At 72.2% G+C, this 55,992-nt stretch carries 51 protein-coding genes, 1 tRNA gene and 1 pseudogene (1 of these 53 cut by a window edge); 28 read left to right on the top strand and 25 right to left on the bottom strand.

Annotated features, from left to right (window positions below; all coding sequences use genetic code 11):
• Together fdhD and IO29_RS32170 are read right to left on the bottom strand one after the other, a co-directional pair.
• Positions 1-604, bottom strand: partial view of a formate dehydrogenase accessory sulfurtransferase FdhD gene (gene fdhD, locus IO29_RS32175; protein WP_030378366.1) — the 5' portion only. It extends 263 nt beyond the left edge of the window; only the first 604 of its 867 coding nucleotides appear in the window; the start codon lies at positions 602-604; its stop codon lies beyond the left edge, outside the window.
• 80 nt (positions 605-684) lie between these two features.
• The gene (locus IO29_RS32170; protein ID WP_030378367.1) at positions 685-1,566 is read right to left on the bottom strand and encodes a helix-turn-helix transcriptional regulator; all 882 of its coding nucleotides are present in this window, start codon (positions 1,564-1,566) and stop codon (positions 685-687) included.
• Between the two features lie 173 nt (positions 1,567-1,739).
• On the opposite strand from IO29_RS32170, the gene IO29_RS40290 reads away from it, so the two are divergent.
• From IO29_RS40290 to IO29_RS32115, 12 genes are all read left to right on the top strand, one after another.
• Positions 1,740-3,152, top strand: a complete 1,413-nt coding sequence (locus IO29_RS40290; protein ID WP_324608215.1) for an oxidoreductase — start codon at positions 1,740-1,742, stop codon at positions 3,150-3,152.
• A gap of 3 nt (positions 3,153-3,155) precedes the next feature.
• Positions 3,156-4,514, top strand: a complete 1,359-nt coding sequence (locus tag IO29_RS32160) for an OFA family MFS transporter (protein ID WP_030378369.1) — start codon at positions 3,156-3,158, stop codon at positions 4,512-4,514.
• A complete protein-coding gene (locus tag IO29_RS40135; protein ID WP_267881966.1) occupies positions 4,486-4,617 on the top strand; it encodes an MFS transporter small subunit in 132 nt (43 codons plus the stop codon). Before IO29_RS32160 ends, IO29_RS40135 begins: the two co-directional genes overlap by 29 nt.
• Before the next feature lie 156 nt (positions 4,618-4,773).
• Entirely contained in the window at positions 4,774-5,748 is a 975-nt protein-coding gene (locus IO29_RS32155; protein ID WP_030378370.1) for a beta-ketoacyl-ACP synthase III, read from the top strand.
• Between the two features lie 77 nt (positions 5,749-5,825).
• Positions 5,826-6,443: a GntR family transcriptional regulator gene (locus IO29_RS32150; RefSeq protein WP_030378371.1), complete on the top strand. Its 618-nt coding sequence runs from the start codon at positions 5,826-5,828 to the stop codon at positions 6,441-6,443.
• A gap of 185 nt (positions 6,444-6,628) precedes the next feature.
• Positions 6,629-7,810, top strand: coding sequence for an ROK family transcriptional regulator (locus IO29_RS32145; RefSeq protein WP_030378372.1), 1,182 nt, complete (start codon positions 6,629-6,631; stop codon positions 7,808-7,810).
• Between the two features lie 188 nt (positions 7,811-7,998).
• The gene (locus tag IO29_RS32140; RefSeq protein ID WP_051707249.1) at positions 7,999-9,579 is read left to right on the top strand and encodes a sugar ABC transporter ATP-binding protein; all 1,581 of its coding nucleotides are present in this window, start codon (positions 7,999-8,001) and stop codon (positions 9,577-9,579) included.
• Positions 9,576-10,595 (top strand): ABC transporter permease, encoded by a 1,020-nt coding sequence (locus tag IO29_RS32135; protein WP_030378374.1) that lies wholly within the window; start codon positions 9,576-9,578, stop codon positions 10,593-10,595. The genes IO29_RS32140 and IO29_RS32135 overlap by 4 nt, the downstream gene beginning before the upstream one ends.
• A gap of 17 nt (positions 10,596-10,612) precedes the next feature.
• Positions 10,613-11,665, top strand: coding sequence for a substrate-binding domain-containing protein (locus IO29_RS32130; protein WP_030378375.1), 1,053 nt, complete (start codon positions 10,613-10,615; stop codon positions 11,663-11,665).
• Between the two features lie 58 nt (positions 11,666-11,723).
• A complete protein-coding gene (locus IO29_RS32125) occupies positions 11,724-13,142 on the top strand; it encodes a Gfo/Idh/MocA family protein (RefSeq protein WP_420705337.1) in 1,419 nt (472 codons plus the stop codon).
• Between the two features lie 17 nt (positions 13,143-13,159).
• Positions 13,160-14,158, top strand: coding sequence for a sugar phosphate isomerase/epimerase family protein (locus IO29_RS32120; protein WP_030378377.1), 999 nt, complete (start codon positions 13,160-13,162; stop codon positions 14,156-14,158).
• 133 nt (positions 14,159-14,291) lie between these two features.
• A tRNA-Leu gene (locus IO29_RS32115) sits at positions 14,292-14,376 on the top strand.
• A 44-nt stretch (positions 14,377-14,420) separates the two neighbouring features.
• Here the strand turns inward: IO29_RS32115 and IO29_RS32110 are convergent.
• Positions 14,421-15,359 carry a LysR family transcriptional regulator gene (locus IO29_RS32110; RefSeq protein ID WP_030378378.1) on the bottom strand — a complete coding sequence of 313 codons (939 nt, stop codon included), beginning with the start codon at positions 15,357-15,359 and terminating at the stop codon, positions 14,421-14,423.
• Positions 15,360-15,482: 123 nt separating this feature from the next.
• Here IO29_RS32110 and IO29_RS40285 point away from each other — a divergent pair.
• Positions 15,483-15,576: pseudogene (locus IO29_RS40285) on the top strand (3-oxoacyl-ACP reductase); the annotation flags it as partial.
• 307 nt (positions 15,577-15,883) lie between these two features.
• The gene (locus IO29_RS32105; protein WP_051707269.1) at positions 15,884-17,050 is read left to right on the top strand and encodes a YbfB/YjiJ family MFS transporter; all 1,167 of its coding nucleotides are present in this window, start codon (positions 15,884-15,886) and stop codon (positions 17,048-17,050) included.
• A gap of 6 nt (positions 17,051-17,056) precedes the next feature.
• Here the strand turns inward: IO29_RS32105 and IO29_RS32100 are convergent, their stop codons facing one another.
• Positions 17,057-17,854 (bottom strand): N-formylglutamate amidohydrolase, encoded by a 798-nt coding sequence (locus IO29_RS32100; protein WP_030378380.1) that lies wholly within the window; start codon positions 17,852-17,854, stop codon positions 17,057-17,059.
• A 224-nt stretch (positions 17,855-18,078) separates the two neighbouring features.
• Between IO29_RS32100 and IO29_RS32095 the strand changes: the two genes are divergently transcribed.
• Positions 18,079-18,948: a DMT family transporter gene (locus IO29_RS32095; protein ID WP_030378381.1), complete on the top strand. Its 870-nt coding sequence runs from the start codon at positions 18,079-18,081 to the stop codon at positions 18,946-18,948.
• Between the two features lie 142 nt (positions 18,949-19,090).
• Here IO29_RS32095 and IO29_RS32090 read toward each other — a convergent pair whose 3' ends face one another.
• From IO29_RS32090 to IO29_RS32080, 3 genes are read right to left on the bottom strand one after another with little or no spacing between them, the layout of a single operon-like run.
• Positions 19,091-19,900, bottom strand: coding sequence for a cyclase family protein (locus tag IO29_RS32090; RefSeq protein ID WP_030378382.1), 810 nt, complete (start codon positions 19,898-19,900; stop codon positions 19,091-19,093).
• Complete coding sequence (locus IO29_RS32085) at positions 19,875-21,326, bottom strand: MFS transporter (RefSeq protein ID WP_030378383.1); 1,452 nt, start codon at positions 21,324-21,326, stop codon at positions 19,875-19,877. The genes IO29_RS32090 and IO29_RS32085 overlap by 26 nt, the downstream gene beginning before the upstream one ends.
• Positions 21,323-22,573, bottom strand: coding sequence for a M20 metallopeptidase family protein (locus tag IO29_RS32080; RefSeq protein WP_234307430.1), 1,251 nt, complete (start codon positions 22,571-22,573; stop codon positions 21,323-21,325). The genes IO29_RS32085 and IO29_RS32080 overlap by 4 nt, the downstream gene beginning before the upstream one ends.
• A 94-nt stretch (positions 22,574-22,667) precedes the next feature.
• Here IO29_RS32080 and IO29_RS32075 point away from each other — a divergent pair, with 94 nt between their 5' ends.
• On the top strand, positions 22,668-23,702 hold the full coding sequence (locus IO29_RS32075; RefSeq protein ID WP_234307431.1) for an Lrp/AsnC family transcriptional regulator: 1,035 nt from the start codon (positions 22,668-22,670) through the stop codon (positions 23,700-23,702).
• A gap of 449 nt (positions 23,703-24,151) precedes the next feature.
• Positions 24,152-25,345 carry a S1 family peptidase gene (locus IO29_RS32070; protein WP_030378386.1) on the top strand — a complete coding sequence of 398 codons (1,194 nt, stop codon included), beginning with the start codon at positions 24,152-24,154 and terminating at the stop codon, positions 25,343-25,345.
• A gap of 94 nt (positions 25,346-25,439) precedes the next feature.
• Here the strand turns inward: IO29_RS32070 and IO29_RS32065 are convergent, their stop codons facing one another.
• The gene (locus IO29_RS32065; protein ID WP_030378387.1) at positions 25,440-26,297 is read right to left on the bottom strand and encodes an SAM-dependent methyltransferase; all 858 of its coding nucleotides are present in this window, start codon (positions 26,295-26,297) and stop codon (positions 25,440-25,442) included.
• Between the two features lie 68 nt (positions 26,298-26,365).
• The gene (locus IO29_RS32060; protein WP_078618124.1) at positions 26,366-27,163 is read right to left on the bottom strand and encodes a TetR/AcrR family transcriptional regulator; all 798 of its coding nucleotides are present in this window, start codon (positions 27,161-27,163) and stop codon (positions 26,366-26,368) included.
• Positions 27,164-27,263: 100 nt separating this feature from the next.
• Between IO29_RS32060 and IO29_RS32055 the strand changes: the two genes are divergently transcribed.
• Positions 27,264-27,707 carry an SRPBCC family protein gene (locus IO29_RS32055; RefSeq protein ID WP_033224527.1) on the top strand — a complete coding sequence of 148 codons (444 nt, stop codon included), beginning with the start codon at positions 27,264-27,266 and terminating at the stop codon, positions 27,705-27,707.
• Between the two features lie 199 nt (positions 27,708-27,906).
• On the opposite strand, the gene IO29_RS32050 is transcribed toward IO29_RS32055, so the two are convergent.
• Both IO29_RS32050 and IO29_RS32045 read right to left on the bottom strand, forming a co-directional pair.
• Positions 27,907-28,467 (bottom strand): mycothiol transferase, encoded by a 561-nt coding sequence (locus IO29_RS32050; protein ID WP_030378390.1) that lies wholly within the window; start codon positions 28,465-28,467, stop codon positions 27,907-27,909.
• 195 nt (positions 28,468-28,662) lie between these two features.
• On the bottom strand, positions 28,663-30,561 hold the full coding sequence (locus tag IO29_RS32045) for a CASTOR/POLLUX-related putative ion channel (RefSeq protein WP_030378391.1): 1,899 nt from the start codon (positions 30,559-30,561) through the stop codon (positions 28,663-28,665).
• 402 nt (positions 30,562-30,963) lie between these two features.
• On the opposite strand from IO29_RS32045, the gene IO29_RS32040 reads away from it, so the two are divergent.
• A complete protein-coding gene (locus tag IO29_RS32040; RefSeq protein ID WP_030378392.1) occupies positions 30,964-32,982 on the top strand; it encodes a flavin monoamine oxidase family protein in 2,019 nt (672 codons plus the stop codon).
• Between the two features lie 207 nt (positions 32,983-33,189).
• Positions 33,190-33,705: a DUF1203 domain-containing protein gene (locus IO29_RS32035; protein WP_030378393.1), complete on the top strand. Its 516-nt coding sequence runs from the start codon at positions 33,190-33,192 to the stop codon at positions 33,703-33,705.
• A gap of 66 nt (positions 33,706-33,771) precedes the next feature.
• Here the strand turns inward: IO29_RS32035 and IO29_RS38290 are convergent, their stop codons facing one another.
• Positions 33,772-33,912: a hypothetical protein gene (locus IO29_RS38290; protein ID WP_199806820.1), complete on the bottom strand. Its 141-nt coding sequence runs from the start codon at positions 33,910-33,912 to the stop codon at positions 33,772-33,774.
• A 73-nt stretch (positions 33,913-33,985) separates the two neighbouring features.
• Positions 33,986-34,438, bottom strand: coding sequence for an ATP-binding protein (locus IO29_RS32030; protein ID WP_234307432.1), 453 nt, complete (start codon positions 34,436-34,438; stop codon positions 33,986-33,988).
• Positions 34,439-34,638: 200 nt separating this feature from the next.
• On the opposite strand from IO29_RS32030, the gene IO29_RS32025 reads away from it, so the two are divergent.
• From IO29_RS32025 to IO29_RS32015, 3 genes are all read left to right on the top strand, one after another.
• Positions 34,639-35,469 (top strand): helix-turn-helix domain-containing protein, encoded by an 831-nt coding sequence (locus tag IO29_RS32025; RefSeq protein WP_030378395.1) that lies wholly within the window; start codon positions 34,639-34,641, stop codon positions 35,467-35,469.
• The gene (locus tag IO29_RS32020) at positions 35,466-35,669 is read left to right on the top strand and encodes a DUF397 domain-containing protein (protein WP_030378396.1); all 204 of its coding nucleotides are present in this window, start codon (positions 35,466-35,468) and stop codon (positions 35,667-35,669) included. The genes IO29_RS32025 and IO29_RS32020 overlap by 4 nt, the downstream gene beginning before the upstream one ends.
• Before the next feature lie 501 nt (positions 35,670-36,170).
• The gene (locus IO29_RS32015; protein WP_030378397.1) at positions 36,171-36,926 is read left to right on the top strand and encodes a DUF6193 family natural product biosynthesis protein; all 756 of its coding nucleotides are present in this window, start codon (positions 36,171-36,173) and stop codon (positions 36,924-36,926) included.
• A 154-nt stretch (positions 36,927-37,080) separates the two neighbouring features.
• On the opposite strand, the gene IO29_RS40485 is transcribed toward IO29_RS32015, so the two are convergent.
• A complete protein-coding gene (locus IO29_RS40485) occupies positions 37,081-37,359 on the bottom strand; it encodes a hypothetical protein (protein WP_030378398.1) in 279 nt (92 codons plus the stop codon).
• Between the two features lie 654 nt (positions 37,360-38,013).
• Complete coding sequence (locus IO29_RS32005; RefSeq protein ID WP_030378399.1) at positions 38,014-38,388, bottom strand: hypothetical protein; 375 nt, start codon at positions 38,386-38,388, stop codon at positions 38,014-38,016.
• Between the two features lie 121 nt (positions 38,389-38,509).
• Here IO29_RS32005 and sigJ point away from each other — a divergent pair, with 121 nt between their 5' ends.
• Entirely contained in the window at positions 38,510-39,469 is a 960-nt protein-coding gene (sigJ, locus tag IO29_RS32000; protein ID WP_030378400.1) for an RNA polymerase sigma factor SigJ, read from the top strand.
• A 23-nt stretch (positions 39,470-39,492) separates the two neighbouring features.
• On the opposite strand, the gene IO29_RS31995 is transcribed toward sigJ, so the two are convergent.
• The gene (locus IO29_RS31995) at positions 39,493-40,314 is read right to left on the bottom strand and encodes an SAM-dependent methyltransferase (RefSeq protein ID WP_030378401.1); all 822 of its coding nucleotides are present in this window, start codon (positions 40,312-40,314) and stop codon (positions 39,493-39,495) included.
• A gap of 205 nt (positions 40,315-40,519) precedes the next feature.
• Between IO29_RS31995 and IO29_RS31990 the strand changes: the two genes are divergently transcribed.
• On the top strand, positions 40,520-42,178 hold the full coding sequence (locus IO29_RS31990; protein ID WP_030378402.1) for an N-6 DNA methylase: 1,659 nt from the start codon (positions 40,520-40,522) through the stop codon (positions 42,176-42,178).
• Between the two features lie 15 nt (positions 42,179-42,193).
• Here IO29_RS31990 and IO29_RS31985 read toward each other — a convergent pair whose 3' ends face one another.
• From IO29_RS31985 to IO29_RS31965, 5 genes are all read right to left on the bottom strand, one after another.
• On the bottom strand, positions 42,194-44,341 hold the full coding sequence (locus tag IO29_RS31985; protein ID WP_030378403.1) for a UvrD-helicase domain-containing protein: 2,148 nt from the start codon (positions 44,339-44,341) through the stop codon (positions 42,194-42,196).
• Between the two features lie 39 nt (positions 44,342-44,380).
• Positions 44,381-45,670: an McrC family protein gene (locus IO29_RS31980; RefSeq protein WP_051707247.1), complete on the bottom strand. Its 1,290-nt coding sequence runs from the start codon at positions 45,668-45,670 to the stop codon at positions 44,381-44,383.
• Positions 45,667-47,487, bottom strand: coding sequence for an McrB family protein (locus tag IO29_RS31975; RefSeq protein WP_030378405.1), 1,821 nt, complete (start codon positions 47,485-47,487; stop codon positions 45,667-45,669). Before IO29_RS31975 ends, IO29_RS31980 begins: the two co-directional genes overlap by 4 nt.
• A gap of 96 nt (positions 47,488-47,583) precedes the next feature.
• Positions 47,584-48,015 (bottom strand): ATP-binding protein, encoded by a 432-nt coding sequence (locus tag IO29_RS31970; protein ID WP_030378406.1) that lies wholly within the window; start codon positions 48,013-48,015, stop codon positions 47,584-47,586.
• Between the two features lie 85 nt (positions 48,016-48,100).
• Positions 48,101-49,033, bottom strand: coding sequence for a LysR family transcriptional regulator (locus IO29_RS31965; protein ID WP_078618126.1), 933 nt, complete (start codon positions 49,031-49,033; stop codon positions 48,101-48,103).
• Positions 49,034-49,137: 104 nt separating this feature from the next.
• Here IO29_RS31965 and IO29_RS31960 point away from each other — a divergent pair, with 104 nt between their 5' ends.
• Positions 49,138-49,974 carry an SDR family oxidoreductase gene (locus IO29_RS31960; RefSeq protein WP_030378408.1) on the top strand — a complete coding sequence of 279 codons (837 nt, stop codon included), beginning with the start codon at positions 49,138-49,140 and terminating at the stop codon, positions 49,972-49,974.
• 167 nt (positions 49,975-50,141) lie between these two features.
• Positions 50,142-50,735, top strand: a complete 594-nt coding sequence (locus tag IO29_RS31955) for a YdeI/OmpD-associated family protein (RefSeq protein WP_030378409.1) — start codon at positions 50,142-50,144, stop codon at positions 50,733-50,735.
• Positions 50,736-50,922: 187 nt separating this feature from the next.
• Here IO29_RS31955 and IO29_RS31950 read toward each other — a convergent pair whose 3' ends face one another.
• Together IO29_RS31950 and IO29_RS31945 are read right to left on the bottom strand one after the other, a co-directional pair.
• Entirely contained in the window at positions 50,923-52,158 is a 1,236-nt protein-coding gene (locus IO29_RS31950) for a PASTA domain-containing protein (RefSeq protein WP_030378410.1), read from the bottom strand.
• A 189-nt stretch (positions 52,159-52,347) separates the two neighbouring features.
• Positions 52,348-52,950, bottom strand: coding sequence for an FxLYD domain-containing protein (locus IO29_RS31945; protein ID WP_158709281.1), 603 nt, complete (start codon positions 52,948-52,950; stop codon positions 52,348-52,350).
• A 58-nt stretch (positions 52,951-53,008) separates the two neighbouring features.
• Between IO29_RS31945 and IO29_RS31940 the strand changes: the two genes are divergently transcribed.
• A complete protein-coding gene (locus tag IO29_RS31940; RefSeq protein ID WP_199806821.1) occupies positions 53,009-53,314 on the top strand; it encodes a DUF6247 family protein in 306 nt (101 codons plus the stop codon).
• 269 nt (positions 53,315-53,583) lie between these two features.
• Here IO29_RS31940 and IO29_RS40480 read toward each other — a convergent pair whose 3' ends face one another.
• A complete protein-coding gene (locus tag IO29_RS40480; RefSeq protein WP_420705336.1) occupies positions 53,584-54,228 on the bottom strand; it encodes a DUF6461 domain-containing protein in 645 nt (214 codons plus the stop codon).
• A 77-nt stretch (positions 54,229-54,305) separates the two neighbouring features.
• Complete coding sequence (locus IO29_RS38745) at positions 54,306-55,373, bottom strand: NucA/NucB deoxyribonuclease domain-containing protein (RefSeq protein WP_158709280.1); 1,068 nt, start codon at positions 55,371-55,373, stop codon at positions 54,306-54,308.
• Between the last annotated feature and the right edge of the window lie 619 nt (positions 55,374-55,992).

The following is a 55,992-nucleotide window of genomic DNA, read 5'->3' as shown; positions in this document are numbered from 1 at the left end:
CCAGCTTGTCGACCGCGTTGTGCCGGCCCACGTCCTCCCGTATGTCCAGCAGCTCGCCGTCCTCCGAGAACAGCGCCGCCGCGTGCAGCCCGCCGGTGCGGTCGAAGACGCGCTGGGCGGCGCGGAGCCGGTCCGGCAGGCCGGCCAGCAGCTCCGGCTCCAGCCGCATCGGCGACGACCCGGCGGCCCCGGCGTCGTCGTCGATCGCCCAGCGGGCCGTCGTACGGACCGCGTCCAGGCTCGCCTTGCCGCAGAGCCCGCAGGACGACGTCGTGTACACGTTGCGTTCGAGGGTGATGTCGGGGATCACGACGTCCGGCGCGGTCTGGACGTCCACGACGTTGTACGTGTTCGAACCTTCCGCCGTAGCGCCCGCGCAGTACACGATGTTCCGCAGCTCGTCGCCCGCGCCCAGCACCCCCTCGCTCACCAGGAACCCGGCGGCGAGCGCGAAGTCGTCGCCGGGGGTGCGCATGGTGATCGCGAGCTGTCTGCCGTTGAGCCGGATCTCCAGTGGCTCCTCGGCGACGAGCGTGTCCGGCCGGGCGGAGACCGCCCCGTCGCGGATGCGGATGACCCTGCGTCGTTCCGTGACCCGTCCCATGTCCCGATCAGCCCCGGTTCCCTGCGTCGTACTGGCGGCCGAAGCGGCCCTTGGAACAGAGGTTGCCACGGGGCGCCGGATCAATCACCCCGCCCCCGTCCCGCACCGGCCGAGCGGGTCGCGCGCAGGGACGCCAGCAGCCGCAGCCGGTCCGCGGCGGGGCCCGGCTCGGCGGTGAAGACCAGCATCACCGGCCCGGGGCTGCCGGGCAGCGGATACGTGTCCCAGTCCAGGACCAGGTCCCCCACCTCGGGCGCCCGGAACGTCTTCGTGCCGCTGACCGACGCGCGCACGTCGTGCCGGGCCCACAGCCGCCGGAACTCGGCGCTGCGGATGCTCAGTTCGCCGACGATCGCGGTGGCGCGCGGATGCGTGGGGTCGGCGGCGACGGCGGTGCGGAGCATGCCGATGTAGTCCAGCGCCTGGCGCTCCCAGTCCTGGCAGCGCCGTCCGTGGTTCAGTTCGTCGTCGAACAGCAGCAGGAGCATGTTGAGCCGGTCGGGCGGGAGCCCGGACGGGTCGCCGAGCAGGGCCTCGGCCATCTCGTTCCAGTCGAGCAGGTCCAGGTGCCTGCCGAGGACGACGGCCGGGGTGTCCATGACGCGCAGCAGCCGGCGGGTGCGCTGCGGCACGCGTTCCGGGGCGCGGTCCGGCGGGGCGGGCGCGGGCCGGCGGGCGGCGCGGGCCAGGGTGAACAGATGCCGGCGTTCGGCGTCGTCGAGGCCGAGCGCGCCGGCCAGCGCGTCCAGGACGCCGTCGGACGGGCGTACCTCCCGGCCCTGTTCCATCCGCTGGTAGTAGTCGGTGCTCAGCCCGGCCAGCAGCGCCAGTTCCTCGCGCCGCAGCCCGGTCACCTTGCGCCGGCCGCCCGGCTCGAGACCGACGTCGCGCGGGGCGATCCGGCCGCGACGGGCGCGCAGGAAGTCGCCGAGTTCGCGGGCGTACGGGTGCGGGCTGCTCATACGGCAAGTGTGCCGCCCTCCTGAATGCGCAAGGTAGGTCCCGGGGACCTAGGGAAACGCGGACCATCGAGCCGGCCCGCACCGCTCCTAACGTGGCCGGGCCGGCGCGCCGTGGCGCGCCGCCGACCCGACACATCGACACGCCGACGCACCGATGCCACCAGGAGCAGCAGATGACCGGATGGACCGCCGACCGCATCCCCGACCAGCACGGCAGGGTCGCCGTCGTGAGCGGGGCCAACTCGGGCCTCGGGCTGGTCACCGCGACCGAGCTGGCGCGGCGGGGTGCCCGGGTGGTGCTCGCCGTCCGGAACACCGCTGCCGGGGAGGAGGCCGCGCGCCGGATGGGCGGGGACGTCGAGGTGCGGGAGCTGGATCTCGCCTCGCTCGCGTCGGTGCGGGCGTTCGCCACGAAGCTGGCGGCCGACCATCCGGTGATCGACCTGCTGGTCAACAATGCGGGGCTGGTGCTGCTGGGGCCGCGCCGTACGTCTGCCGACGGCTTCGAGCTGCACTTCGGTACGAATCTGCTGGGGCACTTCGCGTTGACCGGGTTGCTGCTCGGCAGTCTCTCGGCGGCGCCGGCCGCGCGGGTGGTGAGCCTCAGCTCCATCACGCACAAGAACGCGCACCTCGACTTCGACGACCTGATGTCGGAGCGGGACTACGACGCGGCCCGTGCGTACGGGCGGTCGAAGCTCGCGGCGACGGTGTTCGGGATGGAGCTCGACCGGCGGTTGCGGGGGGTGGGGTCCTCAGTGGCGAGCGTGCTCGCCCATCCGGGGCTCACTCGTACGAATCTGACGCCGCGGGCGTGGGAGCACCGGGGGAGGGTGGGGCGGATGATCGCGCGGGGTGGTCTGCTGGTCACACAGCCGGTCGAGCAGGGTGCGTTGCCGCAGTTGCGGGCGGCGACGGACCCCGAGGTACGGGGCGGTCAGTTCTTCGGGCCGGGCTCTTTCTTCGAGACACGGGGGCCGGTGGTCGAGGCCCGCCTCAACCGGGACGCGACCGACCCCGAGATCGCCCGGCGCCTGTGGGAGACGGCCGAGCGGCTGACGGGGGTTTCGGGGGGCGCGGGCGGGTGGGGGCTGGTCGCGCAGTTCCCCGCGCCCCTTCAGGGCGCGGCTGCTCGCGCTCCGCGCGGCGGAGCCGCGGATGGACACAGCCCCGCGCCCCTTCAGAGCGCGGCCACTCGCGCCCCGTGCGGTGGAGCCGCGGGTGGACACAGCTCCGGGCCTCTTCAGGGCGTGGCTGCTCGTGCCTCGTGCGGTGGAGCCGCGGATGGACACAGCCCTGGGCCCCTTCGAAGCCAGGGGGCGCCCCAGGTTTTTCAGGGGCGCGGGGAACTGCGCGACCAGCCACGACGCGGCCGCACCCGCCAACGAACCGAACCCACCGAGCGGGAACCCGGGGTCCAGGGGCGGAGCCCCCGGGCTCCTGTCGGCCGGAGAATGCGGTCGAGCCGCACCGCTGCGACCGCTCACCGCCCCACAGGAACCGTTCGTCGCGCGCACCGTACCGTTCACCGCATACGCGCAGACCGTTGCCTTCTCAACTACCCTCCGCGTCCCTACCGTTCTTGATCCATGAGCCCCCCTGTCGCACCCCCCGGCTGGAGCCGCTGGCTCGTTCCCCCGGCCGCCCTCGCCGTTCACCTCTCCATCGGCCAGGCCTACGCCTGGAGCGTGTTCAAGCCGCCGCTCGAATCCGCCCTGGACCTCTCCGGCACCCAGAGCGCCCTCCCCTTCCAGCTCGGCATCGTGATGCTCGGCCTGTCCGCCGCCTTCGGCGGCACGCTCGTCGAGCGCAACGGGCCCCGCTGGGCCATGACCGTCGCCCTGGTCTGCTTCTCCTCCGGCTTCCTGCTGTCCGCCCTCGGCGCCGCCACCGAGCAGTACTGGCTGATCGTCCTCGGCTACGGCTTCGTCGGCGGCATCGGCCTCGGCATCGGATACATCTCCCCGGTCTCCACCCTCATCAAGTGGTTCCCGGACCGCCCCGGCATGGCCACCGGCATCGCCATCATGGGCTTCGGCGGCGGCGCGCTGATCGCCTCGCCCTGGTCGGCGCAGATGCTGGAGTCCTTCGGCACCGACAGCGGGGGCATCGCCCTCGCGTTCCTCGTGCACGGACTGGCGTACGCCGTCTTCATGACCCTCGGTGTCCTTCTCGTCCGGGTGCCGCGCGAGCGCACCCCCGTCACCCCGGCGGCCGGGGAGGAGACGGCCGGAGCCGAGGCCCCGGCCGCAGCCCCCGTGCGCGTCTCCGCCCGCAGCGCCGTCCGCACCCCGCAGTTCTGGCTGCTGTGGGTGGTGCTGGTCACCAACGTGACCGCCGGCATCGGCATCCTGGAGAAGGCCGCGCCGATGATCACGGACTTCTTCGCGGGCTCGTCGACCCCCGTCTCCGTCTCCGCGGCGGCCGGCTTCGTCGCCCTGCTGTCCGCGGCCAACATGGCGGGCCGCATCGGCTGGTCCACCACCTCCGACCTGATCGGCCGGAAGAACATCTACCGCGTCTACCTCGGCGTCGGCGCCGTGATGTACGCACTGATCGCCCTGTTCGGCGACGACTCCAAGCCGCTGTTCGTGCTGTGCGCGCTGGTCGTCCTCTCCTTCTACGGCGGCGGCTTCTCGACCGCCCCCGCCTATCTGAAGGACCTCTTCGGCACCTACCAGGTCGGCGCCATCCACGGCCGGCTGCTCACCGCCTGGTCCCTGGCCGGCGTCCTCGGCCCGCTGATCGTCAACTGGATCGCCGACCACCAGGAGGACGCGGGCAAGCACGGCGCCGACCTCTACACCCTGTCCTTCCTCATCATGATCGGGCTGCTCGTCGTCGGCTTCGTCGCCAACGAACTCGTCCGCCCCGTCCACCCCCGTCACCACGTCCCCGTATCCGGCAAGGAGGCCGCCGATGACCGGCGAGAGCAGTCCGCCGCCTGACCGCCGCCCGCTGATCGCCCTCTCCTGGCTGTGGGTGGGCGCCCCGCTCGCCTACGGTCTGTACGAACTGGTGCGCAAGGCGACGCAACTGTTCACCGGGTGACTCCACCGGGTGAACGAACGCTTTGCGGCCCGGGTGCCGGGCACTGACGGAAGCCGACAATCCGCCTCCCGCTTTCCTGTCGTTTCACCTGCCGCCGTACCCGTGAGTCACTGATCAGACTGGTGGATCCGCCACCCACGCACCAGGGGGACCACCATGACGCACGGCTCACGCCTCACCGCCGTCGGCCATTACCAGCCCGCCGGGATCCTCACCAACGAGGACCTGGCGGGCATGGTCGACACCAGTGACGAGTGGATCCGCAGCCGGGTGGGCATCCGCACCCGGCACATCGCCGGGCCCGACGAGCCGGTCGACGAACTCGCCGCGCACGCCGCCGCCAAGGCCCTCGCCGCGGCCGGGCACGGCCCCGAGACCGTCGACCTCGTCGTCGTCGCCACCTCCACGGCGATCGACCGGTCCCCGAACACCGCCGCCCGCGTCGCCGCCCGCCTCGGCATCCCCTCGCCGGCCGCGATGGACGTCAACGTCGTCTGCGCCGGGTTCCCGCACGCGCTGGCCACCGCCGACCACGCCGTCCGCGCGGGCGCCGCCACCCGTGCGCTGGTCATCGGCGCCGACAAGATGTCCGAGGTCACGGACTGGACGGACCGTACGACCTGCGTCCTGGTCGGCGACGGGGCCGGCGCGGCCGTCGTCGAGGCCGACGTCGAAAGGCCCGCCGGGGCCGACGGAGCGGACGCGCGGCCCGGCATCGGGCCCGTGCTGTGGGGTTCCGTACCCGAGATGGGGCACGCCGTACGCATCGAGGGCACCCCGCCGCGCTTCGCCCAGGAGGGCCAGAGCGTCTACCGCTGGGCGACCACCCGTCTCCCGGCCATCGCCCGCCAGGTGTGCGAACGCTCCGGCATCGCGCCCGCGGACCTCGCCGGAGTCGTGCTGCACCAGGCCAACCTGCGCATCATCGAACCGCTCGCCGAGAAGATCGGCGCCGTCAACGCCGTCGTCGCCCGGGACGTCACCGAGTCCGGCAACACCTCCGCCGCCAGCATCCCGCTCGCCCTCTCCAAGCTCGTCGAGCGCGGCGAACTGACCACCGGCGACCCGGTGCTCCTCTTCGGTTTCGGCGGCAATCTGTCGTACGCGGGACAGGTGATCCGCTGCCCCTGAGCGTCACAAGGGGTGGGCCGGCCACCACTGGTTCCGGAAGGGAGCCGACGTTGTCGACGGAACTGCCGCGGGGCGCGATGCCGGCGCGGCCCGGGCCGCTGCGCGACCGGGTCCACGAGGCGCTGCTCGACCTCATCACCAGCCGCGCCCTGCCGCCCGGCCGGCACCTCGTCGAGAGCGAACTCGCCCGGCACCTCGGCGTCTCGCGGCAGCCGGTGCGCGAGGCGCTGCAACGGCTGAGCACCGAGGGCTGGGTGGACCTCAGACCCGCCCAGGGTGCCTTCGTGCACGAGCCGACGGAGGCCGAGGCCGGGCAACTCGGCACCGTACGCACGCTGCTGGAGGGCGAGGCCGCCCGGCTCGCCGCCACGGCCGCCGGCGCGGACGGCGCCGGCGCGCTGGAGGTGCTGTGCGCGGAGGGCGAACGGGCCCTGTCGGCCGGCGACGTGGACGGCGCGGTCGCCCTCGGTGCCCGCTTCCATGCCAAGGTCATCGAGCTCTCCGGCAACGCGGTCCTCGCCGAACTGGCCGCCCGGATCGACCGCCGGGTGCGCTGGTACCACGACCCCGCCGCCCGGCAGCGCGGCCCGCGGGCCTGGGCCGAACACCGGGCGATCACGGCCGCGATCGCGGACGGCGACGCCTCCCGCGCGTCCGCGCTGATGCGCGCCCACACCGAGGACATACGTCACTGAACCCTGCCGCGGCCCCGTTCGTGCCGGACTTTGTCCTGTGCGAGGAGAAAGAACGAGCAATCCGCGCACAGCTTCTTCCCAGGTTCGGCAGGCGCTGCTACGTTCCCTTACCGAGCAAGCCACCAACGCGGCCGAACACCGCCGCGCACAGGCCGAATTGGGGCGGGGAGGGGCTCGTGAGGCGCATGACGGCACGTCCGGGCAACGCACACCAGGCCCATCTGCTCCGGCTGTTGCGCGACGGCGGCCCCAACTCCCGGGCCCGCCTCGGCGACCAGGTCGATCTGTCACGGTCCAAGCTGGCCGTGGAGGTGGACCGGCTGCTGGAGACGGGCCTTGTCGTCGCCGACGGACTCGCCGCCTCGCGCGGCGGCCGCCGCTCCCACAACGTCCGCCTCAATCCGCGACTCCGCTTCCTCGGCGTCGACATCGGCGCGACCTCCGTCGACGTCGCCGTCACCAACGCCGAGCTGGAGATCCTCGGCCACCTCAACGAGCCCATGGACGTGCGCGAAGGCCCGGTCGCGGTCTTCGAGCAGGTCTTGTCCCTGGCGGCCAAGCTCAGGGCCGCCGGGTGGGCGGAGGGGTTCGACGGCGCCGGCATCGGCGTACCCGGACCGGTCCGCTTCCCCGAGGGCGTCCCGGTGGCGCCGCCGATCATGCCCGGCTGGGACGGCTTCCCCGTACGGGAGGCGCTCAGCCAGGAGCTCGGCTGCCCGGTCCTCGTCGACAACGACGTGAACCTCATGGCGCTGGGGGAGCAGCACGCGGGCGTCGCCCGCACCGTCGCCGACTTCCTCTGCGTCAAGATCGGCACCGGCATCGGCTGCGGCATCGTCGTCGGCGGCCACGTCCACCGCGGGACGACGGGCAGTGCGGGCGACATCGGGCACATCCAGGCCGTGCCCGACGGACGGCAGTGCGCCTGCGGCAACCGGGGCTGCCTGGAGGCCCACTTCAGCGGTGCCGCGCTCGCCCGCGACGCGGCGGAGGCCGCCCGGCAGGGCCTGTCGGCCGAGCTCGCGAGCCGACTGGAGGCGAACGGGGGCCTGAGCGCCGTCGACGTCGCCGCCGCGGCCGCCGCGGGCGACGCCACCTCGCTCGACCTCATCAGGGAGGGCGGCACCCGTACCGGCCAGGTCATCGCGGGCCTGGTCAGCTTCTTCAACCCGGGCCTGGTGGTGATCGGCGGCGGGGTCACCGGCCTCGGTCACACCCTGCTCGCCGCGATCCGCACCCAGGTCTACCGCCAGTCGCTGCCGCTGGCGACCGGCAACCTCCCCATCGTGCTGGGCGAGCTGGGCCCCACCGCCGGCGTCATCGGCGCGGCCCGGCTCATCAGCGACCACCTGTTCTCACCGGCGTAACCGGCCGCGCCCCCGCGCGAACCGGCCCCCACACGCCGCACCGGCCCCACACACCACGCCGCACCGGCCCACCCACCGCACCGCACCGCACCGGCTCCGCCCCAGCCCACCGCACCGGCTCCGTCCCACCGGACCGAGCAGCCCTGTCCTGACTCCGGCCGTCCGTACGCCCGCCGAGGGGACCTCACATGGCACCGGAACCACCCCTGCTCAGCATGTCCTCCGTCACCAAGACCTTCCCCGGCGTCCGCGCCCTGGACGGCGTCGACCTCGACGTCCGGGCCGGCGAGGTGCACTGCCTGCTCGGCCAGAACGGCGCCGGCAAGTCCACCCTCATCAAGGTGCTGGCCGGCGCCCACCAGCCCGACGCCGGCACCCTCCGCTGGCGCGGCGAGCCCGTCACCCTCCGCTCGCCCATGGCCGCCATGCGCCTCGGCATCGCCACGATCTACCAGGAACTCGACCTCGTGGATCATCTGTCGGTCGCCGAGAACGTCCACCTGGGCCATGAGCCGACCCGCGCGGGCTTCGTCGTACGGGGAAGGGCGGCGAGGTCGGCGACGGCGGCGCTGCTCGAACGGCTCGGGCACCCGGAGATCCGCCCCGGTCGCCCGGTAGGCGAACTCCCGGCGGCGCAGCGGCAGATCGTGTCCATGGCGCGGGCGCTCTCCCACGACGCACGCCTCATCGTGATGGACGAACCCTCCGCCGCCCTCGACCCCGACGAGGTCGACAACCTGTTCCGCATCGTCACCGACCTCACCGCCGCCGACGTCGCCGTCGTGTACATCTCGCACCGCCTGGAGGAGATCCGCCGCATCGGCGACCGGGTCACCGTCCTCAAGGACGGCCGCGCCGTCGCCGGCGGACTGCCCGCCCGGTCGACGCCCACCCGCGAGCTGGTGGCGCTGATGACCGGCCGGAACATCGAGTACGTCTTCCCGGACCGGCCGGACCGATCAGATGAGGGATCGGGGGTCGCCGCCACCCCCGTACTGAGCGTCCGCGGCCTCTCCCGGCACGGCGAGTTCGCCCCGCTCGACCTCGACGTCCGCCCCGGCGAGATCGTCGGCCTCGCCGGACTCGTCGGCTCCGGCCGCTCCGAGATCCTGGAGACGGTCTACGGCGCCCGCCGCCCGAGCACCGGCCACGTCCTCGTCGACGGCCGCCCGCTCAGGCCCGGCAGCGTGCGCGCCGCCGTCCGCGCCGGGCTCGGCCTCGCCCCCGAGGAGCGCAAGGCGCAGGCCCTGCTGATGCTGGAGTCCGTCACCCGCAACGTCTCCGTCTCCGCACTGCCCCGCTTCGCGCGCGGCGGCTGGCTCGACCGGCGCGCCGAACGCGAGGCCGCCCGGACCGCCACCCGGGAGCTGTCGCTGCGCCCCGACGACCCCGCCGTGCCCGTGCGCACCCTGTCCGGCGGCAATCAGCAGAAGGCGGTCCTCGCCCGCTGGCTGCTGCGCGGCTGCCGGGTCCTGCTGCTCGACGAACCCACGCGCGGTGTCGACGTCGGCGCCCGCGCCGAGCTCTACGCGGTGATCCGGCGGCTGGCCGACGCGGGTCTCGCCGTCCTGCTGGTCTCCAGCGAGATCCCCGAGGTGCTCGGCCTCGCCGACCGTGTCCTGGTGCTCCGCGAGGGCCGCGTCGTCCACGAGGCACCCGCCCGCGCGCTCGACGAGCACCGCGTACTCGATCTCGTCATGAACGCGCACCGGGACGCGCGCGAGAACCTGTCCAGCGACTCCTCCTGGGAAGGGAGCCCGGCCTCATGACACAGCACGTGTCCCCGCCCCGGGACGGCACCGGAAAGGCCGCCCCGCCGGCCGGGCGGCCCGCCCGGCGGGGCCTGCCGGTCCACGCGGACGTCCGCACCCTCACCCTGCTCGGCGTCCTCGCCGTCCTGGTCCTCATCGGCGGCCTCACCAGGCCGGACGAGTTCCTCGACACCCGCAACCTCCAACTCGTCCTCACCCAGGCCTCCGTGATCGGCGTCCTCAGCGTCGGCATGACGTTCGTGATCGCCTCCGGCGGCATCGACCTGTCCGTCGGCGCGATCGTCGCCCTGTCCTCGGTGTGGGCCACCACGGTCGCCACCCAGAGCTACGGCTTCGGCGGCATCCTCCTCACCGCGGTCCTGGTCGGCCTCGGCTGCGGGCTGGTCAACGGGGTGCTCATCGCGTACGGCGGCCTGGTCCCGTTCATCGCCACGCTCGCCATGCTGGCCTCCGCGCGCGGCCTCGCCCTCCAGATCACCGACGGCCGCACCCAGGTCGTCACCGTGCCGGGCGTCCTCGACCTCGGCGAGCGGGACGCGTATGTGCTCGGCGTGCCGCCGCTGGTGCTGGTGTTCGCGGCGGTCACGGTCGTCGGCTGGCTGGTGTTCAACCGGACCACCTTCGGCCGCCGCACGGTCGCCGTCGGCGGCAACCCGGAGGCCGCCCGGCTGGCCGGCATCGACGTCCGCCGCCAGCGGCTCTACCTCTATCTGCTCTCCGGGCTGTGCTGCGGCATCGCCGCCTTCCTGCTGATCGTCCTGGCCGGCTCGGGCCAGAACACCAACGGCAACCTCTACGAACTCGACGCCATCGCCGCCGTGATCATCGGCGGCACTCTGCTCAGCGGCGGCCGGGGGACCATCAGCGGCTCCGTCCTCGGCGTGCTGATCTTCACCACGATCACCGATCTCTTCGCCCTGAACAACTTGCAGAGCGACGTCCAGCAGATCGCCAAGGGCGCGATCATCGTCGCCGCCGTGCTGGTCCAGCGCCGTACCGCGAGCACGACCTGAGGAAAGGGTTCACAGTCATGCACCAGCTCACCTCCTCCCGCAGAGGACTGCTGTTCGGAGCCGCCGCCGTGTCCGCCGGTGCCCTCCTCACCGGCTGCACCAGCAACGACCCGGACGACGACGGCGACGGCAGGGCGGCCGCGAACGACGGCCCCGCCGCCGACGACAAGCCCGGCAGACGCGTCACCATCGGCTATGCGGGACCGCAGGCCGACCACGGCTGGCTCAACGCCATCAACGACAACGCCAGGAAGCGCGCCGAGAAGTACCCGGACGTCACCCTGGAGGTCACCGAGGGCTCCAACGACACCGCCCAGCAGATCGGCCAGATCGAGACGCTCATCAACAAGAAGGTCGACGTCCTGGTCGTCCTCCCCGCCGACGGCAAGGCCCTCACCCGGGCCGGGCTCGAGGCGATGCGCGCCGGCATCCCCGTCGTCAACCTCGACCGCGTCTTCGACTCGCCGCAGGCATACCGCTGCTGGATCGGCGGCGACAACTACGGCATGGGCCTCAACGCCGGCCACTACATCGGCGAACGGCTCAAGGACAAGGCGGACGCCAAGGTCGTCGAGCTGGCCGGACTGGACAACCTGGAACTCACCAAACAGCGCACGCAAGGGTTCGACGACGCCTTGAAGAACTACCCGAACATCAAGAAGGTGGCCCGCCAGGCCGCCGAGTTCACCGTCGAGTCCGGGCAGGCCAAGATGGCCCAGCTCCTCCAGGCCCAGCAGGACTTCGACGCGCTCTGGAACCACGACGACGACCAGGGCGTGGGCGCGCTGCGCGCCGTCGAGCAGGCCGGGCGGGACGACTTCCTGATGGTCGGCGGCGCCGGCGCGCTCTCCGCGTTCCAGGCCATCAAGGCGGACCGGGGCGTGCTGAAGGCGACCGTGCTCTACCCGCCGACGATGGCAGCCTCCGCGATCGACCTGGCCCGTGCGCTCGGCCAGGGCAAGGGCGTCTCCGGGCTCGCCGAGTTCGAGATCCCCGCGTCGCTGACCTGCTACTCGGCCGTCGTCGACAAGGAGAACGTCGACCGGTACATGTCCACGGGCTTCAAGTGAGGCGGCCGGCAGCGCCGCACCGGGCGCGCCGCGCCACGACGACGAGGAGGACAGCCGTATGAGGGAGCCGGGAGAGCCGGGGAAGCCGGGGAAGCTGGGAGAGCCTTGGGAGCCGGGGGGAACGGGGGAGGTGGGGGAGGTCGCCGGGGGGCGTGCCACCGCGGTGGTCGCGCGTCCCTCGGCGGCCGCGCCGCCGCTGCGGGTCGGCATGGTGGGCCACGCCTTCATGGGCGCCGCCCACTCCCAGGCCTGGCGTACCGCCGGGCGGGTCTTCGACCTGCCGCTGAACCCGGTCCCGGTCGCGCTCTGCGGGCGGAACGCCGACGCCGTACGCCTGGCCGCCGGCCGGCACGGCTGGGCGAGCACCGAGACCGACTGGCGGGCCCTGGTGGCACGCGACGACATCGACCTCGTCGACATCTGCACCCCCGGCGACAGCCACGCCGACATCGCGCTGGCCGCGCTCGCCGCCGGCAAGCACGTCCTGTGCGAGAAGCCGCTGGCCAACACGGTCGCGGAGGCGGAGGCGATGACCCGGGCCGCCGAAGAGGCGTACAGCCGGGGCCAGTTGGCGATGACCGGCTTCAACTACCGGCGCCTCCCGGCCACCGCGCTGGCCCGCCGCATGGTCGCCGAGGGGCGCCTCGGCCGACTGCGACACGTACGGGTGACGTACCTCCAGGACTGGCTGGTGGACCCCGGCGCCCCGCTGACCTGGCGGCTGCGCCGGGAACGCGCCGGGTCCGGCGCGCTCGGCGACCTCGGCGCCCACGTCGTCGACCTGGCGCAGTACCTGACCGGGGAGCGGCTCGCGGGCGTCTCGGCGCTCACCGAGACGTTCGTACGGCACCGGCCGCTGCCGGCGGCCACGACGGCCACCGGCGCGGGGCGGGGGCTCTCGGCGGGGCCGTCGGGGCCGTCGGGGTCTGCGGACGGTGCCACCGGCGAGGCGACGGACGCGGTCACCGGCGTGGCCATGGGCGAAGTCACCGGCGTGGCCACGGGCGAGGTCACCGTGGACGACGCCGCCGTCTTCACCGGCCGTTTCGCCTCCGGCGCCCTCGCCTCCTTCGAGGCCACCCGCTACGCCACCGGCCGCAAGAACTCCCTGCGCCTCGAACTCAACGGTGAGCGCGGCTCGTTGGCCTTCGACCTGGAGCGGCTCAACGAACTCTCGTACCACGACGGCACGGAGCCGGGGGAGCACGCGGGCTTCCGCCGCATCCTCGTCACCGAACCCGATCATCCCTACCTGGACGCCTGGTGGCCGCCGGGCCACGGGCTCGGTTACGAGCACACCTTCGTCCACCAGGTCCGCGACCTCGTCCACGCGATCGCCGAGGGCCGCCGCCCCGAGCCCTCCTTCGCCGACGGACTGCGGGTGCAGCGCGTGCTCGCCGCCGTCGAGGAGAGCGCCGCGAAGAACGCCGTCTACACCCGGATACCCACCTCCGTACCCGACCCGACCGCCCCTTGAGGAGGCTGAGCAGCGACATGCCGCGCGACTTCACGCTCTTCACCGGCCAGTGGGCCGACCTGCCCCTGGAGGAGGTCTGCCGCCACGCCCGCGACTTCGGCTACGACGGCCTCGAACTCGCCTGCTGGGGCGACCACTTCGAGGTCGACAAGGCCCTGACCGACCCCTCCTACGTGGAATCCCGTCACCAGCTCCTCGACAAGTACGGCCTGAAGTGCCGGGCCATCTCCAACCACCTCGTCGGCCAGGCCGTCTGCGACGCGCTCATCGACGAACGCCACCGGGCCATCCTGCCCGCCCGCATCTGGGGCGACGGCGAGCCGGAGGGGGTCAGACGGCGCGCGGCCGACGAGATCGCGGACACCGCGCGGGCCGCCGCCCGCTTCGGCGTCGACACCGTCGTCGGCTTCACCGGCTCGTCCATCTGGCACCTGGTCGCCATGTTCCCGCCCGCGCCCGCATCCATGATCGAACGCGGTTACGAGGACTTCGCGGACCGCTGGAACCCGATCCTCGACGTCTACGACGCGGAGGGCGTGCGGTTCGCCCACGAGGTCCACCCCGGCGAGATCGCCTACGACTACTGGACCACCCGGCGGGCCCTGGAGGCGGTGGACCACCGCCCCGCCTTCGGCCTGAACTTCGACCCCTCGCACTTCGTCTGGCAGGACCTGGACCCCGTCGGCTTCCTGTACGACTTCCGCGACCGGATCTACCACGTCGACTGCAAGGAGGCCCGCACCCGCCTCGACGGCCGCAACGGCCGCCTCGGCTCCCACCTGCCGTGGGGCGATCCCCGGCGCGGCTGGGACTTCGTCTCGGCCGGCCACGGGGACGTGCCCTGGGAGGACGTCTTCCGCATGCTGCGCTCCATCGACTACCGGGGCCCCGTCTCCGTCGAGTGGGAGGACGCCGGCATGGACCGCGTCCAGGGCGCACCGGAGGCCCTCGCCAGACTGCGGACGTACGACTTCGAGCCACCCTCCGCCGCCTTCGACGCCGCGTTCGCCCACTGACCGCCCCACCCGGCCCCCGCCCCCGGTCCGCCCCCTCCACCCGACGGATACGCAGGTGAAAGGCACCGCCAAAGCTTGGTATTGTTGTCCGTGTCGCCGCGGGGCCCCACCCCGGCCGGGCGACGGACACCTCGTCCGGGTGGCGGAATGGCAGACGCGCTAGCTTGAGGTGCTAGTGCCCTTTATCGGGCGTGGGGGTTCAAGTCCCCCCTCGGACACTTATTCGATCGACGTGATCGGCACACCTGCGAGGGCCTCGACCTTACGGTCGCGGCCCTCGTCGCATGTGCGGGTCGTCCTCGGGGAGCCAGACGTCCGGGGCGTCCAGGCCGAGGTCGCCGATTCCCTCCGTGAGGGCGTCGACGGTGCGCAGTACCGCCTCGCGGGTCTCGTCGCGGCGCCACACCAGTGACCACGTCCAGTAGATCCTCGGTGCGGCGACGGGGCGGGCGACCAGGTCGGGTGGCAGCGGGGCCGTCTGGGACTTGGGACAGTTGAGGATCGGGCGGGGCGAGCGGCGGACGTGGTCGTAGAAGGCCGGTCCCGTGATGCCGCCGTCGGTGATGCGGACCGCGCGGGCGCCGGTGGCCCGGGCCAGTTCCCCGGCGTAGACGTTCCACGACGACCACGTCGTGACGTCGCTGTCCAGCAGGGCGACGACGTCCCGGGCGCGCACCTCCTCGTCCGGCAGCCGGGTGGCCACCGCGTACAGGCGGTCCGCGCCGATCGGCCGCGCCTCCAGCCCGCGCTCCGCCAGGTCCCGGCGGCGGACCCAGCACACCGCGAGGTCGAGGCTGCCGTCCGCGACCCGGGCCGCCTGGGTGTGCGAGGGCGCGACCCAGGTGTCGACGTGCACCCGCGCCCCGGCCGGCGTACGGGCGGTCAGGTCCGGCGGCAGCCAGTTGACGTGGCCGAGCCGGACGATCTCCGAGCCGGCGATCCTGGCGGCGCGGCCGCGCAGGTCGTCGGCGCGCTCCAGCAGGTCGTGGACGTGCGGGAGCAGGGCCGCGCCGGCCGGGGTGAGGGCGACCGAGCGGCGGTCGCGGTCGAAGAGCCGCACGCCGAGGTCCCGCTCCAGCGCCTTGATCTGCTGGGACAGGGACGGCCCCGCGATGAGCAGCCGCTTCGCGGCCCGGCCGAAGTTCAGCTCCTCGGCCACCGCGACGAAGTACCGCAACTGACGCAACTCCACGGAGGTCATCGTACGGACCCGCGCGGGCGGGGCTCCGGTCCGGACCCTCGGCCCGACCTGTCCGCTCCCACCCGAAGGCACAGCCTCCCACCGCAGGTCAGAGGGGGTGCGTCGGCGGACCGGTGAAGGGAAGTGCGGGAGGGCATCGGCGCCGGGCTCGTCCAGGCGTACCGCAAGCTCGGTCACGCCGTCGTCGCCACCTCGCGGACCATCGCCGCCGCCGACGGGAGGTCGCCGGCGGCGGCCACGCGCGCGGCCGTGGCCGGGTCGGCGATGTCGCCCCGGACGGTGACGCGATCCGGGTCCGGGCCGCACCCGTACGGGGTCCGTGGGAGGTTCGGCCTCCCAGCAGGGAGGAAGCCGGTCCTGGCGCTCGCCGGGGCCGGCGGCCCACCCTTGGGGCCATGGCAAGCAGGCAGCAGGACCGCGGAACCGGCGCCGCCCCCGCCCCCGTCCGCACGCGTGCCGCGGGCGGCGGCGCGCGCACCCCGTGGCTCCACGTCGCCCAGGCCGGGGCCGCGCTCGCGACCGGCATGGGCGTCGGACGGTTCGTCTACACACCGATCCTGCCGCTGATGCAGGCACAGGCCGGACTCTCCGCCGGCACGGGCGCCGACCTCGCCACCGCCAACTACGTCGGCTATCTGGCCGGGGCACTCGCGGGCACGTTCCTGCCGCGGCTGGTGCGCTCCCCGGCCGTACTGCGCGGCGCGCTCCTCGCCCTGGTCGCCTCGCTCGCCGCCATGCCGCTGACGCACAGCACGACGGTGTGGCTGCTGCTCCGGCTGGCTGCCGGCGTCTTCAGCGCGCTGATCTTCGTCATCTCCGCGAGCTCCCTGCTCAGCCATCTGCGGGAGCACCCGGCCCACCTGCCGGGCTGGGCGTTCGGCGGGGTCGGCACCGGCATCGCCCTGTCGGGGCTGCTGGTCCTCGTACTCCGCTCGGCCGGCGACTGGCGGACCGCCTGGTGGGCCGCCGCCGCCCTGGCCGCCGCGCTGACCCTCGCCGCCTGGGGCCTGCGGCCCGAGCAGGCGGCACAGACGGCCGCCACGCCCGCCACCCCGGGGACCACACGGCCACCGCGCACCCATCCCTGGTTCGGCGCCCTGTTCGTGTCGTACACGCTGGAGGGCATCGGCTACATCGTCGCCGGAACCTTCCTGGTCGCGGCCATCGAGCAGAGCTCGCCCGGCTGGATCGGCAGCGGTGCCTGGGTGCTCGTCGGCCTGGCCGCCGTCCCCTCCTCCGCGCTGTGGGCCGGGCTCGGCCGGCGCTGGTCCCGGCCGACCCTGCTGGCGGCCGCGCTGCTCGTGCAGGCCGTGGGGATCGCGCTGCCCGCGCTGTCCCGATCGGTCGCCGCCGCGCTGCTCTCCGCGGTCCTCTTCGGCGCCACCTTCATCGGCGTGAGCACGCTCGCGCTGGCGACGGGCACACAGCTGCGCTTCCCGCGTGCCGTGGCGCTGCTGACCGCCGGGTACTCCGTCGGGCAGATCCTCGGCCCGCTCGCCGCCGCGCCCCTGCTGCACCACGGGTACCGTCGGGCGCTGGTCCTGGCGGCCGCGACCGTCCTGCTCTCGGCACTCGCCGCCCTGGCCCTGCGCATCCGCTTCCCCCACCACGTTCCGGCGCCGGACGGTCCCGTCCGCCTTCCGGCACCGGCTGCGGCGCGGCGCCCCAGGGACGGAGCACGACGGAGCTGACCGCCGTCAGGCAGTGGCTCCGGCCGCGCCGACCAGCTCCGCCAGCGCGTCCGCGAGCGCGTCGAGCCCCGGGCCGTACGGGCCGCCCGGTTCCGTCATGTAGACGTCGCGCCGGATCTCGATCATCAGTGCGGTGACCCGGGGGTCCCGCTCGTAGTACCGCAGGGGAACGTACGTTCCCTGGAACGGGCTGTCGATCCCCGTGCCGCCGAAGCGGGCGAAGGCCCGCTTCGCGTGGGCGAGCAGCGCGTCCGGGGTGTGGAAGGCGTCCCGGCCCAGGCAGATCGGCGGGCGGGGGCCGTCGCCGTGCAGTTCGTACGGCAGTCGCACGGTCGGGTACGAGTGCACGTCCACGATCACCGCCCGCCCCACGGCGGCCAGCCGCTCGGCGACGGCGTCGGTCATGGCGGCGGCGTAGGGACGGAAGTACGTCTCGACGAGCGGCCGTGCGTCGTACGGCTCCGGGCGGAGCTCTTGCCCGTGCGTGGTCCGCGTGTAGACCGCGCCCATGCCGACGGAGAGCATCTCCTCGCGCTCGTCCGGGAACCGCTCGGGGTCCACGACCAGCCGCGACAGCCGGTTGACGAACCGCCAGGGGGCGGTGGCGCAGCGGTCGGCGGTGGCGGCGGCGAGCTCCGCCGTGTGCGCGTCCGTGATGTGGTCCAGCTCGGTGCCGAGCGCGGCGTCGTCGAGCGTGATCCCGTGCCGTACGCCCTCCGGTATCGCGCGGGAGGAGTGGGGGACGTGGAGGATGACGGGGGAGTCGGGCGAACCCGGGAAGTACTGATGATTCTGGGGATGCATACGGGGTGACCCTCGGTGTGTGTCGTCGTGGTTCGTACGTCGAGGGGCAAGCACGCCCCCCGCCTCACCCGGCCCGGTGTCGTGCGGGGACCACACCCGATCAGGTGCGGTGATCATAGGACATGTCCGCCGCGCGCCCCCTTGCGTCCCGTCCGGGGGCCCGGGGGCGAGACTGAACGGAAGGGAAAACGGGGGAACACATATCGCGGAGGAGCGAGTCGCCCGTGGTCTACCTCTTCGGTCTGATCGCCGCCTGTCTGCTCGGCCTCGGCTTCGTGCTCCAGCAGCACGCCGCCGAGCGGGCGCCCGTCTCCGACATGCTCTCCTTCCGGCTGCTGTGGGACCTGGTCCGGGTGCCGCTGTGGCTGGGCGGCATCGGCTGCATGGTGGTGGGTCAGATCCTCAGCGCGGTGGCGCTCAGCAAGGGCGACCTGTCCAAGGTGGAACCGCTGCTGGCCACGAACCTGCTCTTCGCGATGGCACTGGCCCGCTGGATGAGCGGGGAGCGGCTGGGCGGCTCCGGCTGGAGCGGGGTGCTGCTGCTGAGCGGCGGGGTGGCCGCGTTCATCCTGGCCGGGCGGCCGACCGGCACCGACGCGCAGGTCGGGGCGTTGCGGCACTGGCTGGTGTTCGGCCTGGTGGTGGGCGTGGCGCTGGCGCTGATCGTGGTGGCGCGGCACCTGCCGTTCTTCGAGGAACCGCCGCTGCTGGCCGCGGCGGCGGGCGCGCTGTACGGGTTGCAGGACGCGCTGACCCGGGTCTCCAGCCAGATCATCGCCGACGACGGGATCCCGGCGCTGCTGGCGAGCTGGGAGCCGTACACGATCGTCGCGCTCGCGGTGACCGGGCTGATGCTGGTGCAGAGCGCGTTCGAGGCGGGGCCGTTGCGGATGTCGCTGCCGGCGCTGACCGCGGCGGAGCCGATCGCCGGGATCGCCTGCGGGATCGGCTTCCTCGGCGACCGGCTCCACACCGATCCGGCGGCCCTCGCCTGGGCGACGGCCGGCCTCGCGGCGGTCGTCACGGGGGTGTTCGTCCTCGCGCGCCATCCCGCGATGCCGGGGTCGGACGCGCGGGAGCGCGAGCCGGGGTGAGGGGTTCGGGGCTGGGGCTCGGGTTCATGTCCGGGTGCGGGTGCGGGTGCGGGTGCGGGTGCGGGTTCGTGTCCGGGTGCGGGTGCGTCGTGGCTGGTCGCGCCTGCGCGGCGGAGTCGCGGAGGGACGCAGCCCGGCGCACCTACGGGATGCCGGCCAGCACTGCCAGGGGGCGTAGGGGGGCGCCCGTGGCGCCCACCACGTTGAGCGGGGCGCCGATGAAGAGGAACTCCGCGGTGTGGGCCGAGGCCAGGGCCGCGGCCAGCTCCTCCAGCCTCATCACCTCGATCAGATGGATGCCGTGCCCGTGCAGCAGCAGGCGGTGGACCGGGAGCCCCGCGGGGCCCGGACCGGGCGGCCGGTGTTCGAGCGCGAGCGTGTCCGCGCCGACGGCCGCCACCTGCCTTTCGGCCAGCCATTCCGCGCCCGCCAGATCGAGGCCGGGCACGCCGGACGCGTCGCCGACGTAGGCACGCGCGTCCTCCCACAACTGCCCCCACCCGGTCCGGATCAGCGCCACGTCGCCGGGGCGCGGCTCGGGGCCGGCTTCCAGGTCGGCCACGCCGACGGCCGCCCCCGGCTCCAGGCGTGGGACCTTCCGGCTGCGCGGCACGTCGTACAGCACCCCGCGGCAGAACAAGGGACGTACCTGGTCGATGCCGTGACTCCGGTACCGGCCCGCCCGTACCGCGTCGGCGACGGGCAGGCCGCCGTGCAGCGTGCCGTCGACGGCCACATGGCTCAGCGCGTCCATGTGGGTGCCGACGTGCCCGCCCAGCACCATGATCTCGTGCGAACCGGTGAGTCCGTCGGGGTAGGGAACGTCGCCGTGGCGGTGGCGCAGCGCGAACTCGAACGGTGGGTGCGTGGGCGAGGACGGCATGCCGACCTCGAACGGTTGCGCGAGATCGACGACCGTGACGCCGTCAGCCAGCATGTCGAGCGGGGTCATGAACCTCAGCCTTTCTGATCGTTGCTTCGTCTGCCTGGTCTTCCTGGTCTGCCTGGTCCGCCCGACCCTCTTGGCCGAGCGCGCTCAGGTCCGTGCCCCGGCCTTCCCCGAGCGTCAGCACGGTCACCGCCGACACCAGCAGCAGGAGGACGACGTAACCGGTGAAGAACGCGGGTCCGAACATCTGGCCGACCCAGGTCTGCAAATAGGGGGCGGTCCCGCCGAACGCGGCCACCGCCACCGAATACGGCACCGCGAGCCCGGCGGTCCGAATGCGGGTCGGGAACATCTCCGCGTACGCCGCCGGGAGGATCGACACGCCCGCGCCGATGAAGACCATCGCGAGGGACATCGCGAGGCCCAACTGCACGGCGTTCCCGAGGTCGAGCGCCTGGAGGGGGAACAGTGTCGCGGCGGTGCCGAGGTGGCTGATCAGCATGACGGGGCGCCGTCCGACGCGGTCGGAGAGGGCTCCCCAGAGGGGGAGCACCGCGATGAGCACCAGGCTGGACAGGACGCCGGCCAGCAGGGCCGCCGTCGAGTCGAGGTGCCGTTCGGTGATGGCGTAGGCGGGCGCCGCGATGACCCAGGCGTAGTAGACGACGGTCGGGCCGACCGACATCCCGACCACCTGAAGGGCCGCGCGGCGGTGCCGGACCAGGTCGGCCCAGAACGGCTGCTCGCGCGTCGGCCGTTCCCCTCGCTGCTCCCCCTCCTCTTCCCGCTCCTCTTCCTGCTCCCGCTCCCGCTCCCGTTCCTGCTCCTGCTCCTTGACGAAGGCCGCCGACTCCGTGAGCGAACGCCGGACCCACAGCGCGACCACGCCCAGGACGCCACCGACGACGAACGGGATGCGCCACCCGTAGGCGAGCATGTCCTCGTGCGACAGCGTCAGCGACAGCACCAGCCCGAGCAGGACGCCGACCGCGTTGCCGCCGACGCTCGCGATGTAGATGAGGCTGGACCACAGGCCGCGTCGACGGGCGGGCGCCTGCTCGGACAAGTACGTCTGGGCGGAGGGGAGTTCACCGCCCGTCGCCAGCCCCTGGAGCACCCGGCACGACAGGAGGATCAACGACGCTCCCACGCCGGCCGTGGCGTAGGTCGGCGCGACGCCGATGAGCAGGCTCGCTGCGGCCATGCCGCCGACGGTGAGGCTCATCATCGGGCGCCGGCCGACCCGGTCGGCGAGCCGGCCGACGAGCAGTCCGCCGAGCGGCCGGGCCACGAAGCCGACGGCGAAGACGGCGAGGCCCGACAGGACGGCCGATCCCGCGGCGTCCCCGGGGAAGAACTGGCCGGCGAAGAACGGTACGAAGATCGTGTAGATACCCCAGTCGTACCACTCGAGCGCATGGCCGACGCAGATGCCGAACAGGGTGCGGCCGACGTGCCGCCGGCCGCCCGCGGAAGAGGTCGTGGTCATCGGTGCTCCTGCGGGGATGCGACGGGCAGGGTGAGTTCGGGGCGGCGCAGGGCGAGTTCCGCGAGCAGTGCGGCGCCCATGGGGAGCACCGTCTCGTCGAAGAGCGCCCGTCCGCTGTGGTTGAAGGGCGCGGTGTCCGGGGCCGCGCCGGCGGGCAGGGCGCCCAGGGCGACGAAGGCCCCGGGCACCTCGGCCAGTACCCGCGAGAAGTCCTCCGAGCCGGTGAACGGGTGCGGCAACGGGCTCAGCCGGTCCGCACCGAAGACCTCGGTGACCGTGCGCTCCGCGAAGGCGGTCTCGCCGGGATCGTTGACCGTCGCCGGGCGTTCCCGCGCGAACCGGACGTCGGCCTCGACGCCGTGCCCGGCGGCGATGCCCGCGAGGAGCTGCCGGACCTCGTCACCGATCCGGACGGCGGTCGCGTCGGAGAAGGTGCGCAGGGTCGCCTCGAACCGGGCCGTCGGTGGGATGACGTTGCGGCGTGTCCCGGCCCGCACCACACCCACCGTGAGGACGGCCGGATCGAACACATCGACCCGGCGGGTGACCAGCGTCTGCAACGCCGTGATCATCTCGGCCGCCACCGGCACCGGATCCCGCGTCAGATGGGGCGCCGAAGCGTGCCCGCCACCGCCGCGCACAGTGACGTCCAGGGACGAGGAGGAGGCCAGCATCGTCCCCGTCCGCAGGTGGAAGCCCTGCGGCAGGGTCGAGAACACATGCAGCGCGTAGGCCGCGCCGACCCGCTCGCCGGCCGCGTCGAGCACCCCCTCCGCCAGCATCGCCCGGGCGCCCTCCCAGCCCTCCTCTCCCGGCTGGAACATCAGTACGACGTCGTTCGCCAGGTCCGCCTGCCGGGCGGCGAGCAGCCGGGCCGCGCCGACGAGCATGGCGGTGTGCAGGTCGTGCCCGCAGGCGTGCGCCGCCTCCGCCGCGGTGGAGGCGAACGGCAGCTCCGTCTCCTCCCGCACCGGCACCGCGTCCATGTCCGCCCGCAGCAGCACCGGCGGCCGGCCGGGTGCCGCGGCGTGCCCGCGCAGCACCGCCGTGACGGAGGTGAGTTCCTTCCCCGTCGAGATCTCCAGCGGCAGGCCGTCGAGCGCGGCCAGCACCGCCTGCTGCGTATACGGCAGGTCCAGCCCGAGTTCCGGCCGCGCGTGCAGCAGCCGCCGGAACCGGATCAGCTCGTCCCGCATGGCCCGCGCGTCGTCCGGCACCGTCGTCGTCATGTCGTCCCGCACCGCCATTCCGTCCTCCGTGCATCCGGGGAGAGCGAGTATGCGATGCCGCTGACTCGTGAGGGGGATTCCGGTGGATTCGCGCATCTGGAAGACTGGATCCGTGATTTCCGTGCATGCGGAGCAGGCGGAGCTCGACGAGAGGGACCTGAGGTTGCTGCACGGTCTCCAGATCGCCCCCCGGATCCCATGGGCCGAAGCGGCGCGCATCCTGGGGACGACCGCGGCCGGCGAAGCCGCCCGATGGGCCAGGCTGCGCAGACACGGCCTCGCCTGGATCACCGCCCACCCGGGCGGCAGCTACCGGCGTGTCACGCTCGCCCTGGTCGAGGTGGACTGCCTGCCCGGTGCCCGGCGGGCGGTCGTGGACGCCGTCTGCGCGGACCCGCGCGCGGTCACCGTCGAGGAGTCGACGCGTGGCCGGGACCTGCTCCTGACCGTCATCACCGAGAACCTCGCCGCGCTCACCGCGTTCGTCCTCGACGACCTCGAGACCCTGCCCGGAGTGGCCCGGCAGCGCACCCATGTCGCCACGGCGGTCCACCGCCACGGCAGTCACTGGCGTCTGGACGCCCTCGGTCCCGCCGAGGAAGCGGCCTTCGAAGCGGCCGCCCGCCGCGACACGGCGGCGGTCCCGCCGCCACCGCCGCGACACGCGTGGCCCCTCATCGAGGCACTCGCCGCCGACGGACGCGCCACCGCGGCGGACCTGGCACGCTCGACCGGACGCAATCCGGCCACCGTGCGCCGGCAGCTCGCCCGGCTGCTCGCGTCGGACCTGCTCTCCTTCCGCTGCGAACTCGCCGCCGAGGTCTCCAGTTGGACCGTCAGCAGCACCTGGACCGCCCACGTGGAACCCGCCGACCACCGCAGGACCGTCCGCGCGCTCGCCACCATGCCGGAACTGCGGATGTGCCTGTCCACCACCGGCGACGCCAACCTCGCCATGACGTTCTGGACCCGCTCCCCGCACGACATGCTCCGCATCGAACGGACCCTGGGCCACCACCTGCCCTGGCTCCGCCTCCGCGACAACGCGATCAACCTGCGCACCCCCAAGAGAATGGGCTGGCTCCTGGACGCCACCGGCCGCGCCACGGGCAGGATCATCCCCCCGCGCGCACTGGCCACGTACTGACAAGGCCGCCGCCCGGGGAACGCGGTGCCGTGTCGTCCACACGGCTCCGCCACGGGAACGGGAGCCGGGGCGAAGGGTTCGGGACGCGGGTGGTGGCGGTTCGTGGTCTGGTGCGGGGGCGTGGTGGTTGGTCGCGCAGTTCCCCGCGCCCCTGGGGGGTGGTGGCGGTTCGTCGTCTTGTGCGGGTGCGTGGGCAACCCCCCACCCACCCGCGCTCCCCACTCAACCCCACCCACCCGAGCTCTCCGGGGGTCCAAGGGGCGGAGCCCCTCCCCGAAAGAGTGCCTCGGCACAAATGGACCGTACCAATCACCTCGCTTGGCATGGACCTGACTTGCCTTCCCCGTTACCCTCTCCACGAGAACCACCCTGAGAGCGCTCTCAGTTCGCCCGTCCGCCCCACCTCGCTCCATCCCCCCACAGAGCACCGGACGACGAAAGGCACCCCCATGAGACGCAGCAAAACCACCACGACTCCCCGTGCCACCACCCTCCGCGCCACCACCCTCTCCGCCGCCCTCCTCCTCGTCACCGCCGCCGCAGGCCTCGGCCAGGCCTCCGCGGCCACCCCCGACGCCACCCCCCAGAGCACCCCCACCAAGAGCAGGGCCGCAGCCTCCCCCGCCCTGATCGACGCCCTCCAGCGCGACCTGCACCTGACGAAGTCCCAGGCCACCGACCGCCTCGCCGCCGAAACCACGGCCCGCACCGTCGAGAAGGCCGCCCGCAAGGCGGCCGGCGCCACGTACGGCGGCTCGTGGTTCGATGTCAAGCGCGGCACGCTCGTGGTCGGCCTGGCGGGCGACACGCACCGCGCCGCCGTCGAGGCCACCGGCGCGGCCGTCACCCGTGTCGCACACACCGAACGCACACTCGACTCGACCATGACCAAGCTCAACGCGATGGACGCGCCCGACGGCGTCGCCGGCTGGCACGTCGACCCGAAGTCCAGCACCGTCACCGTCACCGTCGTCGACTCCCAGAAGAGCGACAACGATGTCGAGGCGTTCGTGGCCCGCGCCCGCAAGGCCGGTCCGGTGACCGTCCAGGAGACGAACCAGCAGCCGCGTACGCTCGCCGCCGGAACCGTCGGCGGCGACCCGTACTACACGGGCAACGTCCGCTGTTCCATCGGCTTCTCGGTGTACGGCGGCTTCATCACCGCCGGCCACTGCGGCACGCCCGGCATGAGCGTCAGCGGCTGGGACCACACCTACATCGGCAACTTCCAGGGCTCCTCGTTCCCCGACAACGACTACGCGTGGGTCAACGTCGGGAGCGGCTGGTGGACCGTGCCGGTCGTCCTCGGCTGGGGCACCGTCTCCGACCAGCTGGTGCGGGGCTCGGGCGAGGCGCCGGTCGGGGCGTCGATATGCCGCTCCGGCTCGACCTCCCACTGGCACTGCGGGACGGTCCTCGCGAAGAACGAGACCGTCAACTACGCCGAGGGCGCGGTGCACCAGATGACCAAGACCAACGTGTGCGCCGAACCCGGCGACTCCGGCGGCTCGTTCATCAGCGGCGACCAGGCGCAGGGCACGACGTCGGGCGGCTGGGGCAACTGCACCTCGGGCGGCGAGACGTGGTTCCAGCCGATCAACGAGGTGCTCAACCGCTACGGACTGACGCTGCACACGGCGTGACGACGCAGTGAGTTGCCCTCCGCCACGACCACCTGACGGGTCGTGGCGGAGGGTCCGTCTTCGGCTCCGGCACCGCGCCCCTCACGGGGCCGGGTCAGCCGTCCTTGCGGGCGACGCCGCCGTAGATGCCGATGGGCGGCGCGCCCGCCTCCGCCGGCTCGTCGGGACGCCACTCCGGAACCGTGACGAGGCCGGGCTCCAGCAGCGTGAAGTCGCCGAAGAAGTCCAGGATGCGGGCGTGCGGGCGGAGGTTCATGCTCGCGGTGGCCCTCTTGTAGATGGCCGCGGCGTCCTCGCGGTGGTCCTCGTGCAGGTCGCCCGTGGCGTGCGACAGCACGAGGTAGGAGCCGGTCGGCAGCGCGTCGCGCAGGGTGGCGAGGATGCCGTCGGGGTCCCGCGCCTCGGACAGGAAGTGCACGATGGCCACCAGCAGCAACGCCACCGGCTGGTCGAAGTCGATGACCCGGCGGACCTCGGGGTGGTCGAGGACGCCGCGCGGATCGCGCAGGTCGGCGAGGACGACGGAGGTGTCGTCCTGGTCCATGAGGGCCCGGGAGTGCGCGCTGACGATCGGGTCGTTGTCGACGTAGGCGACCCGGGTCCCGGGCGCGACGGCCCGCGCGATCTGGTGCACGTTGGGCGCGGTGGGCAGCCCGGTGCCGATGTCGAGGATCTGCCGCACCCCGCCCTCGGCGACAACGTGCCGGACGGCGCGGTGCATGAAGTACCGGTTGGCGCGGACCCCGTCCCGCACCTCCGGCGCCACCTTCATGAACTGCTCGGCGGCCTCCTGGTCGACCTCGTAGTTGTCCTTGCCGCCCAGGAAGTAGTCGTACATCCGTGCGGGGTGCGGCTTGCTCGTGTCGATCCGGTACGAGGCGCCGCCGGCGTCACCGGCACCGCCGCCGCTGCCGGAGGTGCCGTCGGTGCTGGGGGAGGTCGGGGAGGTCATGCAGGCTGGCTCCGTCCTGGACTCGCATCCCACCGCCGTACGAAGGGCGGTGAGTGACTGTCAGAACATCATCTTGGCATGTTTTCGACGGTGGGGCGTACGGGTGTGTGTGCGGGGGCGTGCGCGGGGGCGCGGCCCTGGGCGCCGTCGGGCGTACGGCCGTTTCCGGCAGGGGAGGCCAGGGCGGCGAGGCCGGTGTCGAGGAGGCCGGCCGCGCGGCGGACGTCGGCGGTGACCGCGTCGTGGAGCCGGCCGGGGGTGCGGGTGTCGTCGGCCAGATGCCTCGCCAGGCTGCGGAACTGCACGGACCACAGCCCGAGCAGGGCGATCGCCGCGATGTGCGGTTCGGGGTCGCCCGGGGAACCGCCGTCGCCGCGCTCGGCCAGTGCCTCGGCGGCGACGGCGACGAGCCGGTCGGTCATGTCCTGGTGGTAGGCCCGCAGTGAGGGCGTGGACCTGATCAGCGCGCCGAACCGTCTGATCCGGGCGGCGGCGTCACGCGGATCGTCCTGCGCGGCGAGCCAGGAGGTCAGGGCGCGCAGTTCGTCGGAGAGCATCCCCAGCGCGGCCTCGACCGGGGAGCGGTCCGGATCGGCCAGGCCGGTGCGCAGCGCGGCCGCCGTGGCTTCGCCCCGGTCCAGGATCAGCGACTCCTTGGTCGGGAAGTGGTTGAAGACCGTCTTCTCGGAGACGTCGCAGGCGTGGGCGATCTCCGACACACGGACGGCGTCGAAGCCGCGTTCGAGGAACATCTCGGTCGCGGTGTCGGAGAGCCGCTGCCGCAGCAGCCGCTTCTTCCGCTCCCGCAACCCCTCGGCCCCGGGCTCCGGCTGCGGGCGCCATGCGGTCCAGTCCACCGTGCTCATGCCGCCAGAGTAGTACGGCGACGGGATAATTACTGCTACTGTAATTTTCCAGCGACTATAGAGATTGAGATCGGTAGCGGTCACAGCCCAGGGGAGCGCCATGAGCAGCACCATCCATATCGTCCGCGACTATCCGTACGCCCCCGCCCAGGTCTGGCGGGCGGTGACCGACCCCGACCTCATACCGCTGTGGACGGCGACGGGCGCCGGCGCCCGCCCGGAGGGGTTCGCCCCTGTCGTCGGCACGGAGTTCCGCTTCGTCGCGAAACCGAAGCCCGGCTGGAGCGGCATCGTCGACTGCGTCGTACGGGAGGCCGACGCCCCTCGCCTGCTGCGCTACTCGTGGACCGACCACGGCGGCGGCGAGACCACCGAGGTCACGTACCACGTCGAACCCCACGCCGGCGGCACCCGCTTCACCTACGACCACACCGGCTTCACGGGCGCGGGCGGCCTCCTCATGTCCCGGATCCTGGGCCGCGTCCGCCGCAAGATGCTGACGGTGGGGCTGCCGGCGGTCCTGGAGGAGACGGCCTCGGTGTGAAGAACGCACGGGCGGGAGAAGGAGGACCCGCTCCGACCGACCCGGACCACTCAGCGCTGTCCGCTCAGTGCTGTCCGCTCAGTGCTGTCCGCTCAGCGCTGTTCGCTCCGCCCCGTCCGCCCCGTCCGCCCCGTCCGCCCCGTCCGCCCCGTCCGCCCCGTCCGCCCCGTCCGGTCCCGACCGGCTCCGGCGGCGTTCGTCACTGCCCCACCCGCCCGTCGATGCGCTCGCGCAGCAGGTCGGCGTGGCCGCAGTGGCGGGCGTACTCCTCGATCCTGTGGACCAGGAGTTCGCGGACGGCGATCCCGTCCTTGCCCAGGCGCTCGCCGAGGTCCGGGTGCGCGGCCAGCGCGGCGTCGGTCGCGGCCTGTTCGCGGGCCAGCGCGTCGTACGCCGCCTCGATCTCCCCCGGCGCGGCGACGGCGCCGTCGAAGTCCGCGTCACGCGCGCCGTACAGCTTGGGCAGCGGGTCGCCCTCGCTGATCCAGTTGCGCCAGTCCCGTTCCGCCTCGGCGAGGTGCCGGACCAGGCCGAGCAGGGACATCGTCGAGGGCGGCGCGGACCGGCGGGCAAGCTGCTCCGCGTCCAGGCCCTCGCACTTCATCCGCAGCGTCATGCGGTAGTTGGCCAGGAAGTCGTCCAGCGTGGCGAGTTCACCGTCCGGGGAGCGGCCCTCGCTGTTGCGGGGGTCGTCGTCCGGGTCGGCCCACATGTCGGGGTAGACGGTCGCTCGGGTCCATCGTGCGGGTTGGTCGGTCATGCACCCCATGTTCGTGCGGGGCGGCCCGAACCCACCACCGATTTCCGAGTGCCGGAAAGGGCCCCGGCCACAGCCTGTTTCGCTCGCGTCCGGACGGAGAATCCGGCCGTCGTGCGCGCCCACCCGGTTCCCTGCCTCGTCGCGGTGCCCCGTGCCCCCGTGCCCCCGTGCCCCCGTGTCCCGTCGGCGTCCCCCTCAGTCCTCGCCGACGACGACCACCTCGTCCTCGGCCGACCAGCGGCGCCGCTCCGCCTTGTGCGGGTTGATCCGCAGACCGTAGCCGGGACCCGACGAGGAGCCGTCGTGGCTGCGGTAACCGATGGCGCATTCGCCGCGGCGACGTGCCGCGGCCACGACCGTGGCGAAGGACGTCTCGCACCCCGGCAGCACGTAGTCGCCGGCCGGCCGCAGGCGGACCCCGGTGCCGTCCGCGGAGAACAGCTCCTCGAACACCGCCGCCAGGTGCCGGTTCTGCGAGACCTGGGCCATGAGCAACCCGATGAGCTTGCCGCTGATGATGACGTCGGCTCCGGGGCTGATCGGCGCCAGCGCACGGTTGCGGTCGTCGATCAGCTCGGTCACGACCGGCAGTCGGCGCCCGGTGGCCTCCTCCAGCCGCCGCAGGAGCAGGAGGGTGACGAGCGTGCGGTTGTCGGGGTCGTCCGGGGGCTGCCCGGGCGCGGGGTCCCGGCCGAGCACGATCACGCTGTCGTAGGAGTGGACGTCCAGGCGGCGCAGGGTCTCGGGACGGGTGATGTCCCCGTGGTGCAGGGTCAGGGCCACGCCGGTGCCGCCGCGCGCGACGGTCCCGCCGACCTCCCGTGCCGTCGCTCCACCGCCGTCCGCCACCACGTCGACGGCCGATCCGGGCCGGCTGCGGCGGCGCAACTGGTCGACGACGAGCGGCGCCCGGCGGTTCCAGCCCAGCAGCAGGATCCGCTCCGGCCGCGCGGGCGTCGGGGGACCGGCCGTCATCGCCCCCTCCTCGGCCAGCTCCGCGCAGTCCTCCGGCCGGGCCGTGTCGTCGTCCCGGGTGAGGACGATGAGCAGGTCGTCCGGGAGCAGAGGCGTCCCCGGCGGCGGGCTGAGCAGTGGAGTGTCCCCGCGCATCACCCCGACGACGCTCGACGTCGCATAGGACAGCAGCGCCTCGCCGAACGGGCGCCCGGTCAGGGAGGCTTCGGCGACCAGGTAGAACTCGTCGCCGGCGAAGTCGAGCAGCTCCTGGTGGACGAGGGAGAGTCCGGAGCGGCGGGCGGTCTGGACGATCATCCGGGCGGTGACGGTGTCGCTCTCCAGGACGACGCCGCCCGGCCCGGCGGCGAGCTCGGCGGCCAGGCGGTGGCGGTCGTCCCGGACGGCGGCGACGACGAGCGGATGGTTGCCCTTCCCGGCCGGCGCCGCCCGGAGCGCCAGCAGCGTCTTCACCACCTCGGCGTCGGCGTCGGGTTCGTCACGGGGCAGGACCAGCACGACCCCGGCCGTGGCGGGACTGGCCAGGGCGAGCACGGCCGGGTCGGTGGTGGGACCGCTGCGGCAGATCAGCCGCGTACGGCCCAGGGGGCCCACCTTCGTGGCCAGGGCCTCCTCCATCGCGGTCTTGTCCCGGTCGGCCAGCACGGCCACCGCCGCACGCCGCTGGTTGGCGTTGGCGGCCACCAGCTCGCCGACCACCGTGAAGACCTGCTCCGACCACCCCAGCACCACGGTGTGCCCCTGTTCGAGCACGGTGGACCGGCCCCGCCGCAGCGCGGTGAGCCGCTCCGTGAGCGCCGTCGTGATCAGGCCGACGAGCGTCGAGACGTACAGCAGGGCGATCAGCGCGAGCAGCACCGACATCAGCACCCGCAGCGGTGTGCCCGTCGCACCGCCCAGCCGCAGCGTCTCCCCGGTGAGGTGCCACACCTGTGCCAGCCGGTCCCTCAGGGACGCCGGCGCGTCGGGGTCGGTCCACACCAGCACCGCACTGGCCGGGACGACGGCGCCCAGACACAACAGCGCCATCCAGCCGAAGAGGGCGGAGGTGCCGCGGGCCAGCGTGCTGTCGAACCAGTAACGGGCTCTCGCGCCGAACGGAGTGCGCCGCTGTGCCATCTCCCTTCCTCCCCCTTCCTTCCCCCTTCTCGACCGGCGCTCGTGCGCGGCCGGACCGGTCTCGTCCGGCGCTCTCGCGCGGCCGGACCGGCGCCGCGCACACGGGGTGCCGCGCGGGCCGCCGGAGAGCACGGACGCGGATCCTCGTCCGCAGTGTGAGGGACCGGCCAGGACGGCGGACGGAGTCCGGTCGGCATTCATCCCTTCGGGTTTCCCGCCGTCCCGCGGGGCGCCGTCCTCGCAGGGCGCCCCGCCGGACGGCGCGCTTCCGCTTCCGCAGGAACGGCGCCTCCGCTTCCGTCGACCCGTCGTACCGTCAGGGTTTGCCGGGGTTTCGCTCCTTAGGGTCAACAACGCCGTGAACTGCGGCGCCGGGGCGCGGCCACCGGTACAAAAGCCGCCATGGCTGACGAACACGCGGTGATCCGCACACAGGACGGTCTTTCCCGCCTTTCCCGCAGGAGCTTCGCGGCGGTGGCGGGAACGGCCGCCGCGGCGACCGCTCTGACCGCGGGGCCCGCCACGGCTCTGCCCGTACCGGCGGCCCCGGCCGCCCCCACCACCCCGGCCGCGTCCGGCCCCGGCTTCGACCGGTGCCTCGTCGTCGCCCGCGCACTGCTCGTCCTCGACTCCGACGACCACCAACTCGTCCCGCGTTACCGCCGCGTCCTCAAGGACGGACTGCCCACCGGTCGGCGCGCGCGGGCCAAGGACGTCCTCGTCGTCGGTGCCGGCCCGGCCGGGCTGGTCGCCGCCTGGCTGCTGAGGGAGGCCGGTCACCGGGTGACGGTGCTGGAGGCCAACGGCAACCGCGCGGGCGGACGGATCAAGACCTTCCGCAAGGGCGGCCACGAGGGCGCCGGGCAGCCCTTCGCCGATCCCCGTCAGTACGCCGAAGCGGGCGCGATGCGCATCCCCGGCAGCCACCCCCTGGTGATGGAGCTGATCGACAGGTTCGGCCTGAAGAAGCGGCCCTTCTACTACGTCGACGTCGACTCCGAGGGACGCCCCGTCAACCACACCTGGATCCACGTCAACGGCATTCGCGTGCGGCGCGCCGACTACGCCCGCGCGCCCCGGCGGGTGAACCGGTCCTTCGGTGTCCCCCGGGCCCACTGGGACACTCCCGCCGCCACCATCCTGCGCTCCGTGCTGGACCCGGTGCGCGACGAGTTCAGTACCGTCGGCCAGGACGGCAAGCGGGTCGACAAGCCGCTCCCGGAGCGGCTGCGGGGCTGGGCCCGGGTGGTGCAGCGGTTCGGCGACTGGTCGATGTTCCGCTTCCTCACCGAACACGCCGGCCTCGACGAGCGGACCGTCGACCTGATCGGCACCCTGGAGAACCTCACCTCACGGCTGCCCCTGTCCTTCATCCACAGCTTCATCGGGTCCTCCCTCATCAGTCCCGACACCCCCTTCTACGAACTGGAGGGCGGCACGGCAGTACTGCCGGACGCCCTCCTGGAACGGGTGCGCAAGGACGTGCGGTTCGACCGGCGCGTCACGCGCATCGAGTACCACCACCCCGACCGCCCCTCCCCGGACACCGAGCACGTCCGGGACAAGGGCCCGCACGTGTGGGTGGACACCGTCTCCGAGGGCCGCGAAGGCCCCGTCGTGCGCGAGCAGTTCACCGCGGACGCCGCCGTGGTCACGGTGCCGTTCGCCGGACTGCGGCACGTGCAGATCGACCCGCCCATGTCCTACGGCAAGCGCCGCGCGGTCACCGAACTGCACTACGACAGCGCGACCAAGGTGCTGCTGGAGTTCAGCCGCCGCTGGTGGGAGTTCGACGAGGCCGACTGGAAACGCGAGCTGCGCGCCATCGACCCGGGCCTCTACGACGCCTACCGCACCGGCCGCGCCGCCGCGGACGGCAGCCTGCTCGGCGCCCACCCCTCCGTGCCCGACGGGCACATCACGGCCGGTCAGCGCACCCACTACGCCGCCAACCGCGCGCTCGCGCGCGACGAGCCGGAGGCGGTCCACGTCGTGGGCGGCGGCTCGGTCTCGGACAACGCCAACCGGTTCATGTTCCACCCCTCCCACCCGGTCGCCGGCAGCGCGGGAGGCGTGGTGCTGGCCTCCTACAGCTGGGCGGACGACGCGATGCGCTGGGACTCCCTGGACGGCGAGGCACGGTACCCGCACGCCCTGTGCGGCCTCCAGCAGGTCTACGGCCGCCGCATCGAGGTCTTCTACACCGGCGCGGGACGCACCCAGAGCTGGCTGCGCGACCCCTACGCCTACGGGGAGGCGTCCGTACTCCTGCCCGGCCAGCACACGGAACTGCTGCACTCCATCCCCGTGTCCGAAGGGCCACTGCACTTCGCCGGTGACCACACGTCGGTCAAGCCGGCCTGGATCGAGGGCGCCGTGGAGTCGGCGGTGCGGGTTGCCCTGGAGATCCATACGGGGTGAACGACACCGTCAGTGGAGGCGGGGGCGACCGGCGGCATGCCACCGGCGTCCTTCGCCGCGCGGAAGGCGCCGTCGCGCCAGTGCGGGACCGCGCCGGTGAGTACGAAGCAGCTCGCACCGGCTCCGTCCGCACCAGCGACAGACCCACCCCGGCTTGACGTCGATTTCCTGCCAGCAATCGTCCGTGCACCCGCCCAGCATGGGCTCATGACCAGATACACCGTGCTGCCCATTGGCGCAGCCGCCCTGAAGGAACTGCGGACGGTCGACGACGCCGGCCGTCCCTGCGCCCCGTACATCGCGACCGGCGACGACGTGGGCTCTCCGCTGCGTTGCTGCCTGCGCCCCATCACGCTCGGCGAGCGGATCGCCCTTGTCTCGTACGCCCCATTGCGCCGCTGGGCCGCCACGAGCGGTGCGGATCCGGGCGCGTACGACGAGCAGGGTCCCGTCTTCATCCATGCCGACGACTGTGGCGGCTTCACCCCCGACGGGAACTACCCCTTCGCCCGGCCGGGAGCCCTGCGCACGGTGCGCCGCTATGACGCCCGCGGCCGTATCGCGGGCGGCCGCCTTCTGGAGATCCCCGAGGACGCCATCACTGGCTTCGACGCGGCCTTCGACGATGCCTTCAACGATCCGCACGTGGTGCTCGTGCACGTCAGAGCCCTGGAATACGGGTGCTTCCACTTCGAGGTGCGACGGCCTCCGAGGAGCCGGTAGCAGCGGCACCGAACGAGCGGCCCACTCCAGGTGTTCGGCCGCCGGCCCCTGGCTGTCAGAACGTCATCATCCTGGCCCGATTCCGTCGGCGGACCACAGCCGGAACAGGGCGATCGCGGCGATGTGCGGTTCGGGGTCGCCCGGGGAACCGGCGCCGCCGCGCGCGGCCAGTGCCTCCGCGGCCACGGCGACGAGCCGGTCGGTCATGCCCTGGTGGTACGCCCGCAGTGAGGGCGCGGACCTGGTCAGCGCGCCGGACCGGCTGATCCGGACGGCGCCGTCACGGGCACCCCGGGTGGCTCCGTTCCTGTACGTACAGCTCCGCCCACACGGTCTTGCCAGGAGCGGCCGGGCGAGGGCTGACGCCCCATCCGTCCGCGAGCGCGGTGACGAGAAGCAGGCCCCGCCCGGACTCGGACAGCGAGTCGGTCGCCGCCGGGGGACTGGCCGGAGGCTGCTTCTCCGCGCGGGTGTCGGTCACCTCGATGCGTAGGACGTCTTCGGCGAGCGTGAGCCGGACGTGGAAGTCCCGACCGGGGACGTGGCCGTGGCGTACGGCGTTGGCGGTGAGCTCCGCGGTGATGAGGGTGAGCGTCTCGTTGACCGGGCTTGCGTAGGGGTGACCCCAGGAGTCCAGCCGGTGCGAGACGAGCCGGCGGGCAAGACGCGCACCTCGGGGCGTCGAGGTGAAGCGCATGGTGAACTCGTGTTCGGGCGCGGCGCGTTGTGGCATATGCCCATTCGAGGGCGTTGTTGACTTCATAGAGTCGACGATTATGGACTCTGCGTAGCGTTGAACAGGAGCGAGCCGTGACGGGTGGGGCCTGTACATACCATGGGCGCGCTTGTACTTGATCTTGGCGTGACCGGCGTGCCGACCGTGCGTTGGGCGGGGCGGAGGCCGGTGACATGGTCGTACGGGAGGTCCACGGCATGAACGACGAGGTTCAGCAGCCGGAGTACGAGGTCGGGACGGGCATGCTGTGCGTGTTCGGACGACAGTTGAGGCTGTTCAGGGAACGGGCAGGGCTCGACCGGGCGAAACTCGGTTCGCTCACGGGCTACTCGGCCTCGGCGATCACGTCGTTCGAACTGGCACGGCGTATCCCGCCGTCGAGGTTCATCGACCAGGTGGACGAACTGCTGCAGGCGGGTGGGGTGTTGTGCGCGGGTAAGGAGGAGGTGGCTCGCGCCCAGTACCCGGCCTTCTTCCGGGACGCGGCCAGGTTGGAGACCAAGGCGGCAGCCCTGCATGTGTTCGCGACAAAGGCAGTGCCAGGACTATTGCAGACGGAGGATTACGCGCGAGCTGTGTTCTCCATGTGGCGTCCGCTGCTGGACGAGGAGACCATCACTCAGCGGGTCGCGGCTCGCTTGGCACGCCAGGAGGTCTTCTCCCGAACCCCGATGCCCACCATCAGCTTTGTCATCGAGGAGTTCGTACTACGGCGTCCGCTCGGCGGCCGAGACGTGATGCGGGGCCAGTTGGAGCAGGTTCTGCTGTACGGGCATCGGCGTAACGTCGAGATCCAGGTGATGCCGATTGAGCGCGACGAGCATGCTGGGCTGGAAGGCCCCTTCACCTTGATCGAGACGCACGAAGGGCAGAGGATCGCCTACGTGGAGGCGTACAAGGACAGCCGTCTCTACACGGAGCGGAGGCAGGTACGGGAGATCGAGGAGCAGTACGGCATCCTTCGGGCCCAGGCGCTCACTCCGCGTGAGTCGCTGGCCATCGTCGAGAAGTTGCTTGGAGAGAGATGAACGCCCAACAGCTCATAGCGCCGATCCCCGAGTCGGCCTGGGTCAAGAGCAGTTACAGCACGGGCTCGGGCGGTGAATGCGTCGAGGTGGCCGCCACCCCCGCCACGATCCACGTCCGCGACTCAAAAGACACCACCCGCGCTGCCCTCGCCGTAGAACCCACGGCGTGGACCGCGTTCGTCGAGTTCGCCACCCTCTGACAGGGGCGGTACCAATCGCAGGGCCCTCGACGGGCATGCGCTTGCCGGGGGCCCTGCGCATGCCCGGACCCGCAGCGACACCCCGCGCCCCCGACGCCGCACCCACCGCGTACCGCACCGCCGTCCACCGCCACCACGGCCAACGTCCGCTGCGAGGCGTCCGGTCGCGACGGCGGTCGCTCCCCACGCTGCGACCACCGTCACGACGCCCAAGCCCGCAGCCACCCGCACTCACCGCACAGAGCCCCAACGAGGCCAACACACAAAGCCACTTGGGGCAGGGCTCCGCCGCACATCCCTGCCGTCGCGACCAAGCGCACGGGCCGACCGGCCTGCGCCCTCGACGGGCGGGAAGCCGTCCCCGCCATCTCACCCCTGACGACGAGGACTCCTCGTCCGGATGGCCATGTCCCCGCCCAGCCAAGCCCGACCACCGGCCCCTCATCCGCTGGTTGATCCGGGAACTCACCGCCGACCTGGGGGCGGGCACAATCGGGAGCCGTGGCCACCCCTCCTGAACCCTCCGTCCTGTACTCCGAGATCGAGAAGTGCGGCAGCCTCGCCGCAGCCCTCCGGCGCGAGGCGGGAGGCGCTCTCGCGGCCGTCCCCGTCACGTCCCCCGACTCCGCCCCGCTGCTCCACGCGAGCGTGCCGAGCACGGTGGCTCACCGCGAGCCGCTCCGTATCACCGCGTGGTCGCACGAGCGGCGGTGGGCGGTCGACGGTGCGGAGCCGTTCCAGGGACTGTCCTTGATCTGCGGCAGGACCGGCGACCTGGCACAGATCGCCAGGGCCGCCAGGGGGTGGCACGACGGGGCGGCCCTGGACGACATCCGCCGCGCGGCGCCTTTCGTGCACCTGACCGGCCGGTTCGAGGTACCCGACCGCGATCCTGTGGGCCTGGCCGAGTCCGAGTGGCGGGGCATGCTCAAGGAGGCGCGCGAACTGGAGTACGCCTGGCGGGAGAGTTACCAGGCCCTCATCGAGGCGGCGTACGCGGAGCCGGCGCTGCGGGCCCTCTATCCGTTCACGAGCCACTGGGCGCTGCGCTTCTCGGCCACCATTCGTCCGAACCTGGCCGTCGTCGGGCCGTGTCTGACTGCGGGCGGCGACGGCACGTACGGGGTGGGCAGGGGGTTCCTCACCCCGGACCTCGGCCTGTTCGCGACGGCGGACGAGGCCGTCGCGATGGCCGTGCGAGGGCTGCCGTCCGGCCTCGGCCGGGTCGGGCTCGGCGACTACGCCGGCCCGCGTTGAAGCCATGTCGGGGTGCCGACCATCGTCCGGGCGGAGTCGACGACATCGTGCCCGGGCACCCTGATGAAGGGCACCCAGGCCGACGAGAAGCGGCTGTTCCCCGTGCTGAAACTGTGGGGGCGGGGCTCCCGCCGCCGTGTTCCACAAGGACGACCTACGCACCGAGACCGCGGGCGGCACCTTCGGTTCGGCCCTCACGGAGGCGCTGGCCGACGGCAGGACCCACGGCGCCGTCGTCCTCAACGCCATTGACGACCGGCTCGCCAAGGAGCCGAAGTTCGGCGACGGCGCCTGGCGGATCGACGACGTGCCCGGTCTGCGCGACCTGCTGCGGGTGGCGGCCACCCAGGGCATGGCGGTCGTCCTCACCAGCGACCACGGCCACGTCGTCGACCGGCACGGCACGGCACGGCACCAGGATCGACACCGCCACCGACCGTTCCTCCGCCCGTCACCGTCCGCCCGTCACCGTCCGGCCGTCGCCGCCCGCCCGCCACCGTCTGTCCGCCGGCGGCCCGCTTGCGGAGCCCGAGATCACCCTGACGGGGCCGCGCGTGTGGCCCGAACCCGGGGCGTCCGTCGTCGCCCTGTGGGACGCCGACTCCCGCCACACCGCCCACAGGGCCGGCTACCACGGCGGCGCCTCCCTCGCCGAGTTCACCATCCCCGTACTCGCCTGCCTGTCGTTCGGCACGGAGCCCCCCCCCACGGGTGGCGCGAGCTGGGCGACCAGCGGCCGGCCCGGTGGACGCCGGAAGCGACAGGCACGGCGTCGCTGCCGGACGAGCACGCCGCCCGGCCGGCGACCGCGACGGCTCCCGCAGACGGTGCCGATGCGGTGCTGGGTGAACCGGTGCGCTTCCAGCACAGCACCTGACCGGTGTGCTGTGCCGCCCAGCACAGCTGGACGCGGTCGGGCTGGTGCGTCACCGGGATGCCTCACCGGGAACGGCATCGCCATACGACGCTCCCCCTCGCTGCCCCACCCGCCCGTCGATGCGCTCGCGCAGCAGGTCGGCGTGGCCGCAATGGCGGGCGTAGGTGCGGGCGGTTCCGGCCCGCCACCCCATTCTCGGTGGCGGGACGGTCAGCGGGCCGGCGGCCGGGTCAGCGCCAGCACGCTCAGGCCGAACATCAGGACGCCCAGCGGGAGATGGACCGACGGGACGTGGGCGATGCCGAGGGCGACCTGGGCGGAGGCGAGGGCGAGGAAACCGAGGGCGTGCGCGACGGGGCGCGGTGAGCCGCCGCCCGGCTTCCACGCCAGTACCGCCGCGAGGACGTACAGCATCGACGCCCCGTACATCACGCGCGCCCCGGCGCTGTGCAGCGTCTCCCCGTAGGACGAGGTCAGCAACAGCCCGGCGGAGACCGCCTGGAGGAAGATGGTCAGGGTTTGCAGCGCGATCGCGGTGCGCAGGAGCGAGAAGCGGTGCCGCCGTGCCGTCACCTGGGTGGCCATGTCACGTCCCCCTTTTCCGCCGCCCGGAGGCCGCGTGGATCGATAAGGTCTCACCAGCACGACGACACGGGGCCGCGAAAGGTAAGGCGGGAGGCGGTCGTCGCAGTGGGGGGTGCGGTGCATGGGGGTGGTGGGGACGGACGTCGGGGGTGCCGGGGGTGCCGCGGGCGCCGGGGGCGTCGAGGGTGAGCGGCGTCAACTGCTCAACGTCGCCTACCGGTTGCTCGGCTCGCTGGCCGAGGCCGAGGACGCCGTGCAGGAGGCGTACGCCCGCTGGTACGCGCTGCCGGGGAGCCGCCGGGACGGGATCGTGTCCCCGGGAGCCTGGCTGACGACGGTGACCGGGCGCGTCTGTCTGGATGTGCTCGGGTCGGCGCGCTCCCGCCGGGAACGGTATGTCGGCGCGTGGCTGCCGGACCCGCTGCCCGACCGGGGGGAGCGGAGAGGGCGGGAGGGTGATCGCGGCGGTGCCCTGGCCCTCGCCGGTCCCACCGTGTCCCTCGACCCCGCCGACCAGATCGTCCTCGACGAGTCGGTGACCATGGCCTTCCTCGTCGTCCTGGAGACGATGACGCCCGCCGAGCGGGTGGCGTTCGTCCTGCACGACGTCTTCCGGTACTCGTTCGCCGAGATCGCCGGCGTCCTCGGCCGTACCCCCGGTGCCTGCAAGCAGTTGGCGGCCTCCGCCCGGCGGCGGGTGGAAGCGGCGGGGCACGCCGCGGTGACGGCCGGCCAGGCCGAGGCGGTCCGCCGGGTCAAGGAGGCCTGGGAGAGCAGGGACATCACGGCCCTGATCGGCCTTCTCGACCCGGAGGCCGTGATGACCGCGGACGGTGGCGGCCTCGCCGGTGCCGCCCCGCACCCGGTCGAGGGCGGTACGCGCATCGCCCGGTACATGGTCGCCATGGCCGAGCGGGCCCCCGGACTCGAACTCTCGGAACGGTCGGTCAACGGCACCCCGGGCCTGGTCGCCCACCGCGCCGGCACCGTCCTGACGGTGGCCTCGTTCGCCCTCACCGCCGGACGCGTGACCCGCATCTGGGCCGTCCGCAACCCGGACAAGCTGCAGCTCTGGGACTGACCCGAGCCCTGGGAGCAGGCTCCCTACGCCTTCCTGGCCAGCCCCGCCGCGATGAGGCGTTGCCAGACGGTGAGGTCCTGTTCGCCGCCGTTGCCGCCCCACGGGCTGTCGACCGTCTCCGGGCGCCACAGCGAGGCCGGCACGATGCCGGGATCGAGGATCTCCAGGCCGTCGAGCAGGGCCTCGATCTCCTTGTCTGTGCGCCAGCGGCCGCGGCCGAAGGTCTGCTGGAGGACGCGCTCGGCCTCCTCGGTCTCCGGGTTGTTGCCGGAGCGGAAGTGGCTGACGAAGAAGTGGCTTCCGGCCGGTACGCGGTCGCGCCAGTAGCGGACGATTCCGGCCGGGTCCTCCTCGTCGTTGACGTGGTGGAGGATCGCGCTGAACATGACGGCGACGGGGCGGTCGAAGTCGATCAACTCCAGCGTGTCCGGGTGGTTGCGGACGCCCGCGGGGTCGCGCACGTCGGCCCGTACCACCCGCGTCCGGTCGTTCTGCTCCAGCAGCGCCCGCCCGTGGACCAGTACCTGGGGGTCGATGTCGACGTACACGACCCGGGACTCGGGCGCGTGCCGCTGGGCGACCTGGTGGACGTTGTCGGCGGTCGGGAGGCCGCTGCCGAGGTCGACGAACTGCCGTATCCCGGTCGTCGTCGCGATCTCCGCGACCGCCCGGGTCAGGGCCGCACGGTTGGCGAAGGCGATGGCCACCGAGCCGGGCAGATCGCGCTTGAACACGTCACCGACCTCGCGGTCCGAGGCGTAGTTGTCCTTGCCGCCGAGCAGGTAGTCGTACACGCGTGCGATGCTGGGCTTGCTGGGGTCGATGGAGCTGCCTTCAACCGTCATGCCCCCATCCTCTCCCGCAAGTCCGCCCGCCGACCAGCACTTTGGCGTACTGGGAAGGGGAAGCGCGGTCCGGCGGCGGCCCCACCTCCTTCCGCTCCTCCGCGACTGAACGTGTCGTATACATTCATTCGGATTGTGTGCGCTGTGTACCACATCAACACGTTTGCCGTTGAGACGGTTCTGTTACCCGTGTACGGTGGCCCGCATGACGGACAACGCCGCTTCCTCCGCCGGTCCGCTGGTCTCCGGCGCAGAGATCGCGCGGCTCGCGGGGGTGACCAGAGCGGCGGTCTCCAACTGGCGGCGGCGTTACGACGACTTCCCGCTGCCCGCGGGCGGCGGCGCCCACAGCCCGCTGTTCGCCCTCGCCGAGGTGCAGGCGTGGCTGGACCGGCAGCGCAAGGGGCAGGACGTCTCGGACGAGGTCCAGCTGTGGCAGGCACTGCGCAGTGCCTACGGCGACGAAATGATCCGCGGACTCGCCGATGTCGCACAGGTGCTCTCCGCACCGTCGGACGAGACCCCGGATCGGCTCCCCGCAGAGGCGGCCCGCCTGGTGCGCACCCTGGCGGCGGACACCTCCGCGCACGACGTGGTGACCGCCCTCGTCGAACGCCTCACCGACTCCGTCCGCAGGGCCGGTTCGGACCAGATCACCTCCCCGCGCGTCGTCCGCGCCGTACGGCACTTCGCGGGCCAGCCGGCAGCCGACGCCACGCTCCTCGACCCCGCCTGCGGCATCGGCACGCTCCTCCTCGCCGTCGGCCCCGAGCAGGGACCGAAGCGGTACGGCCAGGAGGCCGACGCCGACAGCGCACGCTTCGCCCGGCTGCGCGCCCGCCTCACCGGACGCGGCGGCGTCGAGATCGAGACGGGCGACTCCCTGCGCGACGACCGCCTGCCGGGGCTCAGGGCCGACCTCGTCGTCTGCGACCCACCGGTGGCCGACTCCGACTGGGGGCGCGAGGAACTTCTCCTGGACCCCCGCTGGGAACTGGGCACCCCCTCCCGGGCCGAGGGCGAACTCGCCTGGCTCCAGCACGCCTACGCGCATACCGCGCCCGGCGGCCGGGTCCTCATGGTGATGTCCGCCTCCGTCGCCTACCGCAAGGCCGGCCGCCGCATCCGGGCCGAACTCGTCCGCCGGGGCATCCTCACCCAGGTCACCGCCCTGCCCCCGGGCACGGCCGTCTCGCACGCGCTGCCCGTGCACCTGTGGCAGCTGCGCCGCCCGCTCTCCCCGGGCGACGCCGCCACTCACGTCCGCATGGTCGACCTCACCACGAACGACCCCGACGGCACGCTCGAGGCACGGCCCGACCAGTGCGCCGACGTGGCGCTGATCGACCTCCTCAACGACACCGTCGACCTCACCCCGGGCCGCCACGTCGTGGAGACCCACCGCGAGTACGCCGCCGAGTACGAGGCACTGCGCGACGAACTGGCCGAGCAGGTACGGGCGTTGGCCGAACTGCTGCCGGCGCTCACCGGTACCGACGGCCCCGGCATCCAGGACGGCCCCACCGTCAGCGTCGCCGACCTCGCGCGCGCCGGGCTCGTCGCCTACGGCACGCCCGAGCCCGCCTCCGTCAGCGACCAGCTCGACACGGACTTCCTGCGCGGCTTCCTGCGCAGCGCCGCCAACAACCGGCGCTCCACCAGCGCCAGCGGCACGTTCCGCCTGGACGGCAAGGGCGCGCGCGTCCCGCAGATGGACATCGACGAACAACGCCGGTACGGCGCGGCGTTCCGCGCCCTGCGGGAGTTCGAGGAACGGGCCGGGCGAGTGGCGGAACTCAGCCGCGAGGCGGCGACGCTGGCGCGGGACGGCTTGGGCAACGGGGCGCTGCGGCCGGGGGACTGAGACGGGGACGGCAGGTCACTGCTGCCGCGGTACGAACGGACTCCCCGTCCCGCTCCACGACACCGCCAGCGCCTCCCGCGCCCTCGTGCACGCCACGAACAACAGGCACCGCTCGCGCAGCAGGTCCGACCCGTGCTGCAACGCGTCCACCGCCGCCGGCGTCACCTCGCGGATGAACGGCACCGCGCTCGCCGTCGCCCCCAGCACCGCCACGCACCGGAACTCCAGCCCCTTCATGGCGTGCATGGTGGCCAGCCGCACGCCCTCCTCGTCCGCGCCCGGGTTGTCCCGGACCCGGACCACCGGCACCCCGGCCGCGCGCAGCCGGTCGTACGCCTTGTCGAGCAACACGTTGAAACGGGCGCACACGCCGATCTCGGAGGGGCGGATACCCTGCGCGATCCATCCCCGCACCCGCTCGACGAGCGCCGCGACCTCCGCCGTTTCCGAGCCGTACGCGTCCACGTGCGGTCTGCGGCCGTGCAGCAGGGACCGGTAGCCGGCCAGGGTGTCGGAGCCCTCGCCGCTGAGGTCGTCGACCGACACCGGTGTCATGATCCCCGTCGACCAGGCCAGGATCTCCTCCGTACTGCGGTAGTTGACGCGCAGCCGGTGGGTGCGGCCGGCGACCGGGATGCCCAGGGAGCCGAGCGACACCTTCGCGTCGTAGATCCGCTGGTGCGGGTCGCCCGTGAGGAACAGGTCGTCGTTGCCGGGCCGTACGGCGCCGCGCAGCACCCGCCACTGCGCGGGGTGCAGGTCCTGCGCCTCGTCCACGACGACGTGGTCATGTGTCGGGGCGGAGGCGGACAGCAGTTCGGCCGCGCGGGCGCACACCTTCAGATAGGTCGTGGAGCCGCGGTCGCGCAGCATCCGCTCGAACAGTTCGACGGCCGGCCACAGCTGCTCCCGTCTGACGGGGGACAGCGCGCTGCCGCGGCCCCGCCGGGAGGCGGCCCGGTAGGCGTCGAGGGTGCGCAGGTCCTGGGCGAGGATCACATGCCGGTACTCCTGCGCCAGGAACTGCTCCGTCCACGGCAGGCCGAGCTGCTTGACGACGCGGCTCCACAGCTGCCGTTCGTCGCGGTCGCCGACGGGGGAGGGGGCCCTGCCGTCGAGACGGGTGACGACGGCGTGCGCGTACGCGTTGACCGTCGTCACCTCGACCCGGTCGAGCAGTGCCGCGCCGCCGCCGTCGCCGCTGCCCAGGAGGAGGGCGAGGTTCTCGCGGAGTGAGGCCGCCAGCGCGTTGGTGTACGTGGTGAGCAGGATCCGGCTGTCGGGGGAGCGGGTGAGCAGATGCTTGACGCGGTGCAGGGCCGCGACCGTCTTTCCGGTGCCCGGACCGCCGGTGACCTGCACCGGACCGCCGTACGACACCCGATAGGCCACCCGCCGCTGCGAGGGGTGCAGGAACACCCGCCAGGCGGCGAACGGCTTCTCCAGGATGTCGGCCAGCTCCTCGGGCCCGCTGACCAGCGTGATCCGGCTGCGGGTGTTGGCGATGGCGGCGGCCAGGCTCTCGTCCGGGTCCGGCCCCGCGTCGACGGGACGGCGGGCGGTGACCACGTCCCGGTAGACCACCTCGGGGCTGTACCCGTCGGCCAGGAAGTACAGGACCTCGTACTGGTCCTCCGGCAGCAGCGTCTGGAAAGCGTCGAGCTGCTGCTTGTCGATGACGGTCCGCACCGCCCGCAGCACCTGGTCGTCGATGCCCAGTTCACGCAGGACGGTGTCGGAGTACTTCGCGAACAGCAGCGTGGGCGCGTCGGCCGCCGCCTTCTCCAGGGCGGGGGTGAGCTGGTCGATCGCGACGGCGTTGCGGACCTCCAGCGCGCGGGTCGCCGAGTTCGTCGTGTACAGGCGCTTGGCGGCCCAGGTGTAGGCGTCGTCGTGCGGGACGACGTTGACGAGCAGGAACACGTCGCTGCCGTCGTCGGGGGCGAGGACGACGCCGCGCCAGAAGTCGTTGATGCGGATGGTCCGCATCCGGGTGTCGGCGGCCTTCTCGACCGACTCCAGGTGCAGCCCCTTGTCCTGTTGCAGCTCCGGGACGCTGAGCAGCTGGAACTTCTGCATCGCCTTGCGCACGCCGTTCCTGACGGACTTCTCCAGGGAGTCGTAGCTCTCCCAGAAGCTGTTGGCGAACGCCAGCTGCGGCACGAGGCCCACTCCCCACCTGAACGGACGAAACGTGTCCGATCATACGGGCGCGGCGCTCACCCGCATCCGTCGCGCCACCTCGGCGATGTCGGCCAGCAGCCCCGCCGGTTCCTGGTCCAGGTCGAGGGCGTGCTGGTGGATCAGAACGCCCGCGTGGCGCACCCGGTGGGCGGCGTGCGCGGCGTTGCCCTTCGCGTAGACCAGGTGCCCTTCGGGCAGGCCGAGCGCGGTGCAGTACGCCAGCATCTGGTACAGGTCGGCCTCGGGGAAACCGCCCGGCCCGCGCGGGAGACGGCCCCGCGCCCGCACCTTGTACACGGCCTTCTCCGCCTTGTACTTGGCGTCCGCGACCGCGCACGGGGTGCCGTCCGGCCCGTAGAGCACGAAGTCGGGCCGCATCCGGACGGCCGACGCCTCGTCGAGGGTGTGGGCGTCCTGCAACCGGGCCGTGTGCCCCGAGCCGCGCACCGCCTCGCGCAGGGCACACGTCACGAAGTCCTCGAAGAGCCGGTTCATGTCGAACAGGAACCCCTCGATGCGCAGTCCGCCGGGCGCGTGCTCGGGCGAGGCGTCCTCCAGGACGGCACCGGCCAGGCGCAGCGCCTGGTGGTAGCGGGCGTTGAGCCGGGTCGGCCGCCAGTCCGGCAGCCGCTGCCCGCGTATGACGGGGGTGACGTCCGCGAGCCGGGCCCGCTGGTGCAGCAGCCGGCGCCGCACCTCGCGCGGCACGCCGGGCAGCCGCAGCAGGCGCTCCACCGCCATGCGCAGCAGGCGGTTCTCCGCGATGTCGGTGGTGAACTCGTCGTACGCCACCTCGACCGGCGGCACCGCGCCGAACCGCCGCCGGATCTGCTCGGCCTCCCGGATCCGGCCGCGCACGACCAGGGCGCTTGCCTCCGTCTCCCGGTAGCCCTGGAGCAGGCCCTGCCGCAGGGCCCGGTCGACCTGCCGTTCGACGGCGTGGGCGAGCGCGGGCAGCAGCTCCCGGTGCCCGGCGACGTCGACGTCCCCCTCCCGCCAGGGGCCCCTCGGGTCGAGGCTGTAGCCGAGCAGGAAGAACAGCCGGGCGATCGGCACCTTCGGGGCGACCCGCACGGTCACGGGCGCCCCGGCCCCCGGCACGGTGAGCGCGACCGCGCCGACCCTGCTGCCGGCGCGCAGTGACCAGTGCCCGGGCGCGTACGGGTCCGGGGCCGCGTCCACGACGTTCCCGACCGCGAGCGCCCGCCCCACCGCGTCGGGCAGGGCGATGCTGCGGGCCGGGCCGTACTCGACGAGGTCGATGCTCCGGGCCGGCCCGTGCTCGACCGGCTCGACGACCGTGCTCACCCCAGCGACTCCCGCAGCGCCGCCGGGCCGTACCGCTTCTCGACGTCCACGCCCTCCCCGTAGTGGTGCTCCTCCAGCAAGGGCAGGATCTTGGTCCGCCAGGTGCGTTCCAGGCCGCCCTCCCGGTAGACCCCCTTCTTCATCAGGTACGACGGCCCGATGCGGAAGTCGGGGTCGTCGATGCGGGAGTTGAGCGCGTCGAGCAGATCGGCGGGCTCGGCGCCGCGCTCCTCCCGGGCGAGCCAGCGGCGCAGCAGCCCGCGCGTCGGCTCCACGCGCGGCGACAGCTCCACGAACGCGAACCGCCGCCGCATCGCCGCGTCCACCAGGGCGATGGACCGGTCGGCGGTGTTCATCGTGCCGATCACGAACAGGTTGGGCGGCAGCGCGAAGTCGTCCCCCGAGTAGGTCAGCCGCACCGACTTGTTGCGGTACTCCAGGAGGAAGTACAGCTCGCCGAAGACCTTCGCCAGGTTGGCCCGGTTGATCTCGTCGATGACCAGGAAGTGCGGGACGTGCCGGTTCCCCTCGCGGGAGGCGAGGTCGGCGAGCTCGCGCAGCGGTCCGGCGGTCAGCCGGAAGGCGACCTCCCGTGTCTCGGGGTCCTCCTGGGGCCGGAACCCCTCGAAGAAGTCCTCGTACGCGTACGAGGGATGGAACTGCACCAGCTTGACCTGCTCGGGCCCGCCCCCGAAGTACTCGGCGAGCCTCAGCGCGAGGTAGGTCTTGCCGGTGCCCGGCGGGCCGTGGAACACCAACTGCCGCTCGTCGGCGAGCAGATCGCGCACCTCGGCCAGCCAGGCGGGGTCGTGCACCAGCAGTTCGGCGGCCAGCGCGTCGGTGGGCGCGGGCAGTTCGGGGTCGCGGCGGGCGACGAGGGCCGCCGCCTCCGCGGTGGCGTCGCCGTCCGCGGACCCGGCCTCCTCGGCCAGTTCCTCGTCGCTGCGGCCGAGTCCGTCGACGAGGGGGAGCACGGGGGTCAGGTCCACGACGTCGTGCTGCACGGACAGCTTCTGCTGCAACGCCTCCGGCAGCGCGTCGTACGGCACGCCCTCGGGCCGCCACGCCGTTCTGCGGCGCAGGTTGGCGAGCCCGCCCTCGGACTCGACCTGCTCCGCCCGCCCCTCGACGAGGCCGACGTACAGCTGTCCGCCGGAGATCGTGCAGACGGTGTCGCCGGGCCGCATCTGAGTCAGGAAGTAGTGCAACTCGTCGGCCAGCGCCTGCTTCTGGCTGTACGAGGCGGTGGCGTCGTAGCCCTCCTGGACGTACCGGCGCAGGGCGCTCTTGGTGGGGTCCTCCTCGCCGAGCGGCGGGAGGTGCGCCGCGGCGAGCGTGACCAGGCCCTCCGGCAGCCACAGCCGCCGCACCAGGTCCCGCCCCGCCACGTTCGACCCGCGGACCAGCCAGGCCTTGCGGGGCGGCCGCCAGGAGTGACCGAGGTAGTCGACGAGGGGGAAGTCCTCCTCCACCGTCCGCCACTCCGACAGCGCGTTGGAGCCGTGTCCGGCGGCGAGGGAGGCCGCGGCGGAGGGCGAGTTGCACTCGATGTCCCGCGCGGTCTCGAGATACCCCGGCCACCGCTCCGACGGCCGGACCGCCCCCTCGGCGATCAGCGCCTCCCGCTGCTCCGCCGCGTACCGCCCCGCGCCGGCGGTCAGCTCCGGCCGCACGGGCGACCCGGCGAGCAGCAGGAACTTGGGACTGCCGTTGAGCCCCTTCGCGGGCAGCACCCGCCCCCGCGCGTAGGGACCGCCGTTCGGCAGCCGCAACCGGAACTCCGGGTAGGCGGCGGCCCGCTGGCCCTCCACAGTCATCGATCCCCCACGCTTTCTCCCGCTTGCTCACCGTACGACCGACTCACACAGTAGGGGCTCCCACTGACAGCGGTCCCCGACGGGTGACGGGCGCGCTCAGGGCCCGCACTCCGCCCACACCGTCTTGCCGCTCGGCGGGTACGGGCGTGTGCCCCAGTGGTCGGCGAGGGCGGTGACCAGGAGGAGGCCGCGGCCGGACTCGGAGTCCGTGGGCGCGACGGGGGCGGGGGCGGGGAGGTGGTCTCCGCGTGCGTCGGTGACCTCGATGCGGAGCCGGCCGGCCGCCGGGTCGAAGCGGAGCGTGAGGCGGAAGTCGCGGCCCTGGACGTGGCCGTGCAGCGCCGCGTTCGCGGCCAGCTCGGCGACGATCTGCTCCCCGCGCTCGGCCACGGACGGTGACACCTGCCAGGCCTGGAACTGCGCCGCCGCGAGTAGCCGCGCGAGCCGCGCGCCGCGCCGGGTGGAGGACAACTGCTGTACGAAAGTCCTGACGGCAGCGGTGGCCGACGCGGACGTGGTGACGTTCATGGGGCCACCGTGCGGGGCGCGCGGGGGCGCACGCCATACGGAAGATCCGTACGCTGCGTGAGTGTACGGCGGCGGTGGCTGTGCTTCAGGAGCCCGCGGCCAGGTGATCCTCGACGAACTGCTCGAAGGCCCGCGCGGCTGCGGAAGGGCTGCGTCCCGTCGGGGAGGCGAGCGAGATGGGCCAGTCCAGGTCGGCGTCCGTGATCGGGACGGTGGCGAGATCGTGGTCGGGGGTGACGGCACCGCGCGGCAGCAGCGCCAGGCCGAGACGGTGGCGAACGAAGTCCACACCGGCAGTGATGTCGTTGATCTCGATGGTCACGTGCCGCCGAATTCCGGCGGCGGTGAAGGCGCGGTCGGTCACCGCCCGGTTCCCGTAGCCGGACGGGAAGTCGACGAAGGGCTCGTCGGCCAGGTCCGAGAGCGTTGCCGTGCCGCGGCCGGCCAGGGGGTGCTCCTGGGGGACCACGAGGTCGAGCGGTGTCGAGGTCAGGTGACGCAGCCGTGCGGCGGCCGGGGAAGGCCCGGGGATCGAGACGAAGGCGAGGTCGAGCCGGCCTTCGGCCAGCGCGGTGACGAGCCCCGGTGATCCTCCGCTGGACGCGGCCGTCGCCAGGCGCAAGGAGATCTCGGGATGACCGCGGTGGAAGTGGCCCAGCAGGGCGGGCAGGTCGAGAGGCCCGAGTGAGCTCATGGTGCCGATGTGCAGGGTTCCGCGCAGCCCGCCCTGGACGGCATGGACGGCGTCGCGCGCGTCCCGTACGGCGTCGAGCGCCGCCCGGGCCTTGGGGAGGAGCTCGAACCCGGCGTCGGAAAGGGTGACCTTCCGGGTCGTGCGCACCAGCAGAGGGGCGGCCAGTTCACTCTCCAGAGCGGCGATCGTGGCGGACACGGTGGACTGCACGAGGTGCAAACGGGCTGCGGCGCGGGTGAAGCTGCGTTCCTCTGCCACGGCGACGAAGCACTCCAGCTGACGTAGTTCCACCCCCCATTTATAGCGCACACCGATCGATGTCATCGGCAATCTTCGTTGGACTCGATGCCGTGATCGTCGCAGGCTGGCATCCGGCACCCGGCACCGCTTAGGGGGCCGCATCCCAGCAACCATGAGGAGTAGGACACGTGAGTCTGTTGATCACCGGAGCGCGCGGCGGCATCGGCGCCGGTCTGCTGCGGCGCCTGCACGCGTCCGGGTACGAGGTCCGGGCGGCGAGTCGCGCCCCGGAACGGCTCGAGCTGCCTGCCGGCATACCCGCCGTCGCCCTCGACCTCGCGGACCCGAAGACCTTCGCTCCCGCGCTGGCCGGCGTCACCGACGTCTTCCTCTACGCCGAACCGGCCGGGATCGAAGCCCTGCTGAGCAGCGCGATCACGGCCGGGGTCCAGCGGGTGGTACTGCTCTCGTCGGACTCGGCGGCCCTCCCCGACGCGGAACACAACGCGCTGGCCCGGCACCACCTGCGGGTGGAACGTGCGCTACGGGCCGCCCCGCTGACGGCGACCGTGCTGCGCCCGGGCGGGTTCGCCACCATGGCGCTGCACTGGGCGGAAGCCATCCGTGCCGGCCGACCCGTCGAACAGCTGCATCCGGACGCCCAGCTCGATGTCATCCACCCCGAGGACATCGCCGACGTCGCTGAACTGGCCCTCACCAGCGACCGACTGGACGGCGAGACCGTCGCTCTCGGCGGGCCGGAAGTGCTCAGCTTCCGTGACCAGGCGCGGATACTGGGCGAACTGCTCGACCGTCCGGTCGACCTGTGCGAACCCACTCGTCAACAGGCAGCCGGGCACCTGAGCGCTCATGTGCCCGCGGCGTTGGCCGATGCCATCCTGGACTACTGGGCCGCGCTGCCCACCGAGCACCATGAGGCAGCACGCTCCACCGAGCGACTGACCGGCCGCCCCGGCCGCCCGTTCCGCCGCTGGGCCGCCGACAACCTGGACCTGTTCCGATGAACAGCCGCCTGCGCACAGCGGCGCCCGGCTGAGGACGCGGGTGACCTCGCCGGCCGTATGCCGCCGTATGCCTGCGGCTGTCGGCGGCTGTCGGCGGCTGTCGGCGTGAGAGGAGACCGGACAAGCTCGTCGGAACGGTGGTCGAACGTGTAGTGGCGGTCGGCCGGATGTGGTTCGCTGCGAGGGTGACTCAGGAACTGGAGACCGTCGCCTTCGCATCCGCCGAGGAGTTCGAGGCGTGGCTCGGCGAGAACCATGCCGTCTCGCCCGGCATCTGGCTCAAGCTGCGCAAGAAGGGCCCCGGAATCGTCGCGCTGGACTACGCCCAGGCGCTCGACGTGGCGCTCTGCTACGGCTGGATCGACGGGCAGAAGGCCGGATTCGACGACCAGTGGTGGCTCCAGCGGTTCACCCCGCGCAAGCCGGGCAGCAAGTGGTCCAAGGTCAACCGGGACAAGGTGGCCGCGTTGACCGAGCAGGGCCGGATGCGTCCGCCGGGGCAGGCGGAGGTCGACCGCGCCAAGGCGGACGGCCGCTGGGAGGCGGCCTACGACGGCGCGAAGACCGCCACGGTGCCGGACGACCTCGCGGCGGCGCTGGCCGCCGACCCGGCCGCGGCGGCGTTCTTCGAGACACTGGACCGGCAGAACCGCTACGCGATCCTGTACCGGATCCAGGACGCGAAGCGGCCCGAGACCCGGGCGCGGCGGATCGAGAAGTACGTGGCGATGCTGGCGAAGGGCGAGAAGCCGCACCCGTAGCGGTGGAAAAGGCCACGAACGACGACCGTGCTCCCGTCACCACGGCTGAACCGCTCGGCCACCTCCGACCCGAACCGCTGACGCGAGGCCCGCTGTTCGTCCGCGTGGCCTGGGGCTGCGGCACGACTCGCCGCAGCCCACCCGCGCTCGCGCAGCGCGCAATCAGCGCCGAGCGCAAGGGAACGGGTCAGGCGGAGTGCCAGCGGTCGCGGCCGTCGGAGCCGGGGCCGCAGACCATGGGGGTGCCTGCCGCGGTGACGCCGGTGGCGCCGGCCGGGGAGCAGAAGGAGCCGGGGTGGACGGTGCCGGCGCTGCCACCGGACGAGGAACTGCTCCCGCCGGACGAGGAGCTGCTGCCGCCGCTGGTGGAGCTGCCGCCGCCGGACGACGTCGAGGAGCCGCCGCTCGACGACGACGAACTGCCACCGGTCGAGCCGCCGTTTCCGGTGCCGCCGTTGGTCGAACGGGCGTTGTTCGAACCGCCGTTGGTCGAGGTGCCGCCCGTGGTGGTGTGGGTGCCGGGGGTCTTGTCGTGGTGGTCGGGATCGTTCGCGGGGATCTTGTACGTCGTGTTCTTCTTCGACGGGCACTTCTGGACCGTGTCCGCGTCGGTCCAGCGGCCCAGGTCCAGCCGGACCTTGGTCGTGGAGGTGACGTCGCTGTTCTCGGCGGGGCGCTGGAAGCAGACCCGCCACTCGTCGCCCTTCGCGGCGGCCTGCTTCGCCGTGGGCGCGTCGACGTCGAGGTAGACGTCGTCGAGGGTGACGTCGGCCGTGTCGATGCCGGCGCGGTCCAGGGCCTTGAGCGCCGTGTTGTACGTGTCGCCGACGACGTCCGGCATCGTGGGCCAGGGGAGGGCGCCGCCGTCCTTCACCGGGCAGGGCTCGTCGTCCTTGACGGCGGCGAAGGTGACCATCTTCTCGGTGGCGTCGGCCTTCTGGAAGCACACCGTCCACGCCGACCGCACGGCGATCGCGCGGTCCTCGGGGGACGCGTCGTGGCGTCCGAGCGTGTAGCCGGCCGCGCGGGCGCCCTTCTCCGCCTCGTCCAGGGCCTTGCCCGTGTAGTCGGTGAGGGGCGGGGCCTTCGAGGCGGCCGGGGACGCGCTCGCCGCGGCGTTCTTCGCACCCGCCTCGGTCGTGCTCGGTGCGTTGTCGTCGAGCTGTCCGCCGATGCCCGCGCCGATCACCGTCAGGAGGAAGGCGCCGAACGTGGCGCCCAGCCGGGCGTACCAGCGCCACGGCGGCAGCACCCACACCGCCACCATCGCGCCGATCATCACCAGGAAGCCCAGCGGGAAGCTCACCGCGCTGAGCACCGCCATGAGCGCCAGGAGGCCGAGCACGGCGGGGGTGGTCCGCCACCAGGGCCGGGATCGGGGCGGGGTCCAGCGCGGGGGCGGAGGGGTGTTGTACGGGTTCATGGGCGCTCTCTCGTTCTTCGGCGATCGGCGATCGGCGATCGGGGATCGGTGACCGGCGGCCGCCGGCCGACGGCCGGTGATCTGCGATTGGCGTGTGGCGTGGTCGGTATTCGGTGTGGGCGGTCCGGGCCGGGCTCTTGGCGCGGGTACGACGTCCAACCGGCCCGGCCGCCTTGCCGTTACGCCCCGTCAGTTGGCCAGTGCCGTGCGTTCCACGTGGGCGACCTTCACCGACGCGATGTCGGACACCCCGTGCTTGTCCTGGAACGTGCCGTACGAGGTGAACTCGCTCTTGTCCGCGTCCGTCTTGCCCGGCGCCAGGTGTTCTACGCCGAGGTACGTCTGGCCGACGTAGTCGCCGTCCTTGTCGAAGGCGTTGACGAGGACGGAGTAGTTGGCGGGTTCGTCGCCCTCGTTCGTGATCTTGTAGACGAACTCGTACGTCGACTCCGGCTCGGCGTCGTCGTCCGTGTCGCAGTCGTTGAACGTGTAGGTGTCCGTGTCGTCGCAGTACGCGTCGTCGTCGCTGTCGTCGTCCACATCGCTGTCGCCGGTGACTAACTTGCCGCCGGAGACAGCGACATGGTCCATCGGGTCCCCGTCGCCCGACAGCGCCCAGTAGCTAACACCGCTGCCCACGACGAGCACGGCGGCTGCGGCGGCGACGAGGCGGATGCGGTTGCCCCGCCGTCCCGAACCGCCGCCGGGAGCCGGCGGAACCGGCGTCGGGGGAGTGGCGGGCACCGGAGGAGCGGGGACGGCTTCCGGTCCTTCGGGGGTGTTGTCGGACATGCGGGCGACCGTGACCGCACCGCATGCAGAGCCGCAGGCCGGTGAGCCACTCATGCCCATGCCCGCACTCACCCCTGATGCGCTGCGTGGTGCGGTCGAGCGACTGACGCCGAGCCGCATGCCGACATTCGTCCGTGATCTCGTCGACGCGACCACCAGCGCTCAGCAGGAACAGTCCCTCGCGCCACTGCGCACCTTCGTCCACACGTGGGGTGTGTTCGTCGCGATTCAGCGGTACCCCTCACGCGGCGCGCGCCTGCGACATCTGGAGGAGATCGTGAGTGCCGGTGTCGAGGATCCGACGGATGCCATCGCGGAGATCCGGAAGATCCACGCGGACGCGGCGGCCGAGGTCGGGCTGTGACCGAGGGGAGCGGTAGCGCAGTCAGTTCGTCTGGCTGCTCTCCTACGAGGGCCCCGAGACCTTCGCCGAGGGCAACGCGCTGTACTGGGCGTCGCCCGAGCGTGAGGCGATGGGGCTCGCGCCGGACGACGACCTCGTGCACACCGACGACCGCACGGTCGAGCAGCGTTACTGATGCAGGCGAGGTCCGGCGGCAGCACCTGCTGCCGCCGGACCTCCGCGTCCAGCGTGCGGAACACCCGTCCGCGTACCCGCGCCTTCAGCCGGTCTCAATTATTGAGCTCACGCGGATCTGTGTGATGTTGCGGGACTCGCGGAGGGAAGATTTCGTCCACTTTTTCAGGGAGCGCAGAATAAGGTACCCACGCAGTGTGCATCGGTCCCGTCAGTAGTTCGATCGAGGGAGTGTGTCCGATGTATTCGTGTATCGCCTGTAGAGTGGCGGAGCCCCGATCATCCACCCTGACCGCATGACGTTGGGCAGAATCCCAGAGTGTCTTCCGAGCGTAAGCGCGCAGTGACGACGGATTGAGAACTTCGAAAACCTCAACGAGCTTCCCGCTCTCCCATCGCCAAACCGTATCCATTCCCGTGCCGCCATTATGGTAGAGCACTGCCTCGGACTGTTGAGAGATGCCACTCAACAGGTTCTGGCATATCGATGCCGCCCCCCACGCTTCAAAACAGAGGGACCATTCACCCAGCTCAGTTGCTCGCACCACTGCACCGTCTGGGTCGGAGGGAACTAGCTTCTGCGATTCCCACAGGTCCAGTGCGGGTTCGCCTGAGGCCGGCTGTTCCACTCCCATGCAACGCAACAGAATGTCTGGAGAAACACCGCGGATGTAGGACAACTGGAATCCGGGAAGCTCGAGCCCGAACAGTGCGTCCTCGTCACTTGAGGAATATGACACTATACCCCCCGGCGGGCCGCCTTTCGAAGCATGCGCCCGCTCTCGCTGAAGTCGGCTCTGATCGCGACGCTAGAAGATCAGGTGAGTGTTGGGTGAACTATGAAGTCCTCGCCGCCGATTACATGCCAGCTATTGATGAATCCAGCGTACTTGGAGCCGGCGGTGGTGTTCTGTAGCAGTGGAACGTGTGAACGGACGCATGGTTCTTTGCCGGTGTTGGGATGGTTGGTGAAAGTGTGTATGTGCCACGACTTGTCGTCGGTGTGCCAGAGTGGGACTATTTCGGCGCACAGCGCCCCGTCGGTACCTCCCTGCTTGGTACCCGCGAATGGGTATTCATCGCAGGAGTCGTTCGGCACAATATCATCCCTGGGCTCGAATTTCACCGAGGCCAGATCCTCGCAGGTCTGTCTCCTGTTCTTAGTTTTTTTGGCTACATCGTCGATGCGTGTCAGCTTGGATTCCGAGGTTCCGAACTTTCCCGCCAAGTAGATCTCTCCGTACAGATACGTGACTGCCGCGGCCCCGTATCTGTTGTCCGCAGCAGATATACTGAGAACGGGAATGTGGGATGCAATCACGCATCCAATTGACGTATTCCTGACCATGGTTTTGTCGCACCTGACAGGTCTCGTGGCACTCCAGGTGGCCGGAGTGCCAGTAGCTGGCTTAGTGGCCGGCCTCGCGCTGTAGGTGTATGAAGGCGAGAGGTTGTTGCTCTCGCCGGCTGCTGGGGCGGCGCTGAAAGTGATATCCGCAGTCAGGCTTTCTCCCGGGACCATAGGGGTCCCTGTCGTGGGCCAATTCGAAAGTGCCACGCAGGATCCCCCGCTGCACCCCGCGTTGAACAAGACGTTCGATGTCGCCAATGGCCCTTCGCCGTCAACAAGCGTTATCAGATCCTCCTCTTGCCAGAATCCGCTGTTCCTGTGGAGAGTCCCTCTGCCGTTGATAAGGCTGTGGCTAACGAATACTCCATCTTTGGCGTCAGTGAATGTCGTAGTGACGGTCAAGTTGTAGCAGTAGCTGAATCGAGAATAGTTGTACGAGTTGAGCGTAACCGAGCAGCTCGCGGGAGTTTCTCCGTCAGTTCCCGGGTCCGAGTCGTCGTCGTGCGCCTCATCTGTGTCGTCCAGAGTCGACATGGCTGATTTTGTCGCCGCAGACAAGTCGGCTGCAACTTGGTTGCAGAGTTTGTCCCCGTTCGTGAACGTTTCGCAGCTCTTTCGGGAGGGTGACACTCCGTCACTGAGGCTTTTCGGCTGTGAAGTAGCCAACTTGGACGCTATTTCAGTCTGCGTCACTTTACCGATGTCGACGAGCCCGTCGAGAGGGCTCGCCTGTGCCGCAGGACTCCCTCCTATTATCGACACTGCTAACGTGGACAGAGCGACAAAGGTCACAGGCCATCTGTGTCTGAACGATTTCTTCGGCATGGAGTACCTCGGATCGCAGCGGTGCGGTTGGTCGATAGTCTTCTGATCGGACCCGCCGCAGGCCAGTCGTAAGGCGCATGAATGGCTGGAATTCACTTCATGAGTGGCCGGTGTGAGCGTCCGGTCGTTGGCGGTCAGCCTTTCCGCGGTTGCTCCATGAACTACTCAGTGCGCCACCAGCTCCGGTCTCGACCGGTTCTCCCAGGCGGGACGTGGCCAGCACATCGCCGAGCGGTGGCGGGCAGGACGGACGGCCACGCCGGGGGCCGGGGTGCGGCGCCGGCGAGGTGGTGGCCGAGGAGGGCGTGCGCCCTTCTCGCAAGATCCG

The sequence above is a fragment of the Streptomyces sp. NRRL F-6676 genome (assembly GCF_000725625.1).
Taxonomy (GTDB): Bacteria; Actinomycetota; Actinomycetes; order Streptomycetales; family Streptomycetaceae; genus Streptomyces.
The sequence above is the reverse complement of the archived record's forward strand: the minus strand, read 5'-3'. Positions and strand labels throughout refer to the sequence as shown.

Bases quoted from the DNA above. Each gene is read 5' to 3' on its own strand.
- IO29_RS32120 (WP_030378377.1), top strand. From the start codon at position 13,160: ATGCCGCGCGACTTCACGCTCTTCACCGGCCAGTGGGCCGACCTGCCC.
- IO29_RS38745 (WP_158709280.1), bottom strand. From the start codon at position 55,373: ATGTCGACTCTGGACGACACAGATGAGGCGCACGACGACGACTCGGAC.
- IO29_RS31990 (WP_030378402.1), top strand. From the start codon at position 40,520: ATGACGGACAACGCCGCTTCCTCCGCCGGTCCGCTGGTCTCCGGCGCA.
- IO29_RS32040 (WP_030378392.1), top strand. From the start codon at position 30,964: ATGGCTGACGAACACGCGGTGATCCGCACACAGGACGGTCTTTCCCGC.
- IO29_RS31965 (WP_078618126.1), bottom strand. From the start codon at position 49,033: ATGACATCGATCGGTGTGCGCTATAAATGGGGGGTGGAACTACGTCAG.
- IO29_RS40290 (WP_324608215.1), top strand. From the start codon at position 1,740: ATGACCGGATGGACCGCCGACCGCATCCCCGACCAGCACGGCAGGGTC.
- IO29_RS32050 (WP_030378390.1), bottom strand. From the start codon at position 28,467: ATGACCGACCAACCCGCACGATGGACCCGAGCGACCGTCTACCCCGAC.
- IO29_RS32085 (WP_030378383.1), bottom strand. From the start codon at position 21,326: ATGACCACGACCTCTTCCGCGGGCGGCCGGCGGCACGTCGGCCGCACC.
- IO29_RS32045 (WP_030378391.1), bottom strand. From the start codon at position 30,561: ATGGCACAGCGGCGCACTCCGTTCGGCGCGAGAGCCCGTTACTGGTTC.
- IO29_RS32065 (WP_030378387.1), bottom strand. From the start codon at position 26,297: ATGACCTCCCCGACCTCCCCCAGCACCGACGGCACCTCCGGCAGCGGC.
- IO29_RS32170 (WP_030378367.1), bottom strand. From the start codon at position 1,566: ATGAGCAGCCCGCACCCGTACGCCCGCGAACTCGGCGACTTCCTGCGC.
- IO29_RS32005 (WP_030378399.1), bottom strand. From the start codon at position 38,388: ATGGCCACCCAGGTGACGGCACGGCGGCACCGCTTCTCGCTCCTGCGC.
- IO29_RS32070 (WP_030378386.1), top strand. From the start codon at position 24,152: ATGAGACGCAGCAAAACCACCACGACTCCCCGTGCCACCACCCTCCGC.
- IO29_RS31955 (WP_030378409.1), top strand. From the start codon at position 50,142: ATGTGGTTCGCTGCGAGGGTGACTCAGGAACTGGAGACCGTCGCCTTC.
- IO29_RS32090 (WP_030378382.1), bottom strand. From the start codon at position 19,900: ATGACCCCGCTCGACATGCTGGCTGACGGCGTCACGGTCGTCGATCTC.
- IO29_RS31940 (WP_199806821.1), top strand. From the start codon at position 53,009: ATGCCCGCACTCACCCCTGATGCGCTGCGTGGTGCGGTCGAGCGACTG.
- IO29_RS32035 (WP_030378393.1), top strand. From the start codon at position 33,190: ATGACCAGATACACCGTGCTGCCCATTGGCGCAGCCGCCCTGAAGGAA.
- IO29_RS32155 (WP_030378370.1), top strand. From the start codon at position 4,774: ATGACGCACGGCTCACGCCTCACCGCCGTCGGCCATTACCAGCCCGCC.
- IO29_RS32140 (WP_051707249.1), top strand. From the start codon at position 7,999: ATGGCACCGGAACCACCCCTGCTCAGCATGTCCTCCGTCACCAAGACC.
- IO29_RS32135 (WP_030378374.1), top strand. From the start codon at position 9,576: ATGACACAGCACGTGTCCCCGCCCCGGGACGGCACCGGAAAGGCCGCC.
- sigJ (WP_030378400.1), top strand. From the start codon at position 38,510: ATGGGGGTGGTGGGGACGGACGTCGGGGGTGCCGGGGGTGCCGCGGGC.
- IO29_RS40135 (WP_267881966.1), top strand. From the start codon at position 4,486: ATGACCGGCGAGAGCAGTCCGCCGCCTGACCGCCGCCCGCTGATCGCC.
- IO29_RS32125 (WP_420705337.1), top strand. From the start codon at position 11,724: ATGAGGGAGCCGGGAGAGCCGGGGAAGCCGGGGAAGCTGGGAGAGCCT.
- IO29_RS32105 (WP_051707269.1), top strand. From the start codon at position 15,884: ATGGGCGTCGGACGGTTCGTCTACACACCGATCCTGCCGCTGATGCAG.
- IO29_RS31945 (WP_158709281.1), bottom strand. From the start codon at position 52,950: ATGTCCGACAACACCCCCGAAGGACCGGAAGCCGTCCCCGCTCCTCCG.
- IO29_RS32100 (WP_030378380.1), bottom strand. From the start codon at position 17,854: ATGCATCCCCAGAATCATCAGTACTTCCCGGGTTCGCCCGACTCCCCC.
- IO29_RS32150 (WP_030378371.1), top strand. From the start codon at position 5,826: ATGCCGGCGCGGCCCGGGCCGCTGCGCGACCGGGTCCACGAGGCGCTG.
- IO29_RS32060 (WP_078618124.1), bottom strand. From the start codon at position 27,163: ATGAGCACGGTGGACTGGACCGCATGGCGCCCGCAGCCGGAGCCCGGG.
- IO29_RS32145 (WP_030378372.1), top strand. From the start codon at position 6,629: ATGACGGCACGTCCGGGCAACGCACACCAGGCCCATCTGCTCCGGCTG.
- IO29_RS38290 (WP_199806820.1), bottom strand. From the start codon at position 33,912: ATGACCGACCGGCTCGTCGCCGTGGCCGCGGAGGCACTGGCCGCGCGC.
- IO29_RS32130 (WP_030378375.1), top strand. From the start codon at position 10,613: ATGCACCAGCTCACCTCCTCCCGCAGAGGACTGCTGTTCGGAGCCGCC.
- IO29_RS32025 (WP_030378395.1), top strand. From the start codon at position 34,639: ATGAACGACGAGGTTCAGCAGCCGGAGTACGAGGTCGGGACGGGCATG.
- IO29_RS31950 (WP_030378410.1), bottom strand. From the start codon at position 52,158: ATGAACCCGTACAACACCCCTCCGCCCCCGCGCTGGACCCCGCCCCGA.
- IO29_RS32055 (WP_033224527.1), top strand. From the start codon at position 27,264: ATGAGCAGCACCATCCATATCGTCCGCGACTATCCGTACGCCCCCGCC.
- IO29_RS31975 (WP_030378405.1), bottom strand. From the start codon at position 47,487: ATGACTGTGGAGGGCCAGCGGGCCGCCGCCTACCCGGAGTTCCGGTTG.
- IO29_RS31995 (WP_030378401.1), bottom strand. From the start codon at position 40,314: ATGACGGTTGAAGGCAGCTCCATCGACCCCAGCAAGCCCAGCATCGCA.
- IO29_RS31970 (WP_030378406.1), bottom strand. From the start codon at position 48,015: ATGAACGTCACCACGTCCGCGTCGGCCACCGCTGCCGTCAGGACTTTC.
- IO29_RS32020 (WP_030378396.1), top strand. From the start codon at position 35,466: ATGAACGCCCAACAGCTCATAGCGCCGATCCCCGAGTCGGCCTGGGTC.
- IO29_RS32030 (WP_234307432.1), bottom strand. From the start codon at position 34,438: ATGCCACAACGCGCCGCGCCCGAACACGAGTTCACCATGCGCTTCACC.
- IO29_RS32080 (WP_234307430.1), bottom strand. From the start codon at position 22,573: ATGGCGGTGCGGGACGACATGACGACGACGGTGCCGGACGACGCGCGG.
- IO29_RS32160 (WP_030378369.1), top strand. From the start codon at position 3,156: ATGAGCCCCCCTGTCGCACCCCCCGGCTGGAGCCGCTGGCTCGTTCCC.
- IO29_RS32110 (WP_030378378.1), bottom strand. From the start codon at position 15,359: ATGACCTCCGTGGAGTTGCGTCAGTTGCGGTACTTCGTCGCGGTGGCC.